Annotated in this window: 47 protein-coding genes (1 of these 47 running past the window's edge); 28 read left to right on the top strand and 19 right to left on the bottom strand. The window is 40.0% G+C overall.

The genetic code is table 11. The annotated features are described in order from the left end of the window. The 14 genes from D0T49_RS04885 to serS all read left to right on the top strand — a co-directional run. On the top strand, positions 1-377 hold the 3' end of the coding sequence (locus D0T49_RS04885; protein WP_163629472.1) for a YicC/YloC family endoribonuclease. The gene continues 499 nt to the left of window position 1, outside the view; 377 of the gene's 876 nt are visible here — the last part of the coding sequence; the start codon falls outside the window, past its left edge; it ends in the stop codon at positions 375-377. A gap of 167 nt (positions 378-544) precedes the next feature. After that, a complete protein-coding gene (gmk, locus tag D0T49_RS04880; RefSeq protein ID WP_163629471.1) occupies positions 545-1,114 on the top strand; it encodes a guanylate kinase in 570 nt (189 codons plus the stop codon). A 15-nt stretch (positions 1,115-1,129) separates the two neighbouring features. Further along, entirely contained in the window at positions 1,130-2,413 is a 1,284-nt protein-coding gene (locus D0T49_RS04875; RefSeq protein ID WP_163629470.1) for a folylpolyglutamate synthase/dihydrofolate synthase family protein, read from the top strand. 2,269 nt (positions 2,414-4,682) lie between these two features. Then, on the top strand, positions 4,683-6,023 hold the full coding sequence (locus D0T49_RS04870; protein ID WP_163629469.1) for an FISUMP domain-containing protein: 1,341 nt from the start codon (positions 4,683-4,685) through the stop codon (positions 6,021-6,023). Positions 6,024-6,475: 452 nt separating this feature from the next. Continuing rightward, a complete protein-coding gene (locus D0T49_RS04865) occupies positions 6,476-6,979 on the top strand; it encodes a hypothetical protein (protein WP_163629468.1) in 504 nt (167 codons plus the stop codon). A 173-nt stretch (positions 6,980-7,152) separates the two neighbouring features. Further along, positions 7,153-7,497: a four helix bundle protein gene (locus tag D0T49_RS04860; protein WP_163629467.1), complete on the top strand. Its 345-nt coding sequence runs from the start codon at positions 7,153-7,155 to the stop codon at positions 7,495-7,497. Positions 7,498-7,517: 20 nt separating this feature from the next. Continuing rightward, the gene (locus D0T49_RS04855) at positions 7,518-8,147 is read left to right on the top strand and encodes a hypothetical protein (protein WP_163629466.1); all 630 of its coding nucleotides are present in this window, start codon (positions 7,518-7,520) and stop codon (positions 8,145-8,147) included. Then, positions 8,126-8,446, top strand: a complete 321-nt coding sequence (locus D0T49_RS04850) for a hypothetical protein (protein ID WP_163629465.1) — start codon at positions 8,126-8,128, stop codon at positions 8,444-8,446. Before D0T49_RS04855 ends, D0T49_RS04850 begins: the two co-directional genes overlap by 22 nt. Further along, the gene (locus D0T49_RS04845; RefSeq protein ID WP_163629464.1) at positions 8,443-10,188 is read left to right on the top strand and encodes a hypothetical protein; all 1,746 of its coding nucleotides are present in this window, start codon (positions 8,443-8,445) and stop codon (positions 10,186-10,188) included. Before D0T49_RS04850 ends, D0T49_RS04845 begins: the two co-directional genes overlap by 4 nt. A 134-nt stretch (positions 10,189-10,322) precedes the next feature. After that, positions 10,323-10,850 carry a hypothetical protein gene (locus D0T49_RS04840; RefSeq protein ID WP_163629463.1) on the top strand — a complete coding sequence of 176 codons (528 nt, stop codon included), beginning with the start codon at positions 10,323-10,325 and terminating at the stop codon, positions 10,848-10,850. A 449-nt stretch (positions 10,851-11,299) separates the two neighbouring features. After that, complete coding sequence (locus tag D0T49_RS04830) at positions 11,300-12,523, top strand: reverse transcriptase/maturase family protein (RefSeq protein ID WP_163629461.1); 1,224 nt, start codon at positions 11,300-11,302, stop codon at positions 12,521-12,523. Between the two features lie 141 nt (positions 12,524-12,664). Next, positions 12,665-12,979 carry a 50S ribosomal protein L21 gene (rplU, locus tag D0T49_RS04825; RefSeq protein ID WP_163629460.1) on the top strand — a complete coding sequence of 105 codons (315 nt, stop codon included), beginning with the start codon at positions 12,665-12,667 and terminating at the stop codon, positions 12,977-12,979. Positions 12,980-12,999: 20 nt separating this feature from the next. Continuing rightward, complete coding sequence (gene rpmA / locus D0T49_RS04820; protein ID WP_163629459.1) at positions 13,000-13,263, top strand: 50S ribosomal protein L27; 264 nt, start codon at positions 13,000-13,002, stop codon at positions 13,261-13,263. Positions 13,264-13,487: 224 nt separating this feature from the next. Beyond that, entirely contained in the window at positions 13,488-14,759 is a 1,272-nt protein-coding gene (gene serS, locus D0T49_RS04815; protein WP_163629458.1) for a serine--tRNA ligase, read from the top strand. An 86-nt stretch (positions 14,760-14,845) separates the two neighbouring features. Here the strand turns inward: serS and D0T49_RS04810 are convergent, their stop codons facing one another. From D0T49_RS04810 to D0T49_RS04780, 7 genes are all read right to left on the bottom strand, one after another. Beyond that, a complete protein-coding gene (locus D0T49_RS04810) occupies positions 14,846-16,846 on the bottom strand; it encodes an alpha amylase C-terminal domain-containing protein (RefSeq protein ID WP_163629457.1) in 2,001 nt (666 codons plus the stop codon). A 280-nt stretch (positions 16,847-17,126) separates the two neighbouring features. Continuing rightward, a complete protein-coding gene (locus tag D0T49_RS04805) occupies positions 17,127-17,573 on the bottom strand; it encodes a YhcH/YjgK/YiaL family protein (RefSeq protein ID WP_163629456.1) in 447 nt (148 codons plus the stop codon). A gap of 130 nt (positions 17,574-17,703) precedes the next feature. Beyond that, entirely contained in the window at positions 17,704-18,375 is a 672-nt protein-coding gene (locus D0T49_RS04800; RefSeq protein WP_163629455.1) for a DUF2461 domain-containing protein, read from the bottom strand. Between the two features lie 137 nt (positions 18,376-18,512). Next, a complete protein-coding gene (locus D0T49_RS04795) occupies positions 18,513-19,571 on the bottom strand; it encodes a YncE family protein (RefSeq protein ID WP_163629454.1) in 1,059 nt (352 codons plus the stop codon). Positions 19,572-19,811: 240 nt separating this feature from the next. Further along, positions 19,812-21,350: a YifB family Mg chelatase-like AAA ATPase gene (locus tag D0T49_RS04790; protein WP_163629453.1), complete on the bottom strand. Its 1,539-nt coding sequence runs from the start codon at positions 21,348-21,350 to the stop codon at positions 19,812-19,814. A 169-nt stretch (positions 21,351-21,519) separates the two neighbouring features. Continuing rightward, positions 21,520-22,911, bottom strand: a complete 1,392-nt coding sequence (locus D0T49_RS04785) for an ATP-binding cassette domain-containing protein (RefSeq protein WP_163629452.1) — start codon at positions 22,909-22,911, stop codon at positions 21,520-21,522. Positions 22,912-22,987: 76 nt separating this feature from the next. Beyond that, a complete protein-coding gene (locus D0T49_RS04780) occupies positions 22,988-23,965 on the bottom strand; it encodes an ABC transporter substrate-binding protein (RefSeq protein ID WP_163629451.1) in 978 nt (325 codons plus the stop codon). Positions 23,966-24,214: 249 nt separating this feature from the next. Here D0T49_RS04780 and D0T49_RS04775 point away from each other — a divergent pair, with 249 nt between their 5' ends. After that, a complete protein-coding gene (locus D0T49_RS04775) occupies positions 24,215-25,480 on the top strand; it encodes a M48 family metallopeptidase (protein ID WP_163629450.1) in 1,266 nt (421 codons plus the stop codon). A 140-nt stretch (positions 25,481-25,620) separates the two neighbouring features. After that, complete coding sequence (locus tag D0T49_RS04770) at positions 25,621-26,367, top strand: 5'-methylthioadenosine/adenosylhomocysteine nucleosidase (RefSeq protein WP_163629449.1); 747 nt, start codon at positions 25,621-25,623, stop codon at positions 26,365-26,367. Positions 26,368-26,606: 239 nt separating this feature from the next. Here D0T49_RS04770 and D0T49_RS04765 read toward each other — a convergent pair whose 3' ends face one another. After that, the gene (locus tag D0T49_RS04765) at positions 26,607-27,737 is read right to left on the bottom strand and encodes a hypothetical protein (protein ID WP_163629448.1); all 1,131 of its coding nucleotides are present in this window, start codon (positions 27,735-27,737) and stop codon (positions 26,607-26,609) included. Between the two features lie 667 nt (positions 27,738-28,404). Here D0T49_RS04765 and D0T49_RS04760 point away from each other — a divergent pair. From D0T49_RS04760 to D0T49_RS04725, 8 genes are all read left to right on the top strand, one after another. Next, positions 28,405-29,187, top strand: a complete 783-nt coding sequence (locus tag D0T49_RS04760) for a HipA family kinase (RefSeq protein WP_163629447.1) — start codon at positions 28,405-28,407, stop codon at positions 29,185-29,187. After that, on the top strand, positions 29,165-29,548 hold the full coding sequence (locus tag D0T49_RS04755) for a DUF3037 domain-containing protein (RefSeq protein ID WP_163629446.1): 384 nt from the start codon (positions 29,165-29,167) through the stop codon (positions 29,546-29,548). Before D0T49_RS04760 ends, D0T49_RS04755 begins: the two co-directional genes overlap by 23 nt. 11 nt (positions 29,549-29,559) lie before the next feature. After that, the gene (locus D0T49_RS04750; protein WP_163629445.1) at positions 29,560-29,973 is read left to right on the top strand and encodes a secondary thiamine-phosphate synthase enzyme YjbQ; all 414 of its coding nucleotides are present in this window, start codon (positions 29,560-29,562) and stop codon (positions 29,971-29,973) included. Positions 29,974-29,979: 6 nt separating this feature from the next. Continuing rightward, entirely contained in the window at positions 29,980-30,639 is a 660-nt protein-coding gene (locus tag D0T49_RS04745; protein ID WP_163629444.1) for a B3/4 domain-containing protein, read from the top strand. 120 nt (positions 30,640-30,759) lie between these two features. Beyond that, complete coding sequence (locus D0T49_RS04740; RefSeq protein ID WP_163629443.1) at positions 30,760-34,410, top strand: T9SS type A sorting domain-containing protein; 3,651 nt, start codon at positions 30,760-30,762, stop codon at positions 34,408-34,410. After that, positions 34,407-35,348 (top strand): hypothetical protein, encoded by a 942-nt coding sequence (locus D0T49_RS04735; protein WP_163629442.1) that lies wholly within the window; start codon positions 34,407-34,409, stop codon positions 35,346-35,348. The genes D0T49_RS04740 and D0T49_RS04735 overlap by 4 nt, the downstream gene beginning before the upstream one ends. A 203-nt stretch (positions 35,349-35,551) precedes the next feature. Further along, the gene (locus D0T49_RS04730) at positions 35,552-36,823 is read left to right on the top strand and encodes a replication-associated recombination protein A (protein ID WP_163629441.1); all 1,272 of its coding nucleotides are present in this window, start codon (positions 35,552-35,554) and stop codon (positions 36,821-36,823) included. Between the two features lie 170 nt (positions 36,824-36,993). Further along, complete coding sequence (locus D0T49_RS04725; protein WP_163629440.1) at positions 36,994-37,716, top strand: pirin family protein; 723 nt, start codon at positions 36,994-36,996, stop codon at positions 37,714-37,716. Positions 37,717-37,807: 91 nt separating this feature from the next. Here D0T49_RS04725 and D0T49_RS04720 read toward each other — a convergent pair whose 3' ends face one another. Beyond that, complete coding sequence (locus D0T49_RS04720; RefSeq protein ID WP_163629439.1) at positions 37,808-38,950, bottom strand: iron-containing alcohol dehydrogenase; 1,143 nt, start codon at positions 38,948-38,950, stop codon at positions 37,808-37,810. A gap of 61 nt (positions 38,951-39,011) precedes the next feature. Beyond that, positions 39,012-40,622 (bottom strand): apolipoprotein N-acyltransferase, encoded by a 1,611-nt coding sequence (lnt, locus tag D0T49_RS04715; RefSeq protein ID WP_163629438.1) that lies wholly within the window; start codon positions 40,620-40,622, stop codon positions 39,012-39,014. A gap of 264 nt (positions 40,623-40,886) precedes the next feature. Here lnt and D0T49_RS04710 point away from each other — a divergent pair, with 264 nt between their 5' ends. Then, positions 40,887-45,584, top strand: a complete 4,698-nt coding sequence (locus D0T49_RS04710) for a fibronectin type III domain-containing protein (RefSeq protein ID WP_163629437.1) — start codon at positions 40,887-40,889, stop codon at positions 45,582-45,584. A gap of 118 nt (positions 45,585-45,702) precedes the next feature. On the opposite strand, the gene mnmA is transcribed toward D0T49_RS04710, so the two are convergent. The 9 genes from mnmA to D0T49_RS04665 form a co-directional block, all read right to left on the bottom strand. Then, on the bottom strand, positions 45,703-46,764 hold the full coding sequence (gene mnmA / locus D0T49_RS04705; protein WP_163629436.1) for a tRNA 2-thiouridine(34) synthase MnmA: 1,062 nt from the start codon (positions 46,762-46,764) through the stop codon (positions 45,703-45,705). An 84-nt stretch (positions 46,765-46,848) separates the two neighbouring features. Next, positions 46,849-47,787 (bottom strand): gliding motility protein GldN, encoded by a 939-nt coding sequence (gene gldN, locus D0T49_RS04700; protein WP_163629435.1) that lies wholly within the window; start codon positions 47,785-47,787, stop codon positions 46,849-46,851. Positions 47,788-47,821: 34 nt separating this feature from the next. Then, complete coding sequence (gene gldM, locus D0T49_RS04695) at positions 47,822-49,354, bottom strand: gliding motility protein GldM (protein WP_255495856.1); 1,533 nt, start codon at positions 49,352-49,354, stop codon at positions 47,822-47,824. A gap of 51 nt (positions 49,355-49,405) precedes the next feature. Further along, positions 49,406-50,272, bottom strand: coding sequence for a gliding motility protein GldL (gldL, locus tag D0T49_RS04690; RefSeq protein WP_163629433.1), 867 nt, complete (start codon positions 50,270-50,272; stop codon positions 49,406-49,408). A gap of 33 nt (positions 50,273-50,305) precedes the next feature. Further along, positions 50,306-51,676 carry an SUMF1/EgtB/PvdO family nonheme iron enzyme gene (locus D0T49_RS04685; protein WP_163629432.1) on the bottom strand — a complete coding sequence of 457 codons (1,371 nt, stop codon included), beginning with the start codon at positions 51,674-51,676 and terminating at the stop codon, positions 50,306-50,308. Positions 51,677-51,735: 59 nt separating this feature from the next. Further along, positions 51,736-52,692, bottom strand: coding sequence for a PorP/SprF family type IX secretion system membrane protein (locus D0T49_RS04680; RefSeq protein WP_163629431.1), 957 nt, complete (start codon positions 52,690-52,692; stop codon positions 51,736-51,738). 320 nt (positions 52,693-53,012) lie between these two features. Continuing rightward, entirely contained in the window at positions 53,013-53,234 is a 222-nt protein-coding gene (locus D0T49_RS04675) for a DUF2795 domain-containing protein (RefSeq protein ID WP_163629430.1), read from the bottom strand. 67 nt (positions 53,235-53,301) lie between these two features. Next, a complete protein-coding gene (locus tag D0T49_RS04670; protein ID WP_163629429.1) occupies positions 53,302-53,850 on the bottom strand; it encodes a cob(I)yrinic acid a,c-diamide adenosyltransferase in 549 nt (182 codons plus the stop codon). Between the two features lie 77 nt (positions 53,851-53,927). Beyond that, entirely contained in the window at positions 53,928-54,701 is a 774-nt protein-coding gene (locus D0T49_RS04665; protein ID WP_163629428.1) for an O-methyltransferase, read from the bottom strand. Between the two features lie 257 nt (positions 54,702-54,958). Here D0T49_RS04665 and D0T49_RS04660 point away from each other — a divergent pair, with 257 nt between their 5' ends. The 3 genes from D0T49_RS04660 (at position 54,959) to D0T49_RS04650 (ending at position 57,490) form a co-directional block, all read left to right on the top strand. Further along, positions 54,959-55,318 (top strand): VOC family protein, encoded by a 360-nt coding sequence (locus tag D0T49_RS04660; protein WP_163629427.1) that lies wholly within the window; start codon positions 54,959-54,961, stop codon positions 55,316-55,318. Between the two features lie 87 nt (positions 55,319-55,405). After that, positions 55,406-56,218: a helix-turn-helix domain-containing protein gene (locus D0T49_RS04655; RefSeq protein ID WP_163629426.1), complete on the top strand. Its 813-nt coding sequence runs from the start codon at positions 55,406-55,408 to the stop codon at positions 56,216-56,218. A gap of 111 nt (positions 56,219-56,329) precedes the next feature. Further along, positions 56,330-57,490 (top strand): PQQ-binding-like beta-propeller repeat protein, encoded by a 1,161-nt coding sequence (locus D0T49_RS04650; protein ID WP_163629425.1) that lies wholly within the window; start codon positions 56,330-56,332, stop codon positions 57,488-57,490. The last annotated feature ends 181 nt before the right edge of the window (positions 57,491-57,671 follow it).

The raw sequence follows: 57,671 nt of genomic DNA, 5'->3' as shown, positions 1-57,671 counted from the left end.
ACTTGCTGGAACAGGTAGCGCCTTTCGAGGCCGAAAGGGTGGAGAAAATAAAATCACGCTTGGAAGAAAACCTGCAAAGCCTGTCGGAAAAAATCGACTATGATAAAAACCGCTTGGAACAGGAGCTTATATTCTATATTGAGAAACTGGACGTGAACGAAGAAAAAGTACGCTTGTGCAACCATCTGGACTATTTTCTCGAAACAATGGATTTTGAAAAATCTCCCGGAAAAAAACTGGGCTTCATAGCACAGGAGATAGGGCGCGAAATCAATACCCTTGGCTCCAAAGCCAATCATAGCGAGATGCAAAAAATCGTGATTCTGATGAAAGACGAGTTGGAGCAGATAAAAGAGCAGGTCTTGAATGTATTGTAAGGAGTGAATAGCTATTAGCTGATAGTGATTAGTTGATAATCTTCGATAATATTAAATTCTCCTTTTAAAATAAACTCTATCTTCTTCCCCTCTCCTCAAGGAGAGGGGGCAGGGGTGAGGTCGTAAAAGAAACAATTAGAAGTAGATATAAATAAAACAAAAACACGGTGTCAGGTAAACTAATCATATTTTCGGCTCCATCGGGGGCAGGCAAGAGCACTTTGGTAAAACATTTGCTCACTAAAGAGTTTAACTTGGAATTTTCCATTTCGGCTACGAGCCGTGCCCCGCGTGGCGCAGAGCAGCACGGATGCGATTATTACTTCCTTTCGGCCGACGAGTTTCGCAGTAAAATACAGCAAAACGAATTTTTGGAATACGAAGAAGTATATTCCGACCTGTATTATGGAACCCTGCGTTCGGAGGTCGACAGGATTATAGGTCAAAACAAGAATGTGGTGTTTGATGTAGATGTAGTAGGAGGGTTGAATATAAAGAAGCAGTATGCCGACAAAGCGTTGGCTATATTCATAGCACCTCCGAGCGTAAGTGCTTTGGAGGAGAGGCTGAAAGGCCGTGCCACCGATTCGCCCGAAAAGATAGCAGAGCGCATTAACAAGGCCGAATATGAAATGACATTTGCCCCGCAGTTCGACCAAATCATTGTGAACGATGATTTGGAACAGGCCAAAACAGAGGCTGAGAATGTAATCAGGGAATTTTTACTCAAAAACTGATAACGCTTTAACAAGGTGAACTACCACGAGGCCATTCAATATCTTTACAGCCGCTTGCCGGTATTCCATCATATTGGCAAAGACGCTTACAAGCCGGGCTTGGAAAATACCACCAGCTTATTGAATGCGCTCCACAATCCTCAAACCAAATACAAAACCGTCCACATTGCCGGAACCAACGGCAAAGGCTCGGTATCGCATATGCTCTCGGCCGTTTTGCAAAAGGCCGGTTACACAACGGGGCTGTACACATCGCCCCATCTGGTCGATTTCCGCGAACGTATCCGTATCAATGGCGAAAAAATACCGGAGCAGTATGTCGTAAACTTTGTAGAAAAGCACGAATCCCTTTTCGAAAAAATACAGCCGTCATTTTTCGAAGCTACCATGACTATGGCATTTGCTTATTTTGCCGACAAGGAGGTAGATGTGGCCATTGTAGAGACGGGCTTGGGCGGAAGGCTCGACAGCACGAATATAATACAGCCGGAACTATCAGTTATAACCAATATAAGTTTTGACCATACACAGCTTCTTGGCGATACCTTAGAAAAGATAGCCGCCGAGAAAGCGGGTATTATAAAACATGCCACCCCTGTGGTAATAGGCGAAAGCCAGCCGGCTACCCGCCCCGTGTTTCGGCGTAAGGCAAAGGAGATGGATGCACCCATCCTGTTTGCCGACGAACTGCTGGCGATAAGATCCGGTAAAACGGAATCGGGCAAATTGCAGGTTACCACTTCCGACAACCGCCGGTTTAGGGTGGGGCTTACGGGAAACTACCAGTTGAAAAACGTAGTTACCACACTGGTTGCCATCGGGCAGTTGCAAAAACAAGGCTTTCATATATCCGCAGCTAATATAGAAGATGGCTTGGCCGATGTAAATAAGATAACCGGGTTGCAAGGGCGTTGGCAAATAGTAAGCGATAGCCCGAAAATTGTTTTAGATACAGGGCACAATGTAGCAGGCATCAGTTGGGTAGCGGAGCAACTGAAAGCAGAACAGTACAACACATTACGCATTGTGGTAGGGATGGTAAACGATAAAGATATAACCGCAGTGCTCTCGTTGCTTCCCCGCAATGCCGTTTATTATTTCACGCAGGCCGATATAGCCCGCGCCCTGCCTGCGGACGACCTGCAGCGCCAAGCCTCCGTATTCGGGCTTAGAGGCGGTTCTTTCAGCTCGGTGAAGATGGCGGTAGAGCAGGCCATCTCAGAATCATCCCCTGCCGATATGGTTTTCGTAGGTGGCAGCAACTTTGTGGTAGGCGAAGCCCTGCCTTATTTCCGTTAATACCTATAAGTACTCCGCTAAACTTGCCCCTTGCTGCCGCACGATTGTATCGTGTGGCTTTCCGGTTCTTTTTTCACCTTACCACGCGAAGGATTCGCGCGGTAGCATGTGCGGTTCTGAGGTATTGATATTGCGGATGTGTTTTACAACGTATGCTGATATAATCATCTGAATAGCCTCTTAAAAACCTTATTTTTGTATTAAACCTTAGTAATAAGGATAATACTGTAATATTTACCTTATTAGCTTATTTATCAGACAGTTTAATAAGCTAATAAGGTTAGGCCTATTAGAGACTATTTATGTTACTAAGGTTGATTTCTGAAAATAAGGTTTCATGCTCAAGATAATCTGCTCATAAAAAAGAACATTGCTACCACCGGCGCAAGTTTAGCGGAGCGCAACTTGTGCCCCCTTGCTGCCGCACGATTGTATCGTGTGGCTTTCCGGTTCTTTTTTCACCTTACCACGCGAAGGATTCGCGCGGTAGCATGTGCGGNACTAAGGTTGATTTCTGAAAATAAGGTTTCATGCTCAAGATAATCTGCTCATAAAAAAGAACATTGCTACCACCGGCGCAAGTTGCGCTCCGCTAAACTTGCGCCAATGATGCGCCAGTGGTGTGGAGCGGCGTTCAAAAAAAAGACTTTCGGGGCATACTCGATAAGAAAAAGGGAACAAAATAACATTCCATTCTTATTTTTTAAGGTATTTTAGCCCTGTTTAGCCCTGTATTTATCCATTTAGTTCCGTTGTATTACAATAATTAACCAATTAGCCTCTGTTAAATCACATATATAAAGGCTTAAAGCATAATTTATAATAAGGTGGGGGTATTGTTTAATATTTTATAGTTAATCTCTTAAAACGGATTTAAACAGGGTAATTAACATAATTTGCTTGGTGCGTGGTATAGTTAGATTTTGTTTTCCCCTGTATTTTATAATGTACTGAACCAAATTTGTTAAATATTTTGCGTAGAATGTAAAAAGCATCTACTTTTGTACCCGTGTGACAAGTGAGAAAATTTTTCTTGTTACTTTATTTTTCGAAAAATAGGGCTAAAAAGATTAAAAAAGCAAATGATGAGTCTTTTCCAAAAAAAGAATAAAGAAATGCATATTATGAGTGTTAAAAGCTTTGTAATGTCGCACTATTTATTAGAGAGAGAGAGAGAGAGAGAGAGAGAGAGAGAGAGAGAGAGAGAGAGAGTACAGGCCTCACTCTGAGACTTTTATTAATACTATATGGGGATATTATCCCTTTTTTAGCCAAAAAACTTACGACTTTAAAATTTGTCCGGAGGGAAAAAACCGTTTTTCCTTTCAGGATTTTCGCATATACCGCTGTCGATATTTTCAAAATACCGGCAGCGGTATTGTTTTTTGTTTTCTATTCAGATTTAATGAATGTTGGTTATGTCTGGCCACGTTGCTGTTCACAGCGTGGTTCGGGAAGAATAGCATCAAGGCGTCCGGTGTATAGGATTTGTTAGGTCCTTATCGTACGCCTTTGCTGTTTTTTCACCATTAGCCTTTTTGGGGCTTGTTTGCAGTATTGTATAGTTGAGTGTAAGTGTTTGAAACATATTAAGTTATATCTATTTGTTTACCCGTATCCGTATGGCGGCTTTGAGTCCGCTTTACGGATAAAAGGAAGTGATTATTGCTGCTTTTCAAGCAGGACACGGACTGCAATTTCCGACACGTCGGAATGTAACATCCGCGCCAGTGGGGATACGCTACTTCCCCTCGTTTGCCTGACTGGCGCAAGTTTAGCGTAGCGCAACTTGTGCCGAAAACAAATGCAGTTTAAAACTGCGAAAAAATATAGTCACAAGTCACAGACTTGCGCCAAATAAAGTATTTTAAAAATAAGAATGACAGATAACACTTGTAGGGGCGAAACATCTTTCGCCCGATAAAGAAAAGTGAATAAAAAAAGAAGAAAGAACGTGAATGAATAGTAATATAACAATCAGAAGTAACTCAACCCCTCTCCTCAAGGAGAGGGGCAGGGGGTGAGGTGAATACCCCCCCCTCCCTCTCGTTTGCAAACGAGAGGGAGGGGCAAGAATATTACCCGTAAATCGGACTCGAAGCCGCTAAATGGGACGGGAGAAAAAAGGATTTCGTATAATAAATAATTTAAAAATATTTTAGGTTTTTCGTGTTTTTCTGTTGCAACAAAAACATGGAGATATAAAATATTCGGGTTAATAATAAAAATTATAAAAGTTTATAAACCAATCAATTAAAAAACAAATTTTATGAACAGAAGACAGATTTTAGTGCAAACACTATTGGTGTTTGTTATGTTATTGTTGCCATTAAGCATTGTTAATGCTCAGGTAACTATTGGAGCCGACCAAGAGCCTCAATCTTACTCGTTGTTGGAGCTGAATACTACAACGGTAAAGGGTGGGATTCAGTTGCCGAAACTGACAACTGCCGAGCGTGACGCGCTTTTGAGCAGCAAAACCGCTGCTGAAAAAACAGCAGCTAAGGGTTTAACTATTTACAATACTGTTACTAATTGTATTGACACATGGAACGGTACTGCTTGGGTATCCGATTGTAGTGGTGGTAGCGACAATTTAGTTATTACTACTCAGCCTCGTGCTTTCAATTGGCGTGAAACTGCGACAGCAGGTAGCATGTCGGGTATTGGTGGCGAATCGGCTACTATCAGCGTATCGGCTACCGGAATAGCTCCTCTTGCTTACCAATGGTACGAAATCACTGCTAATCAGAATGCTGCTCCTGCTCCTATAACCGGTGAAACAGCAGCAACTTTTACTCCCGACTTATCTGCTTTGGGAATGCGCCGTTACTATTGCCAAGTTACCGATGCTAACGGCAACAGTATAAACAGTGATATAGCCGAAGTAGCAGTAGGATGTGGTGCTAAAACCGTAAGTGGTGGTTGGAGTAAATTTATGTGTTACAATTTAGGTGCAACCAACCAAAGTATTACTGCTCAAAAAGCAGTATCTAGCCCTGTGTTTTCTTATCCTGATACAAAAAACACTCATTCCGCTGTTTACGGCGACTTATACCAATGGGGTCGTACAACTGATGGTCACGAAAAACGTGCAAGTACGACTTCAACTACAACAGCTCCGGTTACTGGTCTGACAGCAGGAACAAATACGTTCCTTAAAATTACTTCTTACCCTTACAATTGGACATCAGCTCCTACCGCTGACCTTAACTGGCGTAACCAAAAAAATGGTACTTACGACCCATGTCCTGCCGGCTGGCGCGTTCCTGCTCAGGGCGAATGGAGTGATATTTTCCGTGGCGGTTCAGCTCCCGGTGCTTCTGGTACTGCTGTAGCTAACACTTGGTCTTGGTATTCTACAGGCGGAACAAACGGTTACGAGATCAAACCTGATGGCGAGACCACTACTTTATTTTTGCCCGCCGCCGGCTACCGCGAGCGCTCTAATGGCGAGCTCTACAGCGTAGGTTCCGGCGGACGATACTGGAGTGGTAGCCTTAGCAGTGTGTACTCGCTCTACCTGCTCTTTGATGGTAGTAACGTGTACCCTGCGTACATTACGTACCGTTCGCTCGGCTTAAGTGTACGGTGTATCTCAGAATTATAAATCCGACTATTTGTCCATTCGTCTATTTTTTCCCCGTCAGGCTTGATAAAGTCTGGCGGGGGGGCGGCGATAGCCGCTCGCGGCGATTTTTTTTTACAGCTACAAAAAAGTAGCTGTAAAAAAATTAGCCACAAAATTAAATGCCGGATTTTAAAATTTAGACAACTTCTAGATAAAAATCTTTATTTTCCCTCCGAATTTTCCTTCTTTTGCTAAGAAATCCGGCAAAGCAAGGTTTAAAAATGTGCTGATTATTTGATTCGTTGAAAATAATTTCTATCTCGTAGCTGTTAACAATTAACTGATGGTTAACGTTATAAAACGAGATTAATCGGTGTGCAATTATTTTTTTTAAATAATACATACTATTGTTAAAAATATTTTTATATTTGTGGTGTTGTTATTTCAAGGTGGAATATACGCATACACATTGAATAAAAATGTTTTTAACTATGAAAGTGTACGATAAACTAAAAAGAGAAGATGGGAAATCTGTGTTTCTGTATAAAGAAGGCGCATTTTGGGTAGCTTATGAGCAAAGCGCGTTTGCCTTATCGAATCACAAAAGACTAAAAGCAACTAAGAAACATATAAAAGCAGTGGGCGGCGAAGTGATTTCAGTAGGCTTCCCACCATCAGTGTTAGATTTTTTTCAAGACCACTTAGGATTTCCTGTCGCGTTGGATGAAAGTTGCATACAATTTCATCTGACAGCCCCTGTCGACAGCAATTTGTTTGAGAGCTGGAAAAACGATACTCCTTTGTCCGTACCTCAGGCCACTACTAAAAATACCCCGAAACAAGAACTGAAAGAACCTGAGAGGGTTGCTGATGCCGAGAGCGGGTACTCTATCCTCAACCACATACGTACCTATCCGCTGGGCGAGCGAAGCCCAATCGAGACAATGCTTTTTGTGAAAGAACTGAAAGAGCGGGTAGAGTTATTGCTGGGTTGAAAAAAATGTTTTGATTATTTTTATAAATTTCACTAAGCCTGTTGTTGTTAGTATAATTTAATGAAACGAAAAGGTTAATGAAAATAAAGCGTTGCCTTGCCGTTGTGTTATAAAAATAATAAAACCCTTCCTTCCGCCCCTCTCAAGCAAAATAAAAACAGATAATCAGTATTATGGCTACTTACGAAAATTTACCCGTATATAAAGTTAGTTACGACCTGTTGCTGCTCCTTTTCAAATCGAGTAAGCATATGCAACGCGACTACCGCTATACTCTTGGCGAATCAATGAAAAAAGAATTGATGACTTTGTTGCAGAATATCTACCGAGCCAACTGTGCCACCCACAAAAAAGAGTTGCTTGCCACAGCCCGCGAAAATGTAGAAGTGATACGCTTGCAGTTTCGATTGTGCAACGACCTGAACCAGTTTCCACTACGCGATTTTGTACGTGCCAATGAATATATCGAAAGCCTGAGTAAGCAGCTTACAGCTTGGGAGCGCAGTGTAAAGCAATAAAAACGAGGATGGCGACGTACATGAAACGCATAAAGGTTTACCATACAAAACGAGAGTCCCCTTGGGTTGCCTTGTGCGGCTTAACGGGAGAGTGTTTGTTAAATTCAGCAGGCTGCCTGTTGCTTGTTTTTTATTATAGCAATGGGTTACGACATAAATGTTTGCTTTTTTTGCCCGCCGCCGGCTCTCGCAATCACGGTAATGGCGAGCTCTACAACGTAGGTTCCGGCGGACGATACTGGAGTGGTAGTATTAGCAGTGTGTACTCGTTCAACCTGAACTTCAATGGTAGTAATGTGTACCCCGCGAACGTTGAGCTACGTTCGTACGGCTTCAGTGTACGGTGTATCTCAGCACTTAACGGTAAACCTGTCTGTTTGTTCCTGTGTTTTGCCTCTATTGGCAGATATGGGAACAAATTTATTTGCTTATACACTGAGGTTTCAAATGCCTGCGCAAAGCAGCTTGTGAGCCAACACCGTCGGCGTATCGGGAGTGTAAATGTTACAACAAACATTAATCATAAAGTTTACCATACAAAACGGGAGTCCCTTTGGGTTGTTTCAAATGATTTAATGGGAGAGAGTTTGTTAAATTCAGCAAGCTGCCTGTTGCCCGCCTTCGGGCATTGGCAACGGGTTACGACATAAATGCTTGCTTATTTTTGCCCGCCGCCGGCAACCGCGAGCGCTCTAATGGCGAGCTCTACAACGTAGGTTCCGGCGGACGATACTGGAGTGGTAGCCTTAGCAGTGTGTACTCGCTCTACCTGAACTTTGATGGTAGTAACGTGTACCCTGCGAACATAACGAACCGTTCGAACGGCTTAAGTGTACGGTGTATCTCAGCACTTAACGGTGAACTTTATTTATTTGTTCTTGTGCTTCGGAGAGAGTTTCATGGCACAGGAACAAATTTATTTATCCGGAACATGAACTTTGATACATGAAAAATACTAATCATAAGGTTTACTATACAAAACGGGAGTCTCATTGGGTCGTTTCAAATGATTTAATGGGAGGGTGTTTGTTAAATTCAGCAAACTACCTGTTGCCTCCTTCGGGTACCGGCATCGGGTTACGACATAAATGTTTGCTTCTTTTGCCCGCCGCCGGCAACCGCAACAACTATAATGGCGAGCTCTACAACGTAGGTACTGCAGGCCTTTACTGGAGTGGTAGCCTTAGCAGTGTGTACTCGCTCTACCTGTACTTTGATGGTAGTAACGTGTACCCTGCGAACATTAGCTACCGTGCGAACGGCCGCAGTGTACGGTGTATCTCAGCACTTAACGGTAAACTTTCTTATTTACTCTTGTGCTATATGATACTTTATAGCATAGGAGTAAATTTATTTATCCGGTACACGTACTTTGTACTCAAAAGCATTAATCATAAAGTTCATTATACAAAACGGGAGTCCCCTTGGGTTGCCTTGTGTAGCTTAATGGGAGAGTGTTTGTTAAATTCAGCAGGCTGCCTGTTGCCTCCTTCGGGCATTGGTAACGGGTTACGACATAAATGTTTGCTTCTTTTGCCCGCCGCCGGCTATCGCGACCGTGGTAATGGCGAGCTCTACCAGGTAGGTTCTTACGGCCGTTACTGGAGTGGTAGCCTTAGCAGTGTGTATTCGCTCGACTTGGCCTTCAATGGTAGTAATAACGTGTACCCTGCGAACATTGACAACCGTGGGAACGGCTTCAGTGTACGGTGTATCTCAGCACTTAACGGTAAACTTTCTTATTTACTCTTGTGCTATATGATACTTTATAGCATAGGAGTAAATTTATTTATCCGGTACACGTACTTTGTACTCAAAAGCATTAATCATAAAGTTCATTATACAAAACGGGAGTCCCCTTGGGTTGCCTTGTGTAGCTTAACGGGAGAGTGTTTGTTAAATTCAGCAAACTGCCTGTTGCCCCCTTCGGGTATCGGCATCGGGTTACGTCATAAATGTTTGCTCTTTTTGCCCGCCGCCGGCTATCGCGCCAACAGTAATGGCGAGCTCTACAGCGTAGGTTCTAACGGCAACTACTGGAGTGGTAGCGTTTACAGTTATACCTCGTTCAACCTGAACATCAATGGTAGTAACGTGTACCCTGCGAACATTAACAACCGTTCGAACGGCTTCAGTGTACGGTGTATCTCAGTACTTAACGATGAACTTTATTGTTTGCTCCTGTGCTATATAATGTATCATAGCACAGGAGTAATTTTATTCAGGATTACAGGCTTTATATATACTAATACTAATCATAAGATTTATTATACAAAACGAGAGTCTCATTGGGTTGCCTTGTGCAGCTTAATGGGAGAGTGTTTGTTAAATTCAGCAAGCTGCCTGTTGCCTCCTTCGGGTATCAGCATCGGGTTACGACATAAATGTTTGCTTTTTTTGCCCGCCGCCGGCCTTCGCAACAACAGTAATGGCGAGCTCTACTACGTAGGTTCTAACGGCTATTACTGGAGTGGTAGCCTTAGCAGTGATTACTCGCTCAGCCTGAACATCAATGGTAGTAACGTGTACCCTGCGACCATCAACAACCGTGCGAACGGCTTCAGTGTACGGTGTATCTCAGCACTTAACGATAAATCTTATACTCTGTTCCTGTGCCGTGTGTTGTATCATAGCACAGGAACGGTTAGTCTGTTTGTTTTATACAATAGTATATATATAATGGTGATATAGGTGGTGGTTATAGTAAAAATGTAGTGGGAGTTTAATTTATTGAAATATCTTTCCGGTATTAAGCAACCAAAACGGGAATAGATTATCGTATGGGTTTTATTTTACTTATAACTGTATCTTTTTAAAAAAATATCGTGTATTTAAATTATAAGGTTTATCAGACAAAACGAGAGTCTCATTGGGTTGTTTCAGATGATTTAATGGGAGAGAGTTTGTTAAATTCAGCAAGCTGCCTGTTGCCTCCTTCGGGTACCGGCATCGGGTTACGACATAAATGTTTGCTCTTTTTGCCCGCCGCCGGCTATCGCAACAACAGTAATGGCGAGCTCTACAACGTAGGTGCTAACGGCAACTATTGGAGTGGTAGCCTTAGCAGCGTGTACTCGCTCAACTTGGCCTTCAATGGTAGTGACGTGTACCCTGCGAACATTAACGGCCGTGCGAACGGCTTCAGTGTACGGTGTATCTCAGCACTTAACGATAAATCTTATACTCTGTTCCTGTGCCGTGTGTTGTATCATAGCACAGGAACAATTAGTATGTTTGTTTTATACAATAGTATGTATGTAATGGTGATATGGGCACTTGTGCTTATGGTAAGAATAGGGCGGGAGTTTAGAACCTGTTTGAATTTTTCACAAAGAAATTATTGTGGATTTTAAAAATTGAATGTGTTTTATTTTTTTTTTGTAAAACTATATCTTTTAATAAAAATATCGTGTATTTAAATTATAAGGTTTATCAGACAAAACGGGAGTCTCATTGGGTTGTTTCAAATGATTTAATGGGAGAGAGTTTGTTAAATTCAGCAAGCTGCCTGTTGCCNTTTTTGCCCGCCGCCGGCCTTCGCAGCAACAGTAATGGCGAGCTCTACAACGTAGGTGCTAACGGCAACTATTGGAGTGGTAGCCTTAGCAGTGTGTACTCGTACAACTTGGCCTTCAATGGTAGTGACGTGTACCCTGCGAACAATAACGGCCGTGCGAACGGCTTCAGTGTACGGTGTATCTCAGCACTTAACGGTAAACCTTGTTATTTATTCCTGTGTTCCGTATATACCTGCGGGCACAGGGATAAATTTGTTTTCAGTAAAAATTAAGAAAGTGTATTTATGGAAAATGAAAATAACTTGATGCTGGATTTGTTTCAGGCCTACTATGATGCCCGCAAGAATAAACGAAACACAATAAACCAGTTGCAGTTCGAAATTAATTATGAATCGAATCTGTTTGCCCTGCACGACCAGATTGTAAACCGGAATTATGAGATAGCACCCAGTATTTGTTTTATGGTAGATAAGCCCGTAAAGCGTGAGATATTTGCCGCCGATTTCAGAGACAGGGTGATACATCACCTGATATATAATTATTTGAGTCCTTTTTTCGAAGAAGTATTCATTGCCGATAGTTACAGTTGTCGCAAAGAGAAAGGAACCCATTATGGTATCAGGCGATTGCAGCACTTTATAAAAGAGTGTAGCCACGATTACACACGCGATTGCTATATCATGAAACTGGATATTCAGGGGTATTTTATGAATATCAACCGCGGTATCATGTCATCAATATTAGAGAAGTTTATACTACAGCTTGACGGGAATAAAATAAATTTCGACAGGGATATGGTTTTGTATCTGGTGGCTTGTGTGTTGGACGATAACCCGATACACAGGTGTAAAATACGGGGGAGTAAAAAGGACTGGGTAGGGCTACCGGCGTCGAAAAGCCTTTTTTCTACGCCCGAAGATTGTGGCTTGCCTATCGGTAATCTTACCTCACAGCTATTCAGCAATGTGTATTTGCACGAGCTGGATATTTATGTGAAAAAAGTATTGGGCGTGGAATACTATGGAAGATATGTTGACGATTTTGTTATGATACATCCCGACCCTGAGTATCTGAAAAATGTGAAAAAGATATTGGATGATTTTTTGTGGGAAAATCTAAAACTGAAAATCCATCCTAATAAGATTTACCTGCAACATTTCTCGAAAGGAGTGAAGTTTCTTGGTGCGGTGGTGAAGCCACACCGTGTGTATATAACCAACCGTACGAAAGCCAATTTTATACAGTGTATCAACAAATGGGATAAGTTTCTGCAAAACGAAGTGCCTGCAAAAAAAGATTTGGAAAATATGCAGACTGCAATAAACTCATATTTAGGCCTTATGTGCCACTACCGTACTTATAATATAAGAAAAAAAGTAATGCTTAACGAGAAAAGACCTTTACAGATATATAAATATGGCTATCTGCAAATAAAACCTTACGGAAAGATGAAATACTGTTTGTTCCCGCAAAAAAAGAAACTCAAAAAAATAGAATTAGCTGATTAAAAATCTTTATACGCCACTCTTGTTTTGTATAAATAAAATTGCTATATTTGCACGCTCATTTTCGAATAAGGTACAACTAAGAAGCAATGCCCGCAAAGGCAACTCACCTTACCGATATAACTTAGAAATTGTATAAATATAATGTACGCAATTGTAGAGATTTTAGGACAACAGTTTAAGGTAGAAGCCGGAAAAAAACTGTATATCCACCGCATGGCAGAAGCCGACAGAGGTTCTCAGGTAGAATTTGAAAAAGTATTATTGGTTGACAACGACGGAAAAGTAACCGTAGGCGCTCCTGTAGTAGAAGGTGCAAAAGTGGTTTGCGAAGTAGTATCACACGTGAGAGGTGAGAAAGTTCTTGTGTTTCACAAGAAACGCCGTAAAGGTTATCGCAAAATGAACGGTCACCGTCAGGATTTAACCGAATTGTTAATAAAAGAAATAGTAGCTTAACCGATAAAAATTAAAAGAAAATGGCACATAAGAAAGGTGTAGGTAGTTCGAAGAACGGTCGTGAATCGGAAAGTAAGCGACTTGGAGTAAAAATATATGGTGGTCAGTTTGCAAAAGCTGGTAACATTGTAGTTCGTCAGCGTGGTACAGTTCATCATCCGGGACAAAACATCGGAATTGGTAAAGACCATACTTTGTTTGCATTGATTGACGGAACTGTAGAATTCAGAAAAAGAAAAGACAATAAGTCTTACGTTTCTATTAAACCTATCGAAGCTAACTAAGAAACAGAGCTTCGTAATATAAAATACGAAATCTCCTGTTATTTTACTAATATGTAAAATTGCGGGAGATTTTTTTATTCAGGTTTTCTATGTCCGATTAAAAGTGGTAAATTTGCCCATTCTGAAAAAAATAACCGACTGATAGGGTTAATATCGTATTTTGGTTTTTAGTTTTCAGAAAATAAGACTTGTACTTCGTAGCTAATAACTTGTAACTACTTAATATGCTTACATTAAAATACATTACAGAAAATACAGAAGATGTTATCAGGCGTTTGTCTAAAAAACATTTTGACGGAACGGCTATTGTAGCTCAGGTGTTGGAGTTGGATGCTTTGCGAAAAAGCACACAAAACCAGTTGGATAATATATCGGCCGAGATGAATGCTATTTCTAAAGAAATAGGCAAACTGTTTCAACAAGGGAAACAGGAAGAAGCTAATGAGGCAAAAGCGAAAACATCCGAATTGAAAGATTCGATAAAATTGTTGGGCGACCAACTGAATGATGTTGAGCAGAAACTTCAGGAACTTTTGGTGCAAATTCCGAATCTTCCTCACGAGAGTGTTCCCGAAGGGAAGCATGCCGAAGATAACCTTATTGAAAAAGAAGGTGGTAAAGTTCCGCAACTATCATCTGATGCTTTGCCTCATTGGGAACTGGCAAAGAAGTACGATTTAATTGATTTTGAGCTTGGGGTTAAGATAACAGGAGCCGGATTTCCTGTATATAAAGGTAAAGGCGCACGCTTGCAAAGGGCATTAATCAGTTTCTTCCTGGATAGCGCACGTGATGCAGGTTATCTTGAAATTCAACCTCCTTATTTGGTGAACTCGGCTTCGGGTTACGGTACAGGACAGCTACCGGATAAGGAAGGACAAATGTATCATTGTACCGAGGATGACTTGTATCTGATTCCGACAGCCGAAGTGCCTGTAACGAATATCTATCGTGATGTAATTCTGAATGAAAAAGACTTGCCAATAAAAAATACGGCTTATTCGGCTTGTTTTCGTCGTGAGGCAGGGTCGTATGGTAAGGATGTACGTGGATTGAATCGCCTTCATCAGTTTGATAAAGTGGAGATTGTAAGGATAGACAAGCCGGAACATTCATATGAGTCGCTGAAAGAAATGGTAGATTATGTTCAGACTTTGGTTGAAAAACTGGAGCTTCCGTGGCGTATTCTTCGTTTGTGTGGTGGCGATATGAGCTTCACTTCGGCGCTTACTTTCGATTTTGAAGTTTACTCGGCAGCACAGCAACGCTGGCTCGAAGTAAGTTCGGTATCAAATTTTGAAAGCTATCAGGCAAACCGTCTCAAATGCCGTTATAAAGATGGAGATAAAAAGACACAACTTTGCCATACCTTGAATGGAAGCGCGCTGGCCTTGCCTCGTATTTTGGCTGCCTTGCTTGAGAATAATCAAACAGCGGAGGGAATCCGTATTCCTAAAGCTTTGGTACCTTATACCGGTTTCGAAATTATAGATTAAGATTTAAACATACCGTGATATATAAAAACATCCCCAAGTCAACTCTGATTTGGGGATGTTTTTATTTGCTCTTATTTATATGTGTTTTATTGTCGTTTCAGTACAAAGGCTGTACGTGCAGGTATATAAAGCCTTAGCCATTCTTTTTCAACCAGGGTTTTTGGTTCGGGTTGGGTGAAATGAATAGTGTCTTCGTCAATCAGGCCAAAACCGTCGAAAACAGGATTGTCTGTATTCAGAACAATTTTATATGCTCCGGGGTCGGCAAGTATGCCGTAATCGGAGTAGGAGTTTACACCACTAAAATTGAATACAAATACAAGGTCGCCGCGTTGGTAAGCCAATACCTGGTCTCCTTCTTTATCCCAGAGCTGCTGAATAGGTACGAGGTTGAAATGGCTGACCGAGTTGATGAGTTTCATCATAGAATGGTCAAACTTGTTAAGTCCATAATAAAGGTAATTCGGGTTGTCAGCCAATTCCCATTGGCGACGTGCATATTTGTGCGACCATCCATTACCTTCGCGTGGAAAATCAATCCATTCGGGGTGCCCAAATTCATTTCCCATAAAGTTGAGATACCCACCATTCATTGTGGTAGATGTGATTAGGCGTATCATCTTATGCAGCGCAACTCCTCTGTCTACCAGCAAGGTATTATCTCCTTTTTGCATATGCCAATACATATCGGCATCGATAAGGCGGAAGATAATAGTTTTGTCGCCCACTAAAGCCTGGTCATGACTTTCGGCATAGCTGATAGTTTTTTCTTCGGCTCTCCGGTTGGTCAGCTCCCAATATATATGTCCTACTTTCCAGTTCTCGTCCTTAGTTTCTTTTATATATTTTATCCAGAAATCAGGTATTCCCATAGCCAGGCGGTAATCGAATCCTATTCCGCCGTCTTCTATTTTATTGGCTAAACCGGGCATTCCGCTCATTTCTTCGGCTACGGTAATTGCATTGGGATTTACCTGATGAATCATCTTGTTGGCAAGGGTAAGGTAGCAAATAGCATCCCCATCCTGATTCATGTTGTAATACGACTCGTAACCGGTGAAATCTTCTCCTAATCCGTGGCTCCGGTAAAGCATGGAAGTAACGCCATCGAAACGGAATCCATCAAATTTATATTCTTCGAGCCAGAACTTGCAGTTGGATAACAGGAAGTGGATTACTGCCGGCTTTGCATAGTCAAATAGCAGTGAGTCCCAAGCCGGATGCTCGCGCCTGTCGCCTCCATGAAAGTACTGGTAAGGTGTACCATCAAACCGTCCCAGTCCTTCTGTTTCGTTTTTTACAGCATGGGAGTGGACTAAGTCCATAATGACGGAAATTCCCATATCATGAGCTTCATCAATGAGACGCTTCAAATCTTCAGGCGTTCCGAAACGTGAGGATGCTGCAAAGAAACTGGACACGTGATATCCGAAAGAGCCGTAATACGGATGCTCTTGTATTGCCATTAACTGGATGCAATTATATCCGCCTTCGGCAATGCGTGGTAGTACATTTTTTCGAAATTCTTCGTATGATGCTACTTTTTCCTCGTTACTGGACATTCCGATATGACATTCGTAAATCAGCAGGGGGTCTTTGGATGGAGTGAATTTTGGATGTTTGAAAGTGTAAGGCTTAATAGGGTCCCAAACCTGTGCGCTGAAGATTTTTGTGTTCTCATCCTGTACTACGCGGGTTGCCCATGCGGGGATGCGTTCGCCTGCTCCTCCCTGCCATTCTACGTACAGTTTAAAATACTGCCCATGAGCCATGGCATAATGGGGCAAACGAATTTCCCAAACACCTTCAGTAAGTTTCTTTAGTGCGTAGTCTTGTTGTTGTTTCCATCCATTGAAATCGCCAATCAGATATATAGCCGTAGCATTAGGAGCCCATTCTCTGAATACCCATCCTTCAGATGTTTTATGCAAGCCAAAATACATATATCCTGTGGCAAAGTCGGATAAATTTTGCCGTCCTCCCGTTAACTTATCTTCCATATACTTATAATATTCGTATCTTCCATAAATGGCATCGGCATATGGTTTTAAATAAGGGTCGTTTTGTACTATTGGGAGAATTTCCATAAAACTTTATTTAGTTGATTTCTCTAAATTAATAATTCAGATATAAATTGAGTTTAAGAAACTGTTTAAATTTACCATAAACAATATAATTATCTTTCAATTCCCTTTTTCGCAATAAATTATTCCCTTTTTTGTAAAATTCCGTCTTCTATTTTGTTCATTTAGCCCGCTAAAATCACAAAACGAATCCGAAATTTTTCTAAAAAATCATCATAATTTATTTTGCGAGCTAAATTTAAACAATTTCTTAATCATTCGGAAAGGTTTTCTAAATTTCCTATCAGTATTTCACTTTTACGATGATTTTGCGGTAAGTGCCTTCTGAAATACCCGGTTGATGCCCGTCCTGAGGGAAAAATATCGCAAATTCATAGGGTTGCACAAGGATAAAATTTGATGCTTTGTCGGCAAAGAATGTTATATCTTTTTCAGCATTGTATGGGCTTGTTTCGTTTTTAAGTTTGCTCGCGGCAATCCATCCCATTGTTTCGGCTTTGCCTACGGGCACTTGTATGTCTATATACTCGTTATGAGTTTCCATTTTTGCCTCATCGGCAGTTTTGCCTGTAATATCAACTACATTCACAAATAAATCACTTCCTTGCAATTCTATTTTTCCTGCAGGCAATTTTGAAAGGTCTTCGTTTCGTAAAAAATCAAAAGCTTTTTTCAACAGCGGATGTACTGATTCGTACAATGCAGCATTTTCTAATGTATCTAAAATCATATCTTTTTATTTTTTTATGTGTCTTAATTAAGTTTTCTAAGTATCATCTGTCTTATTTTCGATTATCAGATAATATCAGTTAACCTGTCTTGATTCCTGCTTCTTAGCTCTAAAATCTTTCTTGTAACTATTAAATTACTTCGTCTACCGTATAGTTTAAGAAGTGGTTGAACGGATAACCCGCCTTAAAAATATCCACTATTTGAGGAACCGGATTTTCTGCTTTCAGTATTTTATCACCCAAATAATAATCTACAAGATAGTGTTTTAATTTTAATAATTCAGCTTGTGGAAAATCTTTTGGAAATTCGCGGGGTACTGTTTTCAATTTATCCGCCTGGTAAAAGTTTTTGAAGTATTTGGAAAACTTAACATCTGAGCGGATTTCGTCCAGTTCCTCTATATTGTCGTATATGCTTTGGCGCAATGCTTTCAGTAAATTGGGTTGCGGAGCCCAGATGCCAACAGATATAAATGGGCTGTCGGGGTCTAAATGCAGGTAATAACCACCGCGAATGCTTTTTCTTCCACCGGCAGCAATGTATGTTCCCATATATGTTTTGTAGGGTGTTTTGTCGTGCGAGAAACGTATATCGCGGTAAATTCGGAATATACATTCTTTAGGCGTTACGTTTTTAATTTCATCATCGAATTTTGATATTTCTTCGATTAATGATGCTGTAAGTTCTTCGAATTGCAAACGGACGGTATTGTACCATTCTTTGTTTTCCTGAAACCACTCACGATTATTGTTTTCTTTGAGTTGGCTTACAAATTGCAGTATATCTTGGAGTAATGGCATACATTTAATTTTACAGATATAGTAAAAAAACGGATGCAAAATCAAACTTGTTTGTATGGCTTATAGAAAATGCATCCTATATTATGCAAATATAATCATATTTGGAACAAAAAATATGTTATTCAACAGTTTTTTTGTTATTTATCTGAAAACACAAAGGTATTGGGGTTCAGGCCGATTTGTTCAATGGTGTACCGTAGCTTTCCTTCTTTGCTGAAACAAAACACATCGCCATCTTCCATATAATTTCGGGCATCGCTCAAAAATACATCTCCTGTAAAAGGATGTACATATATGCCAAAAGGCTTTTTTAATGTAGTACCGTCGCTAATAAACTGCTCGGATACGACTTTTTCCGAACCACAGTCGAATGTTTTTATCCAGTAGGTTTCGTGTTCGTAATCAAAATTGTACATATAGGCAGTATCATTGTGTATAGTCAAATTTACGGCAGACAAATCAGGGAAAGATTCGGCTAACTCATCTGTATTGCTGTTTATACGATGCAGGATAGCTTTTATATTGGCATTATTCCCTCTCGACACTACGTATACATCTCCTTCACTATCGGCTACAATATGATGCGGATTGATTCCTACTTCAATTTTTTTGATGTGTTGGAAACTTTCAATGTCAATAACAGATACGGTGTTATCATAATATAGTCCGTTTCCTGCCGTAGCATCCAATCCTCCCGAATTTGATACGTATAGTTTATTGTTTGCTACTGTTATTCCATCAGGGTTGCGTCCACAAAGAACAGTAGCTTCTACTTCAAACGTTTTGGTGTCGATTCGTGAAACCGTTCCGTCGAAAGAGCAAACGTATGCTTTGTCTTGGTGGAAAACGATATTACGGGGTTGGCGGGCGGTTTTAGTGCCGTTTTCTTCGCCGAACATTGGTATTTGCCGGATAGATTTTCCGGTAGATGCGTCTATCACTTCTATTTGCGAAGATATATTCACCACTATCCATAGTTGATTATTGAACAGTTTCATATCGTTAGCGGTATCTCCCAAATCGCGATTATTCTTTCCCACTTCTTTGAAAAAATCAGGATAGAGCGTATGTACATCGTAATCAATACAAGCCAGTTTGCTATTATTGTAATTAAACAGCCCCTCGCAAAGTACAAACATTCGCCCCCAGTCGTTGCCGGTATCCGGTAGTTCGGCGGGGTTGTCTGTATCGTGCATATCATTACAGGCAACGAACAGAAAGGGAGAGAAGAGCATAAATAAGCAGATATATAAATTTGCTAAGGTATAGTTATAGAATAATTTGATTTTCATAATAACCCTCTCAAGATTATATTGTGAAGTAATACATTGTTCTTGCAGATTTCAAATCCGCTATTAATATATCATCGGATTATAAATCGGATGAGACAAAATATAAGACTTGTAGCTTGTAGCTAATTACTTGTAGCTACTATATTACCCCGCCCAGCCTTCTCTATCGAGGTTACGGTAGTTTATGGCTTCGGCAACGTGTTCGGAATGTATTTTTTCCGACTCATCCAAATCGGCAATCGTACGCGAAACTTTAAGAATACGGTCGTAAGCACGGGCAGACAGGTTTAAACGTTGCATGGCGTTCTTCAACAACTCCGAACTGGCTTTATCCGGATTTGCATATTCCCGTTGTAGTTTTGACGACATTTGAGCGTTACAATGCACGCCTTCGATTTCGCTGAAACGGTTTTCCTGTATCTTCCGTGCTTTCATTACACGCTGGCGAACTACCTCGCTGCTTTCCGATTGTCGCATTTCCGACAGTTTTTCGAACGGCACAGGGGTGATTTCGATATGAATATCTATCCTGTCCAATAATGGGCCCGAAATACGGTTCAGGTATTTTTGAACTACTCCGGGCGAGCATACACAATTTTTATCAGGATGATTATAGTAGCCACACGGGCAAGGATTCATAGACGCTACAAGCATAAAGCTAGCCGGATAATCAATGGCAAATTTAGCGCGCGATACACTTATTTTTCGGTCTTCTAAAGGTTGGCGCATTACTTCGAGCACTGTCCGTTTAAATTCGGGCAGTTCGTCGAGGAATAAAACACCGTTGTGTGCAAGCGATATTTCACCCGGTTGGGGGAATGTGCCTCCACCAACCAATGCTACATCCGAAATAGTATGATGGGGACTGCGGAAAGGGCGTTGCGAAATGAGCGAGGTATTATTATCTACTTTTCCGGCAACGGAGTGTATTTTGGTTGTTTCCAATGCCTCGTGTAGAGTAAGTGGGGGTAGGATAGTAGGAATACGTTTTGCCAGCATTGACTTCCCTGCTCCCGGAGGGCCTATCATAATAATATTATGTCCGCCTGCGGCAGCTACTTCAAGCGCACGTTTTACATTTTCCTGTCCTTTTACATCGGCAAAGTCAAAGTCGGTCAGGCTTTGGCTTGCAAAAAACTCATCCCGGGTATTTACTATAGTAGGCTCAAGCTCTCTCGTTCCATCGAAAAATTCCAGAACTTCAGTTATATTCTCAGCTCCTATCACATCCAGATTGTTGACAACGGCGGCTTCACGGGCATTTTGCTTAGGTAGTATGAAGCCTTTGAAACCCTCCTCCCGTGCTTTTATCGCGATGGGGAGTACGCCTTTTATGGGGCGAAGCCCACCATCAAGCGACAATTCGCCCATAATGAGGTATTGCTCCAATTTGTCTGCATTGATTTTTTCGTCGGCAGCCATAATGCCTACGGCAATGGGAAGGTCGTAAGCAGAGCCTTCTTTCTTTATGTCGGCCGGAGCCATGTTTATTACAATCTGTTTACGGGGGAGTTTATATCCGGTATAGTCCAGTGCCGATGCTATGCGTTCGTGGCTTTCGCGTACGGCGTTGTCCGGAAGCCCTACGTGCAGAAAACGGATGCCTTGGCTTACGTTTACTTCTATTGTAATGATGGTGGCATCTATCCCCTGAACTGCGGCTCCGAATGTTTTTACTAACATATATTTAAGTAGTTACAAGAAATTAGTTACAAGTTTCATTGAGTGGAATTTAACAACGAAAAATGTAATGTTTGTTTTATTAGGTACTTAGGTGCAAAAGTATCTTGTGAATTTTGTCAGGAAGCAAAGATAAATAATCATTCAGAAATGAGCAATAAACAAATGCAAGCTATAGTACCCGTTCTTCGTTTATTATTTGCAGGTGTTTGCTTTGAATATTTTCGTGCGTAGCCCATATTGTAATGGGGTGAAAAGCGTCAACCCACATTAGAATAAAATCAGTCGTTTGTTTCTTTAGTTCATCATCAAGCCCCGTGAGAGGTTCGTCTAATAATAGTACGTCGGCTTGTGCAGCAAGGGCACGTGCCAGATTAACCCGTTGTTGCTGGCCACCGCTAAGTTGGTGCGGATATTTATTTGCATGCTCCGACAATGAGAGTGCATTGAGCAAATACTCTGATATATTACTTGCATCCTGCTTTGCTGATTTTCTGTCGAAAATATAGCAAATATTTTCTTGTACCGTAAGCCAAGGGATAAGCCGTATATCCTGAAACGAGTAGGAGAGGCGGTATGATTCAGGATAACTTATCTCTCCGCTGTATTCCTTATCAAGTCCGGCAATCATTCTTAATAAGGTGGTTTTTCCCCTGCCCGATTCTCCTTTTATGCAATACACGGGATTGGAAATAAATATTTTATTGTAACAATGGAATAAAGTTTTTTCATCAAATACTTTGGTAAGATTTCTTATTTCAATTTTCTTATCATGAGTGTTTGCGGGTAAATCTTCTATAGATACGCTCTGAGGTTGTGGCAATTTCCTTTTCCAATTTATTTTACGAATGATATTTAAAAGCAGTTCGAACAAATAACTTACCCCAATAGCTACCACGGTCCATGCCATAAGTTTAGGTACTTGTATAAATGCCTGAGCCTCTTTCATTCCTGTGCCAATACCATGTATAGGTTGCGCCAGTGCTTCGCCAATAATGATGGCACGCCATCCGAAGCCCGATGCAGTTTTTAATGCATCATATATCATGTTTTTAGAAGAGGGAAGATATATGGTGAAAAAACGCTTAAAACTGCTCTTCCCGAATAAAGCAGCCATTTCTACCAGCTTTTTATCGGTATGGCTTAGAGCTGTCAGTACATTCTGATGTAGAATAGGAAAAATAGTGACAATGGCTATAAACACAGGTAACTGCGGGGGCGAAAACCACAATAGTGCAAGCAACACAAATGATATGACCGGAACAGAACGAAATATCACTACAATGGGATTGAAGAACGCACGTAAAAAAGGTGAGAAGGCAGCTAAAGTGCCCGTTGCAGAAGCTAAAACGAAAGCTGCTGATATCCCTGCCAGTCCGCGCAGAATGGTGGTAGATATTGCTAAATAAAAAGATTGTGATGTGAAAAGCAGTAAAAACTCCCTTATCAGTATTCCCAGCGATGGAAAGATAGCCGGATAGTTAATTTTCCAAGCCGCAAATTCCCATGCCGAAGCAATAAAAACAATAGATAAAAGTGTGGCGATTATCTTTTTTCGTCTCATTATCTTTTATTGCTTATATTGAATACCTGTATGGTTTTAATTTGAAATGTCTAAAACAAGAAACTTATAACTTTTTTTACTGATACGGTTGGTAAATAAAGTCGTTGCCCGGTATTTTTCCGCCGATAGATTCAGGATTGTGGGTGTAAAAAACGTTCAGATAACTGTACAACTCACGGAATAGGGCAAATGCAGCCACATATTGTATGTTGCATAGCTCGATAGATTTAGCTGCAATTTCGATACTGGTTGTAATTTTATTCTTGACCATCAATTCGGCCGCGGTTTCGGGATTCTCATTCACAAAGTTGCAACTGTTGACATACGCATCATTTATCTTTGATATTAAGTGAGGATGATGTTTTGCAAACTTATCGCTTACGAGGAAAGCTGATTGTACAAACGAATTGTTTCCGGTGTCTTCCGTGTAGCGTTGAGGCGTTAATTTCCTTACAATGCGAATATCAGGATTCTGGTCGAGAAGCATGCTTACATAAGGCTCTGATATAACGGCGGTTTTCACTTCTCCCGCTATAAATGCCTGTGTCAGTTCCACATTACTGTTGAAACGGTAATCTATAGAATTACAATTTACATTTTCCTGTTTTAGGATATGCTGAGTAAGTATATCGGCGGTCAGTCCCCTGCCAAAAACAGCAACATCCTTGCTTGTAAGGTCGTTCAAAGTACGTATATCTTCATCATTTGTAAGCATGTACAATGTTCCCCAGATGGGGCATGCTACCATGCGGTATTTTACTCCTTTGTTGTAGAGGTTTGCGGCCATTACGGTAGGGATAACAGCAAAATCCAACTCATTCCTCATCATCATGGCCTGAATTTGTGCCGGTTCGTCCTTGACAATTATTTTCACTTTTTTGTTGTCGACAAAGTGTTCTTTGTCAATCATTTTGATAAAGCTGACTGCGGACGGACCTTCCAGCACTCCTATGGTAATTGTTTCTTGTACGGATTTTTTTGTGCATGAGACGTAGCACAACGAAAATACAATAACAAGCACGAAACAGAATATTTTGGCTTGTAGATTTTTCATGTAATTTGATAATTAAAATAGTATAACCAAATAAACAAACATATCAGACCTGTATTCAGGCATTTAGCTCATAGTGCCTATAGGTGCAAAGATACATTTTTCTCTATTATTAACGATGAAATAAGTAAATAATTGTCAAAATATATATATTTGTAGCATAATACCTTTAAATAGGTAATAAAAAGTATTGTAAGTTTAAAATACATCCTAAAAACACAGTCCTATACAGCTAAAAATGTTAATCGCCTTATGCAAAATATAGTCCAAATTTTATTTTATGTCATAATTGGCATATTGGTGCTCGACTTTGTTTTTGAGCGCTATCTGTCAGTTCTCAACATCCGGTATTCAAAAAATACGCTTCCAGCTGTACTACAGGATATTTACCCACCGGAAAAGTATGCAAGGCAACAAGAATATTTCCGTACCAATACCCGCTTTGGCATGCTGACAAGTACTGTCAGTTTTGTCGTTACGATATTGATGTATAGTCTGGGAGGCTTTGGGTGGCTCGACCATATTCTTAGTAATTATATTGATAACGAAATATGGCTGTCGATTGTTTTTTTCGGGCTTATATTTTTTGTGAGCGACTTTCTGCTTATTCCTTTTCAGTGGTATGATACTTTTGTAATTGAGCAAAAGTTCGGTTTCAATAAGGCAACTCCTAAAATCTTTGTGTTAGATAAGTTGAAAAGTTATTTGATAACTGTGGTGTTGGGAGGTGGATTGCTTTACCTTATTATATGGATATATACACTTACTCCTCAATACTTTTGGCTGATAGCTTTTGGGGTGATAATGGCGTTCAGCTTGTTTATGTCTATGTTTTATTCCGAAATAATAGTTCCCCTTTTCAATAAGCAAACCCCTCTTCACGAAGGCGAGTTGAGAGACGAAATAGAGAAATTTGCCAACAAGGCAGGTTTCAAACTGAATAATATCTATGTAATAGATGGCTCGAAACGCTCGACGAAGGCAAACGCCTATTTTACCGGATTCGGCGCAAAAAAACGGATTGTACTGTATGATACGTTGATAGAAAAAATGAGTGCGGAAGAGATTGTGGCAGTATTATCGCACGAGATTGGGCATTACAAGCACAAACATACGTTGATAAATTTTCTGCTTAATATACCATATATGTTGCTGTTGTTTTTCTTTTTCGGATACGTGTTGCAAAGCGATGTTTTTGCTCAGGCGTTGGGAGGAACTGCAGCTTCTTTTCATCTGAACGCATTAGCTTTCTCTATATTATATTCGCCGGTTTCTTTTGTTTTGGATATTGGGATGAATGTATTGTCGAGGAAGTTCGAGTATCAAGCCGATGGTTATACAGCTAAATTGGGCTACGGCAAACAACTGATTATGGCATTGAAAAAATTGTCGGCCGACTCGTTGAGTAATTTAACTCCCCATCCTTTGTACGTGTTTTTCTATTATTCGCATCCTACTTTGTATCAGCGTATTCTGAATATAGATAAAACAAAGCTTGAGCCTGAAAGCAAAGAATAATTCAGTTTGCCGAATGAGCTATTGCGAAATGAATTTAAATGCTATAGTAAAATACTTTCAAATATCTAATTTTATACTCTAAATACAATTGTGTCTACTGTGTTTTTTTAAGTCGTATTATTATCGTAAAAAAATAAACTATGCTGTTAGGAATAATGGGTGCCATGCCCGAAGAGATGGAAAAAGTAATAGCCGCGATTACCGAGAAAGAAATTATCGAACGGGGTAGCAGGCTATATTACCGGGGTAAACTGTTTGGGCAGGATGTTGTAGCCGTATTTTCCCGTTGGGGCAAGGTGGCGGCGGCAGCTACGGTTGTAAACCTGATACTGGAGTTTAAAGTAGACCGCATTGTTTTTACAGGTATTGCAGGAGCTATTTCGCCGGAGTTGAACATTGGCGATATTGTAATAGGCGAAAGGCTGTACCAGCACGATATGGATGCACGCCCGTTGATGCGTCGCTTTGAGATTCCGCTTACCGGAAAAACGTCTTACGAAACACCAACGGAGAATGTAAGGCTGATGAGTCAGGCAGTACACAATTTTCTGAAAAACAACGCCGATTTCCGCAAAGAACTTACCAAGCATAATATCTACAACCTGAAGTTGGTGGTAGGCGATATAGCGAGTGGAGACTTATTTATATCGAGTGTGGATATGAAACAGGCCATATCAAGCAACCTGCCTTCGGTAGTATGCGCCGAAATGGAAGGGGCGGCTGTGGCGCAGGTGTGCGATGATTACGGTATCCCGTTGGTAGTTGTACGTATTATTTCCGACCAGTCGGATGGCGAGATACATTTGCTCGAAAGCGGCTTTGTAAATCATCAGGCAGGTTATTATTCGCTTGGCATCTTGAAAGAGTATATTGACTTGATTAGATGAAGTTAGCTACAAGCTACAAAAAAGATTTTAGAACCGGGAGCCGAGAATCAAGACTGATTACAAATCAGATGGAACAGAGCTAAATTTGGGGTAATGATGCCAAAGAAGTTAGATGAAATTTGTTTCATCTAACTTCTTAAATATGTGTCTAATTGCAGAATAATCAGGTGATTACGATTGAGTAAATGCACCTTTTCTTACATTATTCCCATTTTTAAATCCGCCGAATTAGCATCTCATCAGATTTGTTTTGTGTAAGCCCTTCTGCGTTTATGCATTATTTTTTCAAAGTACTCAAAATTAGCCTGATTTTTCGAGTTATCTTCAAGTATCGAAGTTGTTTCCGCATGTTTTACCCCATATTGGTTGAAGTATTTTATCTGGTCGTAAAAGAATATTGAATTTACACCTTTGTTTTGATAATCGGGACGAACAGCAATAAGAAGCAGGTCGAAATCGGAGAATTTTTTCGCTCTGAGTGCTTTCAGTACGTGGATAAAGCCAAACGGGAATAATTTACCTTTGCATTTGCGCAGTGCGTGCGATATATCGGGCATACCTACGCCCACACCTACAATTTCGTTCTCCTCATTAGTTATCATTGTTGCAAAATCGTAATTCAACAATGGGAAGTACATTTTTGAATAATACTTTTTTTGTTTTTCAGTTAGCGGAGAATAGTTGTAGAGTGGCTTATATGCTTCGTCAACAACATCAAAGAAAGAATAACCAAATTTTTTGACAAGCTCTTTTCCTGACCGTATCTTGTCTACCTTAAGTTTATATTTATCCAAAACAACCTTGGCTATACGCTCCAGTCGTTCGGGCACCTCGTCGGGGGGGTAAATCCGGTATTCAATCCAATCGCTTTCTTTATCAAGCCCGTATGCTTCAAAATGTTTGATATAATAAGGATAGTTGTAGAGGCTTGCCATTGGCGAATTGTACTCAAAACCTTCGAGCAGTAAGCCCTGATGGTCAAAATCGGTAAATCCTACAGGCCCGTTAATACATTCCATTCCTTTCGATTTTCCCCATGCTGCCACTTTATCAAGTAGGGCAGAAGATACTTCCATGTCGTCGATGAAATCGAACCAGCCAAAACGGGCCTTTTTTACTTTCCAGTTTTCGTTAGCCTGACGGTTGATGATTCCTGCTATCCTGCCTGCAATCTTACCATCCTTATAAGCAAGGTAATATATAGATTCACAAATTTCGAAAGCAGGATTTTTTTTAGGATTGAGTGTGTTTAATTCATCAAATTCGAGTTGGGGGCAAAAATATGAGTTTCCTTCATATAGTTTATTGCCGAATCGTACGAATTTTTTCAAATCTTTTCGAGTACGTACCTCTTTTATTTCTATAGACATGTGTTTGTAGATTTATTGTTTTTGTTTCTCTCAATGTTTCACATAGGTATTATGAAAAAAAATTGAAAGTATTTTACAAAGTATGCTGACTTGAAAAGTCAGATTTTAATAACCGCAGGTCGTTGACCTGCGGAAGAGAACAAGCCATAAATCCTGTCTGAAAGGCAGGACTGAATATTCTTGTCTTGCCTTTCAGGCAAAGTATAATTAGGGTGTCTGTTGCCGCAAGCTACGCTTTCGCTTGCATGCGGTATCCGATACATCGGACTGTTCCATATGCAAATACTGCCTTTCAGGCAAATGCATACTTTGTAAAACACATCCAAAAATTTTTCTTGTTTCAAAAAAACTCACAAAGATAATATTTTATAGTGAATGATAATAAAAGTTAATATTTAAAATTCACCATTTCAGCAAACGATTATGTAAGCCGCTTTTCATTTTTTTTATGAATGGTTAGGATAAAATCTTGTATGTGGTTGAAAATTAGGTGAATAAAATTGATTCTTATTTAACGAGTTGATATTCAGTGTATTGTATTTGTGCGTATATACAAATATGTATACCTTTTGTAATATTGGATATGCTGATTTTTAGTTGGTAGCCGGGGGAGTCGCCGAATAACTAAATTTCACTATATTTGCATGTATAAGGAGGTACTAAAACAATGGAAATACGTACGGTAAATGTAACACGGTATATCACGCCTTTGCGCGAGGGGGGCTCTTTGCCCGCTTTGGCCGAGGCTGATGATGGATTCAAATATGTAGTTAAGTTCAGAGGTTCCGGACACGGTACAAAAGCGCTTATCTCTGAGCTTATCGGTGGGTTAACTGCCAAAGTGCTCGGCTTCAGGATTCCTGAGCTTGTGTTTATAAACTTAGACGAGGCATTCGGACAGTCGGAGGGTGATGAAGAAATACAAGACCTCCTACAAGGGAGCAGAGGGCTGAACATGGGATTACATTTTTTATCAGGAGCCTTTACTTACGACCCGGTGACAACAACGGTAGATGAAAAGCTTGCATCGCAAATAGTCTGGATGGATGCGTTTCTGACCAATGTAGACAGGACGGTGAAAAATACGAATATGCTTGTTTGGAACCGCCAGTTGTGGTTAATAGATCATGGCTCTACACTATATTTTCATCATACGTGGGACAATTGGCAGAAGCAAGCCTTAAGCCCTTTTGCTATGGTGAAAGACCATGTGCTATTGCCCTTTGCGTCGAAACTGGATGAGGTAGATGCCGAATTCAAGCAAATTTTGAGTAAAGAAAAAATAGCTGAAATTGTAAATCGTATTCCCGACGACTGGTTGAATTGGACTGAAGGTAGCGAAACTTCGCAAGATTTGCGCGATGTGTATTTGCAGTTTTTGACTATGCGTATAGATAACTCCATGTTGTATGTAAAAGAAGCTCAAGATGCAAGGAAAGCACTTATATGAATATGCTACAATTCGTGTTTTGCCCAAGGTGGAGCGCGAAGAGTTTGTCAATGTGGGGGTTATCTTGTTTTCGAAGAAAGCCAAATTCATTAAAATGCTTTACCACGTGGACGAAAGCAAACTGAATGTTTTTTCAAAAGAATGGGATTTTGATTTGTTGTACTCTATTTTGGATTCGTTCCGGAAAATAGCAAATGGGGAAAAAGAGGGTGGTGTTATCGCCTCGTTTGACATCCCGGAGCGTTTCCGGTGGCTCACGGCAGTGAGGAGCTCTTGTATACAGACATCACGTCCGCATCCGGGCTTCTCCGATAACTTAGAGGAAACAACCCAAAAGCTTTTTGAAGAATTGGTTTTGTAAATTGTAATAATATGGTAACACAAACCGAATTTTCATTACAGGCTCGCCATCGTGGTTTTCATTTGATAACCGACGAAATAATAAAGAATCTGCCGCCTTTGCCCGAAAAAGGGTTGTTGCACTTGTTCGTAAAACATACCTCCTGTGGTCTTACTATCAACGAAAATGCTGACCCGGATGTACAGACGGATATGGGGCGTATTTTCGACCGTTTGGTGAAAGAGTGCGAACCGTATTACGAACACACGCTCGAAGGTGATGACGATATGCCTGCACATGCCAAGTCTACCCTCACTGGAGTAAGCCTCACTATACCCATTACAAATCATCGGCTTAATATGGGTACATGGCAGGGAATTTATCTTTGCGAGTTCAGAAACAGGGGAGGAGGCCGTAAAGTTGTAGCTACAATAATAGGAGAATAGGGGAATATGATAAACATAGTCATATCGAATCAGATTAGGGAAAAATGTCCTGATTTTAAATTGGCCGTTATTGAGTGTAAAGTGAGAAATACACCTACAAGCAATGAGTTGTGGGATGAGATTGAAAGAGAAGGCACGAAAATCATATCTGAGTATAAGCTTGAGGATATCAATAAGCGAAATGCAATAAGTGCCACACGCAAAGTGTATAAGCTTTTGGGGAAAGATCCGAACCGTTATCGTCCCTCGGCTGAGGCGCTTTGCCGTCGAATTGTAAGGGGGCTTCCGTTGTATAAGGTAAGTACATTGGTAGATATTATAAATCTGGTTTCTATCCGGAGCGGGTTTTCTATTGGTGGTTTTGATATGGATAAAATTCGAGGTAATCTTGTTTTGGGAGTTGGAACTGCGGACGATGATTTTGAGGGAATAGGTCGTGGGCTGCTGAATATAGAGGGCTTGCCTGTTTACCGAGATTCTATAGGGGGTATAGGTACTCCTACCAGCGATAATGAACGGACAAAAATATCTGATAGTACAACAAACTTGCTTGTGCTTATCAATGGATATAGTGGCGAAACGGGGCTACAAGAAGCTGTTGATTTTTCTAAAATACTGTTGGAGAGGTATGCTTTCTTGAAAAAATTTACAATAGAGATAATATAAAAATATTTTGACCCGGGTTTATTTTTAATTATTTTTGATGTTTCTAATAGCTTTAAGCGGTGTGTCAATCCGTTCAATTGATATCTTTGCATGCCGGTCGGGAATAATTTATTAACATTAATGAAACGATTATTAATCAGTATTTTTATATTTATTCAAGCTCTTTTTACATTTGCATACGATATACATATAGATTCGGTAACGACCGCTCCGGCAAATTGTGGTAACGATGGTAGTATCACGGTGTATTTAGGAGGAATTGATATTGCGCTATTAGAGCAGGTGATATATAGTACCGATAATAAATCGAGTTCGATGAACACCATCCCGGGGCTGTTTCCGGGAACTTATAATGTGACGGTTTCTGGATTCATAGGAGGTACGTCTGTTATACTCGATACTACTGCTGTGGTAGGAGGTACAACATCCTACGTGTCGCTTAATACGCGACTGCTTAGTACAAGAGATGCTATGCCATCTATGGCCACCGGAAAAGTAACTTTTAGCATAACACAGGGAAAACTGCCTTATACCGTAGAAGTCCGGGAAGGAAATGTACTGGTAGCTACTGAAACTTTTACCGAGGTCCAATCCGAATATGTATTGGAAAATCTTTCGGCAGGCAGCTATGAGGTAAACGTAAGCGATGGATGCAGCAACTCGTATTATGCAGTAGAAGTGGTAACTCTGAATCCTCCGTTCGATTGTGGCGAAATTTTCATGTATCCTACGCAACCTTCCGGCACGATTTGTATTTCGATGTTCTCCTCTTTATCTTTAAATGAGTATTATTCAGAACATCAGGCTGGTACTAAGGTATGGTGGGAGTATAGCTATTCGTTCGATGGGGGAGCGTTTACGTCGTGGGCTGATATACCGCAAGATGGTAAAATCTATGATAATATATCTACAACCTATTGCGATGTGTGGGAAAAAGAATACACGGTAAGGGTACGTGTGAAAAATGAAAACGAACCAAATGGACAGGCTGTTTGTACCCAAAAACTAATTATTGCGAAGCCTTATGCGTCATTTCAGCAAAAAAAATCTCTTTATGACACCGGTTGTATAAAGGACACTTTTATTGTTTTTAGCGCTTCCGGAACTTACTATCATCCGCCGTTGAGCATGACGGTAACTAACATAACGGAAAATGCAATACTTTACAATGGAGTTTATACCGACGATATCCTAATACAAATAACAGGTGGGATGATAGGAGACACGCTTCGTGCTGTTTTTGAAGATGAGAAAGCCTGCATCTTTGACAGGGAGGTGATTCTGATTCCACGTTCGTTTGATTATTGGTATTCTTCAAATACTTCGTCTCCTTGTTCCGAGAATTTTGTGGGTGTCAATTTTAAACATTACAATGTGATTAAAGCATCTGAACCCTTTTCAGAATATCCTCCGGCTGGAACTGTAGTTGAACTCATCGAGGCGCCAGACCCTCAGCTCTGTTTCAAAGCCAGTTACAACCGCGATGCCAAAACATGGAATGTAAACTCAGTAGGAAGATTGAATGTTGTTACCGAGCAAGGAAGAGTAGGGCTGGTTGATACGGTAGCCGATATTACCGATGCCACGTTGCCTTCGGGGCAGTATGCCTTTCGTATATACGATGATTGTGGAATTGATACCATTTTCAGGGAAAATACAGCCTTTTACCGTTACAGAGTCATTCAGCCCCTGAAAATATCTAAATCACAACTCACGTGCGAAGGGGTGGAGTTTTTTCCGGTAAATAAAGTGGAACGTTATCTTCGCACTACTTCGGGATATGCTCAGGGCGAGGATGTCGATACCTATTTTTCTGTTAGTTCTCCCGATGGAGGACGTTATTCTACTTCAGGAGATAATTGGGTAAATAGTAATTCTGTTATTATAAGTCCGCAGCTCAATGAATTTGAACATAAATTTGTTGTAGCTGATCATTACATTGGTGGCTGTCCTGTAAACAATACTGTTACTTTCGACTACAATAAACCTCCTTCCATCAGTTTCAGTAAAGATGGAATTGTAGCATATCGCTGCCCTAGTGGGAATACTACGATTATAGCTGTAGCCGACAGTACTACAGGGGTTAAGCCTTATCAGTTCATACTAAACACCGGTTGGGGAACAGACAATAAGATAATGTCGAACGACACGGGAGTATTTCGCTTTAATACTACTGAAAATAAATTCTCGGTAAAGCTAACCGATGGTTGCAATAAATCGGATGCTGCATATAGCGAAACAAAACAGGATATTTCGTTGCTGAATATCGGGGTCGACGGACTTATAATAGGGAAAAAATATATTTGCCTTGGAGAAAAAAGCTCAATCATATGCCGGCTGAATGCCGGAGTGTGCGAATGGACACGCCCCGATGGACGAGTTGAAACGGGGCGTAAGATTCAGGTATCGTGCGAGGACGAGGATAATCTGGAGATAGGATGGTATCATCTGAAGATAACAGGATTGGATTGCGACGCGTATGACAGTATTTACGTGGATGTGGAGTATCCTTTCTGCGATACAATATACCTTGCTCCTGTTTGCGATTCGGAGTTACCATATCAGTACGATGGTGTCGTCTTTCACTCTGATGGTTTCCACTCCAAACATTGCATAAGCAGGAATGGGTGCGACAGTACAATAGCATATCATCTTACAGTTCATCCCACTTATATGGAAAACAGGATAGAGGTTATTTGCGAATCGGATTTGCCATACGTGTATGCCGATACTACTTTCCACGTCGGCACTCAAACAGGCCTTTATACTTTCTATCGTAAAACAATTAATGGTTGCGATAGTGTAGTGGATTTGGAGTTGATAGTGGGAGAGCTGAAGGAAACCATTTTTCACGATACTATTTTTAAATATGAAGATTACCGGAAACATAATTTTGACTTACCTTCTCAAACAGTAGTTGGTGATTTTACACATGTGCAGAATCTCACAACTATCCTTGGTTGCGATAGTACGGTTACATTGTATCTAACAGTACATCCGATAGTAAAAGTCCGTATAAATCAATATGATTGGGAACTGTGCGGCGATGAAAAGGACTTTGTTATTCAATACGAAATATACGAAGGGCATCCCGATTCCTGTTTTGTACAATTCTCACAAAATGCCATAAGAGCGGGTTTTTATGACTTTACAGATGACAATCCGAATAGGAGCTTTGTTCCGGTTCCGTTGCCAGATAAGGTGCGTTCCGATTATTATTCGCTGAATCTGGTTTTTAAGAATACTTACGGATATATTGACCGGCATGCGATTGATTTTACGGTGCTTTATCCAGCCTCCGTGATGATGCAGATGTGGAATGATGTTTTAGCTCTTAAAAACAGTGCAAATAATGGTGGTTATGAGTTTACAAGCTATCGGTGGTATAAGAACGGATATCCTTTAGCGGGAGAGAATCAATCGTACATATATGCAGGGCCAGACAATATACTTGATATGGCTGCCGAGTATCAGGTCGAGTTGACACGTTTGGACGATGGCGTTATTTTGTTTACCTGTCCGCTCATACCCGAAATGCGGCAGGAGACATCAGTCTATCCTACGCTTGTTTCCAAGTCGCAGAATATTACTGTAAAAGCTGTGACTAAAGGGAATGTAGTTGTTTGGAGTACAGCAGGCGTGAAGCTATCGGAGCAACGGTTAGACGAGGGAGACAACAAGCTGTCATCTCCAACTCAGCCGGGAACATATTTGCTGGATATAAACTTTGACAACGGAGTGAAAAATAAACAATTAATCATTGTGCGATGAAGAGGTTGTTATTTTTATTTTCGCTCATAGCTTGTACCGTGCATACACAGGCGCAAGGTTTGGATTACAGCCATAACCTCATTTTTTGGGGTAATACCGGATATAGCAGTATTATGGCATTGCAGCCCGAAACATCATCGTCGGGGAAGGTAGGAGCGAATATCGGTTTCGGTTATGAGTACCGGTATAAGAGGTTTATGTTGCAGACAGGCTTTGAGGTTCAGCACCTTTCGTCAGTTATGAAGTATGACGAGTTTACACATACTGTGCCAATGCGTGATACCGAAGGGCGGGATTTTGAAGGGATTTTTATTTTTAGAGAAAATAGGGAACAGCAGTATTTCAATAATGTAAGTGTTCCGCTTTTGGTCGGTTTTTCTCATTACGATATTTATTTTCTGATAGGTGGAAAATTTCAGTTCAATTTTAGCAATAAAATGAGAACAGTTTCTACTGTAACTTCGAAAGCTCGGTATGATATGCTTGTGGGGTCGGATGGACAAGGCTTACTGGAGGATATGCCTAATCATGGATTGACAGATACGAAGCGTACTGTAGAAGGCGGCATTAAGATTTCTCCGATATATGTAGCGTCGTTCGAAGTAGGTAAAAATTATAAACCAGCTATGAAAAAGTCTTCGGGTAATGCCCGTTACGAGTATCTCCGTCGGCAAAGAGAGTTTGAAAACAGATTCACCCCCCATATATTCGACCGACATTATTACCGGATTGCTTTTTTCTGCGATTATGGTTTTACCTCTTTGAAAGAAAAGAATCCACCGGGTATAATTATTAATACGGCTACACAACCCAAAGCATATGCTCCGGCGCTCAATCATATGCTTTATGGTACAGATAAAACCCACACCTTGCATGTTGGCGTAAAACTTACTTTACTTTTCCAGTTCAAGGGTGAGTATCCTTGTCATTGTTATTAAAAACGCATCTAAATTTAGCAGTATTATTTGTTTCGTAAAGGTGGTTTTTCTTTAACTTCCTTTACCAATATTTTCTGTATCCTTTTTTGTATTTTTGTAAAGGAAACTTTCGGTTTCCCAACTTTGCAATTGAAGTATAGGCAGTGTTTTTTTGCTGAACAATGATTGTGAAGCCATAATCTGTAAATAATTGAAACATAGATATGCAACCATTAGCGGAACGTCTTCGTCCACAGACGCTCGACGAGTATATAGGTCAGAAACATTTAGTTGGTGAGAAAGCCATCCTCAGGCAGATGATAGAATCGGGGCGTATAGCTTCATTTATTTTATGGGGACCTCCCGGAGTAGGGAAAACAACGCTGGCTAAAATCATTGCCAATAAGCTGGATCGTCCGTTTTATACATTGAGTGCGGTAACTTCGGGGGTAAAAGATGTGCGCGAAGTGATAGAAAAGGCTAAGGCAACACGTTTTTTCAATCAGGGTGGCAATCCTATCCTGTTTATTGATGAAATCCATCGTTTTAGTAAGTCGCAGCAAGATTCGCTATTGGGTGCTGTGGAAAATGGTACGGTAACTCTTATTGGAGCTACGACAGAAAATCCTTCGTTTGAGGTTATTACCCCATTGTTGTCGCGTTGTCAGGTGTATGTTCTCAAGTCGCTGGAAAAAGAAGATTTGCTTGAACTAGCCGAGCGGGCTATAAAGACGGATGTAGAGTTGAAAAAACGAAATATCGTTTTGGACGAAACGGAAGCTATGCTTCGCTTTGCAGGTGGAGATGCCCGAAAACTGCTGAATATATTGGATTTGGTAATTACTGCCGATACTAATGAAACGGTGCACATAACCAACGAGGTGGTGACGGAACGTCTTCAGCAAAATCCAATGGCATACGACAAGGATGGTGAAATACATTACGACATTATTTCTGCGTTTATAAAGTCAATTCGCGGTAGCGACCCCGACGGGGCTATTTATTGGCTGGCACGTATGGTGGCCGGAGGCGAAGACCCTAAGTTCATAGCTCGTCGTTTGGTTATTTTGGCAGCGGAGGATATCGGACTGGCCAATCCCAATGCGTTACTGCTGGCAAATGCTTGTTTCGATGCGCTTCATAAAATAGGGTGGCCTGAGGGGCGGATTATTTTAGCTGAGGCAACCATTTATCTGGCAACTTCGCCTAAGAGCAATTCGGCTTACCTTGCTATCGACGAGGCGATAGGCTTGGTAAATAAAACAGGTAACCTGCCCGTTCCGTTGCATTTGCGCAATGCTCCGACCAAGCTGATGAAAGAGCTGAATTATGGAAAAGATTATAAATATGCACACGATTATAAGAATAACTTTGTAGAGCAGCAGTTTTTACCGGATGATATAAAAAACGAGCGTATTTGGAAAGCGCAGGATAACCCCGCAGAGAAAAAAATAAGTGAAAGAATGAATTTTCTGTGGAAAGACCGTTCGTTCTAAGATGTGTTCGTGGCTAAGAAACTGTTTTAAATTTACCATAAACATCTAAGTTTTTCTGCTTTTATTAGTATTGTTATATGTTTTGTAGTTCCGAAATCAGGTTATATTTTTGCATAGTGAACAATTCTTTTTTTTGATTGTTTTAATTGTTTCGGAAAACAACTAATGCTATGACAAAGACGGTACTACATAAGGCTGATTCGAGGGGAGTTTCGAGCAATGGTTGGATATACGCTAAACATACTTTTTGTTTTGCCGACTATTATAATACAGAGCGCATCCATTTTGGAGCATTGCGTGTGATTAACGACCTGACAATAGCTCCCGGAAAAGGGCTTGATTTTCATTCAAATTCTGATATTGAAATCATTCTACTTACTATAAAGGGCGATGTTATACATCGTGACGATTTGGGCAACGAGGTGGAATTGCAGGAGGGTAGTGTTCAGGTGCTGACAACGGGGTCGGGCTATTCGCATGAAGAAATAAATAAGAATAAAGACCAAAGCGTAAAACTGTTACAAATCTGGATTTTTCCGTTTCAAAAGAATCTGCAGCCTGCTTATAGCTGGAAACAATTTGAAATAGAGGAGGGGAGGAATCAACTGCAATTACTTGTTTCACCCGATAAAGAGGATAATGTTACCCTTATTCAGCAAAATACCCGTTTGTATATTACTAATCTGGACCGGAGAAAATCCTTAACTTACGAACTGAACGATAAAAACAACGGAGTTTATGTTTTGGTAACCAAAGGCAAAGTTGAAGTTGAAGGGTACATACTTGAGGATGAAGATGGCTTAGGGGTATGGGAAACGGGTGCGGTTAGTATTAAGGCAAAATCAGCTTCGCAGGTAATAGTAATCGAAGTGCCTATGGATGCTTATAAATAACAAACACCCATGAGCTGATATAGTATTGTGCTGTATCATCCCGATGGGTGTTCTTATGTGAAAAAATCAAGAATAATCTTTTGACTCCCTCTTACTTGCAAGAGAACAAAATCTGTTCGGCTACGCTGCCTGTCACATTCCCGTTTTCGCCATATGCTACTCCTGCTTTGTTGAATCGTTCTTTTATTGCAGTGATAGTATTTTCGCCTATATTGAGTTCGGATAAGCGTGTAGCGAGTCCTATCGAACGGAAAAGCTCTTCTGTTTTTGCAATAGCCAAATCTATTTTTTCATCGTCGCTACCTGCCGTGATATTGAAAATCCGTTCGGCATATTGAAGCAGTTTACCGTGTTTTTGTTCCTTCAATACACGCAATGTTCCGCCCAGTACTATGGCAAGCGATTGTCCGTGGTCGATACCATGCAGGGCGGTTAGTTCGTGCCCAATCATGTGTGTAACCCAGTCTTGTGTAACTCCCATGCTTATAAAATTGTTTAGAGCCATCGTGGCGGTCAACATGAAATCAGCCATTAGGTCGTAATCGTGTTGGTTTTCTTTTATCTTAGGAGCAATTTCAAGTACTGTAAGCAGAAGCCCTTCGGCCCAGCGATCCATTACGCGCGATTGTCCGGTGGTAGTCATATATTGCTCTATCACATGTACATAAATATCAGCCAGCCCATTTGCAATTTGTTTGGCAGGCAGCGAGTAGGTTACTTCGGGGTCTAAAATAGAAAATTCGGGATAACGGTTGTAGAAAGCATACTTTTCATGTGTTTCTTTACGTGAAATAACTGCTCCGCTATTCATTTCGGAGCCTGTAGCCGGCAGGGTCATTACGGATGCAAACGGGATGCTGTTTTTTGCTTGTCCTTCCAGTACAATATCCCATGCATCGCCTTCGTAAACTATTCCGGCTGCAATTAGTTTTGTGCCATCAAGTACCGAGCCACCTCCTACTGCCAACAGAAAATCAATTCCTTTTTGTTTTCCTTCGTCAATTGCCTTGCGTAGAGTTTCCACAGCAGGGTTTGGCTCTATTCCCCAAAACTCAATATAATTATGGTTTTTCAAAGCTTCTTTTACTTGGTCGTATACACCGTTCTTTTTTACACTTCCACCTCCGAAAGTGACCATGATTTTTTTGTCGAGTGGTATCAGCGACGATAGTTTTGAAATTTGTCCTTTGCCGAAAACAAGTTTCGTGGTATTCTGAAAGATAAAATTTTTCATAACAGTGATTTGTGTTTATTTATTAATTGAATAATTTGGAGTGATGCAAAAGTAAGTTTTTTTACGATGATTTTTGTTTTCTTCTGTCTGATATATTTTTATAGAAAAGGTACAGAAGTAATATGGCGGAAAGAAACAGACATATTCTTCCTATATAATCGCCATGCTGTGAGTAAAAAGTAAGTTCAGAGTTTTTATTTATGTTGTTATTGATACTTGCCTGTTTCCACCATTCGGTCTTTTCTATGATATTGCCTCTTTGGTCGATAAAGCCGGAAAGGCCTGTGTTGGCACATCGCATTACTGAACGACGGTTTTCTATAGCACGTAGTTGTGCAAAGCGGAAATGCTGATATGGTGCAGGTGTGCCATCCCACCAGCCGTCATTTGATATTATGCAGATGGTTTCTGCCCCTATTTTTGCAAATTTCGAGACATATTCTCCGTATATTGATTCATAACAAATAACAGTTCCTACCGATGTTATGCCGGATTTGAGCAGGCTTGGCTTATCCTGCCTGCCCCGGCTTTGCGCGCTTCCTCCCAAATTGATAATCCATTTTTCGAGCTGAGGAAATTGCTGAACAAGAGGTACATATTCGGTACCAAGTACTAATTTCGATTTTTTATACACTTCTATTTCTCCTTGTGGAGTTATCTGTAATGCCACATTAAAGAAATCGTAATAAATTCTGTCTTTCGCTTTTTTTGCTGTCGAAGTAGGTGGTTTGTTATCTTTAGCTACATAGTACTGCATCATATCTGCTCCGGTAATGACTTTGGCGCGGGGATAATCAACCAGTAGTGAATCGCGGATTTTCATAACCATATAATTCTCCTGAATGTTATTCAGCCAGATGTTACTATCCAAGGCTGTTTCAGGAAAAACAACATATTCTGTATTTTGTGTAATGCGCTGTTTGGTTAACGCTAGCATAATGCTTAGTTGTTCATCTTGGCTTTTGGTGAATTTTTCGGTGTAAGGGTCAAAATTCGGTTGTACGATAACAGCTTCTACAGGGTTGTTTTCTTCTGTATAGGTATGGTATAATATTAAAGATAATGAGATAGGGAAAAGTATGCAAACCAGCGATATTGTGAGTAATTTTAAATTTCTCTTGATGCTTTTTTTTGCAATAAATCCTTTTATCAGGCAGAATAATAAAACATTACATAGAAGTACCCACACTGAGCCTCCCAATACTCCGGTGTATTCGTACCATTGTATTAAAAAGGTGTTTTTTGAGTCGAACAACATGTTGCCGGTTAGTATACATGGAAAGGAGAAATCGATATTAAGGCAAATGAATTCAAAAGCAGTGGCGAACAGGATAAACGCAGCATATCCCCACACGTTTCCGAGCTTTCGTTTTACAATTGAGAAAGCGAGGAAGACTAGAGATGCCAATAGTGCATTGTATAAATAAAGCAGGATAGCCCAAGCTGATATTAGCTTTTGCAGCCACCATATAGAGAGAAGGTTTGCTGTGAAGAAACAAACGAAACCAATCAGAAATACCTGAAATTTTGGCTTGTTTCTGATTAGTTCTTCGGCATATAGTAAGGGTATAAAACACAGCAATACAACGATTCCCGGTAAAGCACTTATCCACGCCGAAACAAATAAAAAGCCGCTAATGACAGCCAGCAGATAGGGGAGGAGCTTTTTCATATTGGAGGTTTGTATTTTCTTTTACTAAAGACAAAGTTAATTGCTTGCAGTGAATAAGCAAATTTTTCATTATCTCAATTATTGTTTTGAAAGTAAAAAGTTTACTCCCTCTCTTTTTTATTTAGTTTTTCACTCAAATTATTTATTAGAAAACATTTTTTAATAATATCTTACATGTTTAAATATTACCTTTGCCGTGTTTTTTATGCCTGATTGGGAAGTGGCATAATTTAATAAAGCAAACATTCTAAAAATTAGAAAATTATGAAAAAACCTTTACTGTTAAGAACGGCTTTATTCCTCATTTTTAATTTCACTTTTATATCCGGTTTATTTGCAGGGTCGCCAGGAACAAATGGTACTATTGTGCCTGCAGTTAATAAGGAAAATCTGACAATCGGTGATTCTGTTACTCTTTCTATAAGTGTGTCGAATATGACAGATGGAGGTGTGGGCGCGTCTGATGGTAGCAGTAAATATAGCATAACTATCCCCGATAATATTTTAAATGCAGATGAGTCGAAAATAGCGGAAAAAAAGATAATTAACGATTTGTACGAAAAAGGGAGTGACGGAAATGGGAATTATACTTATGGCCCTTATACGGCTATGGTGCCCGGTTCTTACTCTTTTACAGTAGATGTTCTGGAGAGTTTGGGTACAAAGGGAGGAACTAACCCTGTGGTTAATTTTCATCCTAAAACTCCTATAAGTTTACAGGCAACGGCAATAACTCCTTTAGGATTTACTGCAAACTGGGAAGAAACAGAAGGAGCCGATTCTTATACTATCATATTGGAAAAAGAGGATGAGGAACCACGCGAGATAAACGAAATTACGGATTTATCTTACCGGTTTACCGATTTAGATTCTTCGTCCGATTATGTGTATACGGTTAAGTCATTCGGAGGAGGGTTATTCTCAATCAATGGCTCTGAAAAGGTGAATGTCAGTATCCCCATTCGCCCTGTTATATCCGTTACAGGATTAATAGTTCCTTTTGATGATTATGTAATGGGACTAAATCCGGTACAAAACCAATCTATTACTATTGAAGGAGTTGATTTGTTGGAAGACATTGCCTGTTCGGTAAAGAATGAGAATGTCTTTAAAGTTGACAAGGAAACTGTTTTGGAAGATAGTGACGATAAATCGCTGATTATAAGTTTTGAACCAACTTTGGCCGGCGAGCATAAGGATACTTTAACAATAAGTTCGCTGTATGCTGAAACAATAAAAATACCCTTGCATGGCGTGAGTATAATTGCTATACCCGAAGCAAAGCCTGCAACAGAGGAAAAAAGTTATGGGTTTACTGCCAATTGGGACGCAGTGCCATTTGCCGAAGGTTATCTTTTGAGTGTGTTTAAAGAGAATGGAGAAGTAATTGAAGAGTATGACAGCTTGAATGTTGGAAATACAGCGACTTATGATGTGATGAATTTACTTCCATTATCAAATTATTCTTATAGCGTCAGCGCATTTAATAATGGTATTGTTTCCGAAGCGTCTAATCTTGTAAATGTAAGCACTATTGACGGTGCAGTTATCACTTATAGTCAAATATCTCCATTCGAGCAGGATGTTAATACCTATCGTAGTAAAACTATTCGTATTAAAGGAATTAAGTTGACTGGTAAAATTACGGTGAGTATTGCTGGTAATTATTTTCAAATCGACAAGAATGAGTTGAACCCGGAGGGAGGAAGTGTAGTAATTACATACCATCCCGAAAGCGTAGGTATACATGAGGCCGTTTTGACTTTAAGCTCAGCTTCGACACAAGATGTAAAAATAAAAATAAAAGGTACCGGATTACCATTACCGCCGGCAGCATTGCCTGCGTCTGACATTACTTTAAATTCGTTTGTTGCCAATTGGGAGGAAAAAGCCGGAGCTAACGACTATTTACTTACTTTGAAGCAGGGAAATAATATCTTATTTGAAGATAAGTCGACAGAAGGAAATCCGTCATTTTATATTGATGAACTCGAATCGGGAAAAGACTATACCTATGCCGTGAAGATAGTGGAAGGGCAAATGACATCAAATTTGTCGGAAGCAATTACCGTAACTACACACTCAAAGCCTGAGCCAATAGCACACCCTGAAAAAATGGCTATACGGGTGATGTGGGCACATACTAAGGGTGCCGGCGGCTATAAAGTGTCTTTGTATGACGGTGATACAGAGCTGGTAAGTGCAGGCGATATATCAGAAAATGAATATACATTCCGAAACCTAACAATGAATAAAGAGTACGAATATGAGGTGGTATCGGTATTTGGTATTCAAGAATACTCTTCGGGACGAAAAGCTGCAAAAACAACTCAAGACTATGGCGAACAAATAAGAAATACAGGATTTGAACTTTGGGATAAAAATGAAAATGCTGATTATATCGAGCCGACTAATTGGAATTCTTTTATGAATGCGGAAATAAAAATTTTCGGAGGGGAAAGTGCACGGAAGAAAAAAGTAAAGGAAAGTCCTGTTGTGAGGCCCGGTTCACTCGGAAATAAGAGTGCTGTGATTTGGTCGGATGCGGTAGTGGGTGTTAAGGCTAATGGTAATCTGACCACAGGGCGTATAATTGCAGGCTCTATGACACCTGCAAATGCAGATAACCATAATAAAACACTTATTAATGATGATGATTTCAGAGCACCATTTATTAGTGCGCCGGACTCATTGACAGTTTGGGTGAAATACGTTCCGGCCAATGCAAGTAGTAGCGAAAATATAGCACGTGTGGCTGCTACAATACACGATAATTTTCCGTTTCAAGATCCTACAGGAGGAGATGCAAGTATTGAAGCCCATGCTTTTTCGATAGCAGCATTGGATTATACCGCAGCCAAGAATAATGACTGGCAACGGCTTTCAATCCCTTTTGTCCGCACAGCTAATAAAATCAACCCTGCTTTTATGCTGGTTTCTTTCACAACAAACAGTACGCCCGGCAAAGGCACTGTAAATGATTCGGTATATATTGATGATATTCAGATGATATATAGGCCGGTGCTGACTATTGGGGTACCGGATAAACCAAAGTATATTTTGGGCGAATCTATCACAGTTCCTTATACGCTGGTGGGTACTATGTCGGCTACAAATATAAATACAGCTCCCAATGTTGTGTATCTGGAACTTTCTGACGAAAATGGAGATTTCAATGCTGTAAATAGAATTGCAGAATTGACTACAGACTATAGCGGCGAACTGAAAGCTATGTTGCCCGAAGATATTACACCTTCGGATAACTACAAGGTGCGTATTGTGACTACAAACTATCCATTAACGTCGACTGAAAGTGGTAGCTTTTCGATAAAAAGCAGGCCGGCTGCTCCGGTAGCCAAAGCAGCAACAAGCGTTACATCCGTTTCGTTTATTGCTAACTGGGACGAAGTACCGGGAGCTATGGGCTACTTGATAACTGTGGATGGAAAAGAATATCAGATTGATGGAGGTGATGTTGTTTCGTATGAAGTTAAGAATTTACAACCCGATGTGGATTATTCTTATACAGTGAAAACATTGATAGATGGTGTATCTTCATACGAATCCAACACAATAACGGTTAGAACTGAGAGTGGAGGAGCGATGTTGTATAATGGAGAAACCAATATATCAACAAACAAAGGGGTGGAAAAAATCGAAGTAATAAGTATAGCAGCAGCAAGATTGATTGATAAAATATCTGTTGTTCTTATTAATAATAAAAGTGGTTTCTTCTCGATAGATACAAATGAATTAGGTATAGAAGGAGGAGATATTCGGGTGTCGTATAATCCAACCGAATTGGGTATTCATGATGCAAAAATGCTGCTTCAGTCTGACCTTGTTGATGATGTAATCATTGAATTGACAGGCAATTCTTTACCAGTGCCGGTAAATACTGTAGATGCTGGTAATACTACTCCATTCTCTTTTGATGCAAAATGGGAGGCATCTGACGAGGCTGAAGCGTATTTGCTGACTGTGTATAACGATGAAGGGGAAGTACTACCGGAATATAATGGATTGAATGTACAGAATGTTACATTATATAATGTAACAGGGTTGGATGCCGGAACAAGCTATAGTTATGCTGTTGCAGTTCTGTGTCAGAACCTTCAATCAGAGCTATCGAATGAAACATTTGTACAAACCCTGAAAGAGCCAAAAATAAACGATGATATTTCTATAAATAAATTCCTGCAAGATGTGAATAGCAGTGAGCCGCAAACGATTACGGTTCAGGCAACAGATTTATTCGAAGATGAAAAAATAAGCGTTACGATTACAGGTTCGGAGTATTTTGGTGTAGATAAAAATGAATTGCAAGCAGATGAAGATGTCGTAATCACATATAACCCATTGACGGCAGGAAAACATAATGCTACTCTGACATTAAGTTCGCTGTATGCCAAAAATGTAGCCATACAAATTGAAGGAACGTCTCGTCCATCGGCAGTTACAGCCCTTGTGCCTTCCGTTACAACATATAGTTCGTTTATTGCTCGCTGGGAGGCTTCGGCTACAGCAGATGCTTATTTACTGACAGTAAAGGACAATAATGGAAATACAGTAAGCGGTTATGATCAAAAAAATGTAGAAAAGGTCACTTCATTCGACGTTAAAAGTTTATTCCGGAATCGCAATTATACTTATTACATCGAGGTATTGGAGAATGAAATAATATCTTTAGCCTCTAATATAATTGAAACACGTACAGTACCAAGTATCTCAGGCTTGTCGGAAGAAGAAGTAAGTGAAATAAAGCTCTATCCGAATCCGGCTACTAACTATCTGTTTGTAGATGGTGTTGGTCTGAATACTGAATATGTTATTGTGGATACGAAAGGGCGTATAATTCAAAAAGGAATAATGGAGGGAAACATGATTCCAGTGCAAATGCTTGATGCTAATATCTATATTGTAAAAATAGAGGGTAAGAGCTTCATCTTTATAAAAGAATAGTTTCCGTTGATAACCCCAGCTATAAAAAAGAGAAGGCCGAACATGGTCTTCTCTTTTTGTTTCTTTGAGGGGGCTTATTGTATAGGGTGATGAAATGATAGGGCAGGAGAGAAAGTCTCTAATAAGAGATTTCTCCGCTTCCTATACATATTTTTGAATCATTGTCGTAGATTACTCCAAACTGTCCGGGAGCTATCCCTTGCAGTTTTTCATTGGATATTACCTGATATCCTTTAGGGGTTTTGCAAATTTTGCCTTTAGTAAATTCGGGTGTATGACGTATTTTGAACGTGATGTCTGTTTTGCCATTCTCCCCCCAAGGGGTGTCCGTAATAAAATGGAAGTCGTGCATCGCAAACTCGTATCCATATTGACTCTCAACACCATATCCTTTCGATACAAAAACTACATTTGCATCAACATCTTTCTTTATCACGTACCAAGGACCGCCCGAAAGTGATAAGCCTTTGCGCTGACCCACGGTATGAAACCAATACCCTTTGTGCGTACCCAATACTTTACCGGTTTCCAGTTCTACTATAGGGCCTTCTTTTTCTCCTAAATAGCGTGCTATAAAGTCATTGTAATTTACTTTACCCAGAAAGCAAATACCTTGGCTATCGTGCCTTTTTGCACTTGGCAGGTTTGCATTTAATGCAATTTCGCGTACTTCATTTTTCATCAGGCTGCCAACGGGAAACATTAGCTTTGAAACTTGCAGGACATCGAGTTGTGCCAGAAAGTCGGTTTGGTCTTTCAGTGGGTCTTTGGCTGTACCCAAATAGGTTTTTCCATCCTTCTCAATAGTAGTGGCATAATGTCCGGTGGCTGTTTTATCGTAATTTTTTCCCACCCTGTTTTCAAATACGCCAAATTTTATGAGTTTGTTGCACATCACGTCTGGGTTTGGAGTTAACCCCTTCTTTACTTTATCTATCGTGTATGCTACTACATTGTCCCAATAATCGCGGTGCAGGTCGATGATTTCCAATTTACAACCATATTTATGCGCTACTAAAGAAGCCATTTCAATATCTTCTTCTGAAGTGCAATGAAGCTCGTCGTCATCGTTCGACCCTATTTTTATATAGAATAAATCCGGCGTATATCCGGCTTCTTTCAGCAGATGTACAACAACGGAGCTGTCTACTCCTCCCGATAATAAGGCTGCAATATTCATGTTATTATCCGTAAATAAATATTAAAACATGAAAAGACGACTACAAGCCGTCTTTCCAATAGAATCTTTTTTGTTATAATAAAATTAAAATTCCCAAAGGTCTAACTCGAAGTTCAATAGTTCGGTTTCAATTCGTTTCTGCTCTTTTTTTACATAAGTTTCAAATTGCTCCGGACTTACTACTTTATCATATTCCAACAGCATACGGCTGTACATGTTGTTGTCTCCCAGCAGGTAACTCGAATATAGCTTTTGTACAAAGAAATCGTCGAATGTTAAACGTTGAGCTTCGTTTCCGTTCGAAATTACATATTGTTTTGCCAGATATGGCCGTAGGTCGTCAAAAAGCACCCAGAACAGTAGCGAGTATTGTAAAGACTGCATTGCATTCAGGTTTCCGCTACTTTTGTCAGGATGGGCAGAATATAGTGGTGCTATACCTATAACTTTACTGTGCATTTTAGAAGTATGCTTATCGAAGAATATTACTTCCTGAGTAATATATTTCAACTGATTCCTCACATAATATGCAAAGTTATCGGTATTGACTGTCGGTTTACCCAGCAGGTCGTCTACTTCAATCAAATATGCGTTTGGCTCTTCGTCTCTGTCTTTAGGTAGTATGGTATTTGCACGCAAATCTTCGGGTGTCAACGCTATTTCATATTTAGGAGTTAACTCACGTCCTCTTTCGTAGGCGGTTAACCCATCGTCGCAAATAGCATCCAGCATCACTTTAAATAAACTGCGATAAGTTGGGTTATCAGGTCTGATAGGGAAATACAAACGGTAATTTTGTTTTTCACGCATATCAATAACTCTGTATACTATACGATACCAAACTATATCATCGGCACGGTGGTTTACTATTGCAATTGTATCGGCTAAAGCATCCAATTCTACTGTTTGCAAACGGATGTTACCGGTCTTATCGAAGAAGGGCAGCGGTGTCTTTTGTGCTTTCATCGCTATCGGAGCGAAAAGCATTAAAATAAGTGCTATTATAAAAAAATTATTTTTCATAAAATTATTTTTTCAAATTTAAGTAGAAATAAGATTATAGTTCTATTTGGATAGGTGGCAGACTTCTTATTTTGCCATCAGGTCCTTTTGCTTTTATATTTCTAAATGTTATTAAGTCGTTACGTTCCAGACGGTTTATGTCGTCAAGTTGTCTTTTGGTCAAGGTTGAGCCTTGCGCGTCAACTTGTCCTATAATAGTAGCTAAAGTGAATGATACAACTTCAAAATTAGCTTTTATCAATTCATCTTCGCCATAGCTGGCAACTACTTTAAAGTCGTTGCTCCGAAGTATAGCCTTTGTCAGCCTGCCTTCTTGTATTGTGCGGGGCACTCCTCCTGCATCGCGGTATTGGATGTATGATTTAGGGTCGGGAATATATCTTACCCTATATTTCATCGAACCCATTTGTATGGTTTTTCCGTCCATCTTGCCCGACACTACTATCGTAATATCATCGTCTTGAGTGGGGTTAATGATATAGTTTCCACCGCTTTTTCTTACAGTTGCTCCGTTTGCACTGACGCTCACATTTTCTGACGCCACTCCCGGAACCGATATGCTAAACCTGTTGTCGATACCACGGTAAACAACATTTAAATCTACGTTTGAGATAGTGGCCGAAGGTTCGCCTACGATATACTCATCTGTGAAAGAATAGCTTCTTACAATACCATCGTTTCCCGGTAACCGCACCTGTCCATTATATTTGAATGTTCCGGTTTGACTGGTGTTCACTTCATAAAGCCCTCTGTCGTTGATGCGTTGATTATTAATGTAGTAGGTTGGGGCAGCCGTAGAGTCTACTGCGGCTAATACAATTTTGGCACTGTATTTTCCTCCCTTAATTACATATTTGGATTCGGGTACAACCAAGGCTTCTATTTTGTTTACACGAAAATCCGAAGCATCGGTCTGAGCTTTAAGATACTGTATCATATCCATTTCGGTTGTCCGGATATCGCTCTGATATTTGGTAAGCAACGTTACTGCTGCTGAAAGCGGCATCATCTCGAACATTGATTCTTCCCACGATTTGTTTTGGCTTCTTTCTAAAGAAAAAATAGTCTCATACTGTCTTTGTTTCAACGAATCGCCGGGAGTCAGGTCAATCAGCAATTGACGGTACTCGTATAGTTGCTGATGTAGTTCTTTTCCATGACCTTCTACCAATGCATATTGTCCGGCAACATCTAAGTTGTCTTTTGCTTTGATTTCAATCGCCTCCGGGTCAGCGTCCGATTTGTCGGCCAGTACTATTATCTGATACTTGAAGTTCTGAATGTAATTATAAACCGAATCGGCTTTCAGTTGCAGTGCTTTTGCTTTATCCAGCCATTCCTTTACTTTTGTCGGGTTTTGCTGATACAACTGTTCAAAGTCGTCATACAAAGCCCCCATCCTCATATTGGTCGATTCAATAGAGGAATGTAAGCTTTTATCTACCATCGAAAAGCCTTGTAATACTTCACTCGATACATTCAATGCTAACATTGCGGTCAACACCAAATACATCATCCCGATCATTCTCTGCCTCGGGGTTTCGGGACAATTCTTAGCTCCACTCATCTATTATCTTTGAAAAGTAATTTTTATTTTATTATTAACGAACTGAAAAAATTAGCTTAAAGCATTCAGCATATTGCCATATATACGGTTAAGCTCTTTTATATGGCTTGTAAGTTGAGCCGAGGCTTCTTTATACTGGTTAACTTCGTCAAAAGTAGTTTGTGTCAGTTGCTTGATTTTCTTATTTTCAGACGCTATATCATTCAAACTTTCGGCAACTAAACGTGCTCCTTCAGTTTGTTTCTCAATAGCAGCGCTTTGGCTTTGGATATTCTTTAACTGTATTTCGTAAATTGAGTTAAGCGAAGACAGGTTCTTATTAATATCTTTTGTAGCCTCGGCATATTGTTTGGTGCTGTTCACAGCCGAATCCATATCTTTATTCAGCGATTCGTAAGATGCGAACAGGCTTGTTGTTGCCGAATTAAGCGATGTTTGTGTTGAGGCAAACTTAGCTGTAACCTCCGATGCCGATTCTATGTTTTTGATATATTCCTTAGTTGAACCTACTGCATCCGATATTGTATTCAGTTGTTTAGCTGTTTCTGAAAGGTTTTTAATTCCGTCCGAAAGGTTTTTCAACTCTTCATCAGCTAACTGTTGAGTACCAAAACTCGGAGTGCGGCTTCCGCCACCTATGTTGATTTCATTGAAAGTGGTTCCATCTCCTTCGAACGAGAATATTCTGTCCCATTCGTAATCTTTGTGAGGAGAGTCGAATGCACTTAAAATAAATAGTAATGCTTCTGTTATCATTCCCGCTGAAAGAATAAGTCCGGCATAAGGCCAGTGCATCAATTTGAATAATGCTCCTGTAATAACAACAGCAGCTCCAATACTGTATATTGCTCCTGATGCACGTTTCACTCCCTGACTATTCCACCAAATATCAAATTTAGATTTGTTTTTTGAAGACATATTTTTCTGATTTATATTATTTATTTCAGTATTTTATAAGTCGCCGTTATATGAACGGACACAACGGAAGCCTATGTAAGGGCGACTTTCATATTGATATTCGTAAGTTTTTGTTCCACATTGCAGGTAATATGCTATATCTTTCCACGATCCGCCTCTCACAACCTTTTGTTTCAAAACATCGGGGTCGCTGTTCTTGGCATTGTATTGGAAGCTTGGGTTCATATCATACACCAATGTGTTGCTTGATTCTCTGTTGGCTGATGAAGTCCATTCGGCAACGTTTCCGGCCATATCAAACAATCCGAAATCGTTTGGAGCGAAAGAACCTACTTTCATGGTAGTTGAGCCCGTATCGTCCGAATAGTTTCCCGGTAGCGGTTTGAAATTAGCCATATAGCAGCCTTTGTTGTCGCGTACGTAGTTACCACCCCAAGGGTAAAGCGCCATTTGGCGTCCACCACGTGCAGCATATTCCCATTCGGCCTCGGTAGGTAAGCGATAATCCTGCGCCTTTACCTTATGGCTTGCATTATAGTAGTCGGTTCTCCAACGGCAGAACGCTTGTGCTTGTTCCCATGTAACGCCTACAACAGGATATTGAGCATATCCCTGATGCGAGAAATACATTCTCATTCTTGGGTCGTTATATGCATATTGAAAATCGCGAATCCACATCACTGTGTCGGGATATACATTTACTATTTTGGATGAAATAAGGTCGCGGCGTGATTTCAGTTTACGTGTTATTGTTTCGTGACGGATAACACCGGCTTCATCTATATATGAGGTATCTACACGTACTGTAGCATTAGCCGGATATGCACCTGTGTTTACATCATATTTGTTTTGTGGTGCAGCAGCTTGGTCATAGTTCAACCACTCGTAGCGGTATTGTAAAGCTCCCGGGTTGAATTCTTTTTTAGTATTCAGTATATCGTTGCCATCATAGTACATGAACGACAAAATATCTTGAACTTCTTCGTCTTGCGAGTTCCATGGAATTTTAGCTTTCCAATTCAACGGAGCTATTTCCGGAGGCAAATCGTCCGTTTGGTTTCTCTTTACTATACGAAACTCGTCACGTCCGCCCATAACCAACGCACGTAAGGCGATAGAGTCGCGCACCCAATTTACAAATTGTTTGTATTCATCATTTGTAATTTCGGTTTCGTCCATCCAAAATGCATCTACAGTTACATTTATAGGTCTGTCGTTAATGCCTCCAATGGCCGATTGGTCGTTAGCACCCATTACAAAGGTACCTTTCTTAATAAATACCATTCCATAAGGGGCTGCTTCTTTAAAACTTCCGTTTGCCCCTACACCGACCAGCTGTCCGGAAGGTTTGTTACAGGCAAAAAGCAGCAAAGCGACAATAAAAATAAGCAATGTTTTCTTCATATTCATCTAGTAAATATAGGTGAAATATTTTTATTTCATTAAATTTCAGAAAAAAGGATTTACAGAATCCTTATACTTTTATATTTTTTAGTATGCTTTCCGAGCAAAAATTCGAAATTATACTCTAAAAAAATCTCATATCCACCAAAGGTTACAAACGTATTGGAAAGTGGTACATCATACGCTACTCCTGCAGTCAATCCTCCAAAGATATTCATGCCTACATGCACCCCAACAGAATTGCCGATGCGATAGGAGAGGCCTCCCCAAATTCGTTCATCATATTCAAGCCTACCGGTCAAATCCCAATCGAGCGTTACAAAATCAGTTTTCAGATATGTGCTGGGCTTTATCACCAGTTTTGTATCCGGTATTTTGAACTGATAACCGCCAATTACGTGTAAAGCAGGTTTTATAGGTTCAACTATATCCTCGCCAATATATATTTTAGGCGCTGTAATATGGGTGCACGATATACCAGCAAACCCATTAGTAAACTTGTACATAACTCCGGCGTTCAAGTCCAGTTGCATCCCCGACACTTTAGCCTGAGGTATAGTTTGGTCGTTGTCCGAGTGCGACTCATCTTCGGCGCTTGGCGGTTTTGGTTCAGCCTTTGCTCCGTCAATTCCGGAATCGATAAAACCGATATCAAGCCCTGCGCTGAATTTGCCTATGGAGCTTGTGTGTTTATACGCATATTGCAAATAAGCATTTTGGTATCTCCACATCGACCCAACTTCTTTGATTACAAACCGGATACCTGCTCCATGTGAACTCTTTCCGATGGAGAAAGGCATATTTGCACCTGCATTGAGTGTTAATGCCCCGTTGTCGAAAGACCAAAAGTCTTGCCGAAAAAAAACAACGGCTTGTATCATATCGTTTTCACCCGCCATAGCAGGATTAAATGCTGCCGGAAAAAACGTATATTGACTCATTTGCGAATCGCTTTGAGCAGCAATTTTGCCTAAGTAAAAAAGCAACAACAATGAGCAAAAAACAACTTTTTTCATAAGGCAATATCCGATATGCTTTTCAGACACATTTTGTCAAACTAAAAATCAGGTTTGTTAGCTGTGTTTTTGTTATAAAACTAATAAAATTACAAAAAATTGTATTTGAACCCGTTTTTAACAAACAACAAGAATTTGTCATACTAGTCTTAAATAATATTAATACAATTTTGTATCAACTAATTAGTATGGCAAATCCTTGTCTGTTCCACCAGCACAACAATCTGATTTTCAAGCATCATATCGCGCGCATTTCAATTCAAAATAATAAATTAATCTTTCTTTTGACTGTTCTTTGTACGAAACAATCGGTATAGAGATTAATATTCTTCTTCATTAAAGAAAAAATCTTCTTTAGTAGGATAGTCGGGCCAAATATCTTCTATCGATTCATATATTTCGCCTTCATCTTCAATCTCCTGCAGGTTTTCAATAACTTCTAAAGGAGCGCCCGAACGCATTGCGTAATCAATCAGTTCATCTTTAGTGGCAGGCCAAGGAGCATCTTCTATTTTTGATGCCAGTTCTAGTGTCCAATACATAACAATAATTAAGTTGATATTTAATTTTGTTTAGTCGAGTGCAAAAGTAAAAAAAAAATTGAAAGAATTACAGTTTCGTATAAAATATTTCAGTACCTCTCTCTTTGTTGAAACAACGCGATAAAACAAAGAAATAATCCGACAGGCGATTTACGTAAATAAGTATTTCAGATTCAACCTGATAATGCTCACTCATAGTGTAAATACACCTTTCGGCACGGCGCGATACTGTGCGGCATACGTGTGCCAGCGCTGCTGCCTTAGTACCTCCCGGAATAACGAATGACTTCAGAGGAGGCAGGTTTTCGCTCAAACGGTCGATTTCTGATTCGATTTTTGAAATCTCTGTTTTGTCGAAAGATATACCGTACTTCTCTGTTTCCGGCTTGGTAGTGTCCAGTGCAAGGCAACTGCCCATGTCAAATAAACTGTTTTGAATGGAGAGCAGGAATTTTTTATGCTCTTCCTCTGTTACTTCACTAACCAATAATCCTACAAAAGAGTTCAGCTCGTCGATAGTGCCATAAGCCTCAAGGCGAACATCGTTTTTATTTATCCGTGTTCCTCCTATTAAGCTCGTTTGGCCTTTGTCGCCTGTCTTTGTGTAAACTTTCATTTTTTTTCGGCTTTGGTTCCGACTTTTTATTAATATGTTTTTGACGTTACTAACGTCTGTATCTTCAAATTGTTTTGTCAGAATCGCATCTTGTAATTCTTTTTTTGCAATACAGGGTCGAGAAAAGCAATTCCAACCTGAAACAAATCGATTGTAGAACTTACTTTTTCGTGTGATTTTATGCTGTTCCATGCATATTCCATATCGTCCGACCAATATATATCATCTATCAAAACAATGGTTTTGTCATGGGCTTTCGATAAACATTTTTCAAAATAATCCAGTACCGCGTCCGAACGGTGATTGGCATCTATAAAAATAAAGTCGAGTTTTTCTACTTTATTTAAAGCTGTCTCCAGATTTTTATTTATGTCTCCCTGTATAATGTTGATATTATTATTCAGTTGTAGTTTATTGAAATTTTCTTGGGCTACTTTAATTGTTTCGGGGCAGCCTTCTAACGTTGTGCATCGTATGTCTTTTGATGCTGAGCCCAGATAACAGGTCGTTATTCCTAAAGAAGTGCCTAGCTCTAAAATATCTTTACTCCCCGAATAGTTCACTATCCGATAGAATAACTGACCGTATTTAGGTTGTTTGAGCGATTTTCGGGCAATGTTGTTCACTTTTCGCTCTCCTCCTTTGCCCATTCCAAAATCGGTTATGCAAATAGTACGTCCGTCTTTTTTCAGTTCTTTACGCAGTGCCTCTATCTCAGGAAAAATATAAAACGGATTTTTTTCGTAGATAACAAATTTCGTAAAATGAAATACAAAGGGAGAATGTATTCTGAAGCCGAATGTATTCCGTGCCGATAAAATGTGCCTTATATATTTAAATGCTCTGTGCAAGATTCTTCTTTTTATTAAAGTCCGCAAAAGTACGAAAAAGATTCTGTAATATGAAAACGGTGGTTTTGGCGTGTTTTTTGAAGTTTTTCTTTAGAATCAGATGCTTAAGTAGTAAATCATGTATTCTGAGCCACACTTCTTTTTTTGTTCGGATGATTATTTTATAAAGATGTCGCAAATTTCCAATTATAGAGTCAGGCGGTGCTCTACCTTTGCATTGTAACAAAAGTAAGTTTAACTAAAAAAACAAAATGACAATGAAAAAACTGATTTCGTGGGTAGAGATTCCTGCCGGAAATTTTGAAAGAGCCGTTAAATTTTATAGCTCATTACTGAATTTAGACTTTGAAGTTTTTGAATGTGAGACAGAGAAAATGGCTTGTTTCCCCGGTGGCGAAGGAGCTATTTCGTTTACAGACGGCTTTAAGCCTTCGGCAAACGGAACACTTGTTCACTTCGATTTAGGAGATAAACTGGACGAAGCAATTGAAAGTGTGGAAAAACTGGGAGGGAAAATTGTTTTCCCGAAAACTAAAATAGAAGTGGAAGGAAGAGGCTATTTCGCACTTTTCATTGATAGCGAGGGAAATAAAGTAGGGCTTTATGGCGACGAGTGACTTTAGATAAGCAGGTTTTAATTTACAATCAGGCTTTTGTGGCTTGATTGTAAATTGTATATTTGTAAAACAGGAGTACCTAATTATATGCACTATTTTGTATCCAAACCATCCGTAGCTCTATCGCAATATGTGAAAGGGTATTGGGGAATGAGCAGCCGGGGCTCCTTTAAGGAGCCTTATAATTACCGTATTGTGCCCTCCGGTATTCCTGAGCTTACCTTTTATTTTGGACATCGTCCGGCTGCTACGGATAAGAGTTTTGCGTTAGAAGAAAATACGCTTATCTGTGGGCATAAAAAGCAATATCAGGATATTGTTATATCCGATGAGTTGGAGATGTTTTCCGTACTTTTTCAGCCACAGGGTTTAATGGCCTTTTTTGATATTCCCTTGGCCGAATTTTATAACCGGATGATGCCTCTGAAGTATATCCTGCGTGGAGATTCGGACGAGTTAGAAATGAGGCTGAATGAGGCTGAAAGCTTCGGGGAAAGAATAGTGCTTATCGAGAGGTTTTTATTAAAACGTTTGGAAAAAAGCCGCAAAAAGTATGAATACAACCGTGTAAACCATTCTATAGGCTTGATTAATAATAGCAAAGCATCGGTTAGTATCGAGCAGCTTGCTTCGCATGCTTGCCTTAGCCGTAAGCAGTTGGAGCGTGTTTTTTCAGATTATATCGGCTCTACCCCCAAGCAATTTCTGAAAACAGTTCGTTTTCAAAGCGCATTGGCTCAAAAATCCCTTTTCAAAGAGAAGAACCTTACAGAGTTAGCTTACGATGCGGGTTATTACGACCAGTCGCACATGATAAATGATTTTAAAATACTTTCGGGCTTCACTCCGGGCGAGTTTTTTGCCGAATGTGAGCCTACCTCCGATTATTTTTTGTTTTAAATGATTGGGCTGATAGCTGTTTGGTTTGACATAGATAAAAAATCAGATTGTTAAGAAATATGATTTTTGCATGTGATTTTATTATCTTTATCATCTTTTTCAGAAAATGGCATGCGAAATTTAACCATAATTCTTTTTGTATTTTTATCCTTTTACCTGAAAGCTGAGCAAGATGGTAGTATTGTGTCGCCGATACAACCTACTGTTATTGATATTGGCGAAACATTTTATTCTACTCCTGTAAAAACATCCGATAACAATATTGTAATAGCATCGCATCACAAGCAACTTTACTTTTTTAATAGTGGCGGAGAGTTGGTAAACAGCTATGAAACCAAAGGTTGGATTCATGCCACTCCCACCGAATTGGGCGATGGCAGCATCGGTATAGGCAGTTATGACGGTTATTTCTATTTTTTCGATAACGAGGGGAATTTTAACGAAAAAATACGCCCCGGTGGTTTTATCTTTACTGAGCCGGTAGAGTTGGGTGATAATATCGCTTTTGGAACTAATAAAGGTAAAGTTGTATTTTACGACAGGAAGGCGAGCGAATTATCGCACGTTAAAGTGAAGCGAATTGTTCACGGGTCGCCGATGGTAACTTCCGATAGTACTCTGATAATAGGGTCGAACAGTAAAAAGCTGTATTTCATCAATTCCGATAAGGAGCTTGTAAATACATTTAAAACCAAGGGCTGGATAATGCATTCCAAACCGTTTCAATTGCAGGATAGTTCTATCGTTGTAGGCTCTTACGATAAGCATTTGTACTGTATCGACAAGTCGGGCAATCTGAAATGGAAGTTTAAAACAGGAGGACGAATTCATAGTTCACCCATACAAACTCCGGATGGAACAATCGTGTTTGGCTCGTTCGATGGTTATATCTATACACTTACGGCCGAAGGAGAACTGGTGAATAAGGTGAAAACAGGAAAAATGGTTGTTTCGTCGCCTGCAATGATAAACGAGTCGGTAGTGGTAATAGGCTCGCACGATAAACACCTGTATTTTATAGATACGCAAGGAAATCTTTTGGACAAGTATAACGCCGGGGGGAAGATATTTTCGTCGCCGATAGCATTGCCATGTGGTACGGTATTTTGTTGTACAACCAACGGTAAACTGTCATTTCTCTCTCCGGAATATATTTCTCAAAACTTGAGGATAGATATAGAGGCTGACACATTTACTACTCAGGCAGAAATAAACCATCAGGAAGATAATCCGGACTTAATAGAAGAATTAGAGTTGGAAAATATATATTAATGTTAGGAAAGGGCTTTTGAGCTATTCATGTTTTGTTTATAGTATTGATGTTTTAACACGATTTGCTTATAAAATTCCCTGTTTCGTTAAATATTTGCCTCAAAAAATCAAAGCCTTTACATTTGCATCCACATTCTTCGAGCAAAAATGAAGAATGAAAATTGAAAAATGAATCTTTCTC

This window comes from Paludibacter sp. 221 (assembly GCF_010501035.1).
Classification (GTDB): domain Bacteria; phylum Bacteroidota; class Bacteroidia; order Bacteroidales; family Paludibacteraceae; genus QVMH01.
Note: the sequence above shows the minus strand (reverse complement) of the source record. Positions and strands in the feature narration are given on the sequence as shown.

Bases quoted from the DNA above. Each gene is read 5' to 3' on its own strand.
- D0T49_RS04660 (WP_163629427.1), top strand. From the start codon at position 54,959: ATGAAAAAACTGATTTCGTGGGTAGAGATTCCTGCCGGAAATTTTGAA.
- D0T49_RS04775 (WP_163629450.1), top strand. From the start codon at position 24,215: ATGCAAAATATAGTCCAAATTTTATTTTATGTCATAATTGGCATATTG.
- D0T49_RS04685 (WP_163629432.1), bottom strand. From the start codon at position 51,676: ATGAAGAAAACATTGCTTATTTTTATTGTCGCTTTGCTGCTTTTTGCC.
- D0T49_RS04725 (WP_163629440.1), top strand. From the start codon at position 36,994: ATGACAAAGACGGTACTACATAAGGCTGATTCGAGGGGAGTTTCGAGC.
- serS (WP_163629458.1), top strand. From the start codon at position 13,488: ATGCTTACATTAAAATACATTACAGAAAATACAGAAGATGTTATCAGG.
- D0T49_RS04760 (WP_163629447.1), top strand. From the start codon at position 28,405: ATGGAAATACGTACGGTAAATGTAACACGGTATATCACGCCTTTGCGC.
- D0T49_RS04790 (WP_163629453.1), bottom strand. From the start codon at position 21,350: ATGTTAGTAAAAACATTCGGAGCCGCAGTTCAGGGGATAGATGCCACC.
- D0T49_RS04720 (WP_163629439.1), bottom strand. From the start codon at position 38,950: ATGAAAAATTTTATCTTTCAGAATACCACGAAACTTGTTTTCGGCAAA.
- D0T49_RS04735 (WP_163629442.1), top strand. From the start codon at position 34,407: ATGAAGAGGTTGTTATTTTTATTTTCGCTCATAGCTTGTACCGTGCAT.
- D0T49_RS04855 (WP_163629466.1), top strand. From the start codon at position 7,518: ATGAAACGCATAAAGGTTTACCATACAAAACGAGAGTCCCCTTGGGTT.
- D0T49_RS04750 (WP_163629445.1), top strand. From the start codon at position 29,560: ATGGTAACACAAACCGAATTTTCATTACAGGCTCGCCATCGTGGTTTT.
- D0T49_RS04770 (WP_163629449.1), top strand. From the start codon at position 25,621: ATGCTGTTAGGAATAATGGGTGCCATGCCCGAAGAGATGGAAAAAGTA.
- D0T49_RS04710 (WP_163629437.1), top strand. From the start codon at position 40,887: ATGAAAAAACCTTTACTGTTAAGAACGGCTTTATTCCTCATTTTTAAT.
- D0T49_RS04865 (WP_163629468.1), top strand. From the start codon at position 6,476: ATGAAAGTGTACGATAAACTAAAAAGAGAAGATGGGAAATCTGTGTTT.
- D0T49_RS04795 (WP_163629454.1), bottom strand. From the start codon at position 19,571: ATGCACGATACAGACAACCCCGCCGAACTACCGGATACCGGCAACGAC.
- D0T49_RS04780 (WP_163629451.1), bottom strand. From the start codon at position 23,965: ATGAAAAATCTACAAGCCAAAATATTCTGTTTCGTGCTTGTTATTGTA.
- D0T49_RS04680 (WP_163629431.1), bottom strand. From the start codon at position 52,692: ATGAAAAAAGTTGTTTTTTGCTCATTGTTGTTGCTTTTTTACTTAGGC.
- D0T49_RS04675 (WP_163629430.1), bottom strand. From the start codon at position 53,234: ATGTATTGGACACTAGAACTGGCATCAAAAATAGAAGATGCTCCTTGG.
- D0T49_RS04765 (WP_163629448.1), bottom strand. From the start codon at position 27,737: ATGTCTATAGAAATAAAAGAGGTACGTACTCGAAAAGATTTGAAAAAA.
- mnmA (WP_163629436.1), bottom strand. From the start codon at position 46,764: ATGAATATTGCAGCCTTATTATCGGGAGGAGTAGACAGCTCCGTTGTT.
- D0T49_RS04655 (WP_163629426.1), top strand. From the start codon at position 55,406: ATGCACTATTTTGTATCCAAACCATCCGTAGCTCTATCGCAATATGTG.
- D0T49_RS04650 (WP_163629425.1), top strand. From the start codon at position 56,330: ATGCGAAATTTAACCATAATTCTTTTTGTATTTTTATCCTTTTACCTG.
- rplU (WP_163629460.1), top strand. From the start codon at position 12,665: ATGTACGCAATTGTAGAGATTTTAGGACAACAGTTTAAGGTAGAAGCC.
- D0T49_RS04730 (WP_163629441.1), top strand. From the start codon at position 35,552: ATGCAACCATTAGCGGAACGTCTTCGTCCACAGACGCTCGACGAGTAT.
- D0T49_RS04845 (WP_163629464.1), top strand. From the start codon at position 8,443: ATGAAAAATACTAATCATAAGGTTTACTATACAAAACGGGAGTCTCAT.
- D0T49_RS04870 (WP_163629469.1), top strand. From the start codon at position 4,683: ATGAACAGAAGACAGATTTTAGTGCAAACACTATTGGTGTTTGTTATG.
- D0T49_RS04755 (WP_163629446.1), top strand. From the start codon at position 29,165: ATGCAAGGAAAGCACTTATATGAATATGCTACAATTCGTGTTTTGCCC.
- D0T49_RS04745 (WP_163629444.1), top strand. From the start codon at position 29,980: ATGATAAACATAGTCATATCGAATCAGATTAGGGAAAAATGTCCTGAT.
- D0T49_RS04740 (WP_163629443.1), top strand. From the start codon at position 30,760: ATGAAACGATTATTAATCAGTATTTTTATATTTATTCAAGCTCTTTTT.
- gldL (WP_163629433.1), bottom strand. From the start codon at position 50,272: ATGTCTTCAAAAAACAAATCTAAATTTGATATTTGGTGGAATAGTCAG.
- D0T49_RS04800 (WP_163629455.1), bottom strand. From the start codon at position 18,375: ATGCCATTACTCCAAGATATACTGCAATTTGTAAGCCAACTCAAAGAA.
- gldM (WP_255495856.1), bottom strand. From the start codon at position 49,354: ATGAGTGGAGCTAAGAATTGTCCCGAAACCCCGAGGCAGAGAATGATC.
- D0T49_RS04670 (WP_163629429.1), bottom strand. From the start codon at position 53,850: ATGAAAGTTTACACAAAGACAGGCGACAAAGGCCAAACGAGCTTAATA.
- gldN (WP_163629435.1), bottom strand. From the start codon at position 47,787: ATGAAAAATAATTTTTTTATAATAGCACTTATTTTAATGCTTTTCGCT.
- D0T49_RS04785 (WP_163629452.1), bottom strand. From the start codon at position 22,911: ATGAGACGAAAAAAGATAATCGCCACACTTTTATCTATTGTTTTTATT.
- D0T49_RS04810 (WP_163629457.1), bottom strand. From the start codon at position 16,846: ATGGAAATTCTCCCAATAGTACAAAACGACCCTTATTTAAAACCATAT.
- D0T49_RS04860 (WP_163629467.1), top strand. From the start codon at position 7,153: ATGGCTACTTACGAAAATTTACCCGTATATAAAGTTAGTTACGACCTG.
- D0T49_RS04805 (WP_163629456.1), bottom strand. From the start codon at position 17,573: ATGATTTTAGATACATTAGAAAATGCTGCATTGTACGAATCAGTACAT.
- rpmA (WP_163629459.1), top strand. From the start codon at position 13,000: ATGGCACATAAGAAAGGTGTAGGTAGTTCGAAGAACGGTCGTGAATCG.
- D0T49_RS04830 (WP_163629461.1), top strand. From the start codon at position 11,300: ATGGAAAATGAAAATAACTTGATGCTGGATTTGTTTCAGGCCTACTAT.
- lnt (WP_163629438.1), bottom strand. From the start codon at position 40,622: ATGAAAAAGCTCCTCCCCTATCTGCTGGCTGTCATTAGCGGCTTTTTA.